The 57,671-nt window shown below is 44.5% G+C and carries 49 protein-coding genes (1 of these 49 running past the window's edge); 14 read left to right on the top strand and 35 right to left on the bottom strand.

Annotated features, from left to right (window positions below; all coding sequences use genetic code 11):
* The 4 genes from ACFOEE_RS01550 to ACFOEE_RS01535 form a co-directional block, all read right to left on the bottom strand.
* A protein-coding gene (locus tag ACFOEE_RS01550; RefSeq protein WP_377120221.1) for a TonB-dependent receptor crosses the window boundary here: on the bottom strand, positions 1-474 show its 5' end (the start). It extends 1,773 nt beyond the left edge of the window; 474 of the gene's 2,247 nt are visible here — the first part of the coding sequence; it begins with the start codon at positions 472-474; its stop codon lies off the left edge, out of view.
* Positions 475-651: 177 nt separating this feature from the next.
* On the bottom strand, positions 652-2,898 hold the full coding sequence (locus ACFOEE_RS01545; protein ID WP_377120219.1) for an NAD(P)-binding protein: 2,247 nt from the start codon (positions 2,896-2,898) through the stop codon (positions 652-654).
* Between the two features lies 1 nt (position 2,899).
* Positions 2,900-3,859: an acetoacetate decarboxylase gene (locus ACFOEE_RS01540; protein ID WP_377120217.1), complete on the bottom strand. Its 960-nt coding sequence runs from the start codon at positions 3,857-3,859 to the stop codon at positions 2,900-2,902.
* Positions 3,860-4,012: 153 nt separating this feature from the next.
* Complete coding sequence (locus ACFOEE_RS01535) at positions 4,013-4,606, bottom strand: hypothetical protein (RefSeq protein WP_377120215.1); 594 nt, start codon at positions 4,604-4,606, stop codon at positions 4,013-4,015.
* A 209-nt stretch (positions 4,607-4,815) separates the two neighbouring features.
* On the opposite strand from ACFOEE_RS01535, the gene ACFOEE_RS01530 reads away from it, so the two are divergent.
* Both ACFOEE_RS01530 and ACFOEE_RS01525 read left to right on the top strand, forming a co-directional pair.
* A complete protein-coding gene (locus tag ACFOEE_RS01530; RefSeq protein WP_377120213.1) occupies positions 4,816-5,001 on the top strand; it encodes a hypothetical protein in 186 nt (61 codons plus the stop codon).
* 160 nt (positions 5,002-5,161) lie between these two features.
* On the top strand, positions 5,162-5,926 hold the full coding sequence (locus ACFOEE_RS01525) for a hypothetical protein (RefSeq protein ID WP_377120211.1): 765 nt from the start codon (positions 5,162-5,164) through the stop codon (positions 5,924-5,926).
* 5 nt (positions 5,927-5,931) lie between these two features.
* Here ACFOEE_RS01525 and ccoG read toward each other — a convergent pair whose 3' ends face one another.
* From ccoG to ACFOEE_RS01505, 4 genes are all read right to left on the bottom strand, one after another.
* Entirely contained in the window at positions 5,932-7,314 is a 1,383-nt protein-coding gene (gene ccoG / locus ACFOEE_RS01520) for a cytochrome c oxidase accessory protein CcoG (RefSeq protein WP_377120209.1), read from the bottom strand.
* 137 nt (positions 7,315-7,451) lie between these two features.
* Positions 7,452-8,873 carry a sigma-54 interaction domain-containing protein gene (locus ACFOEE_RS01515; RefSeq protein ID WP_377120207.1) on the bottom strand — a complete coding sequence of 474 codons (1,422 nt, stop codon included), beginning with the start codon at positions 8,871-8,873 and terminating at the stop codon, positions 7,452-7,454.
* Between the two features lie 73 nt (positions 8,874-8,946).
* On the bottom strand, positions 8,947-9,150 hold the full coding sequence (locus ACFOEE_RS01510) for a hypothetical protein (protein WP_377120205.1): 204 nt from the start codon (positions 9,148-9,150) through the stop codon (positions 8,947-8,949).
* An 89-nt stretch (positions 9,151-9,239) separates the two neighbouring features.
* Entirely contained in the window at positions 9,240-10,220 is a 981-nt protein-coding gene (locus ACFOEE_RS01505) for a GlxA family transcriptional regulator (RefSeq protein ID WP_377120203.1), read from the bottom strand.
* 100 nt (positions 10,221-10,320) lie between these two features.
* Here ACFOEE_RS01505 and ACFOEE_RS01500 point away from each other — a divergent pair, with 100 nt between their 5' ends.
* Positions 10,321-10,740: an MAPEG family protein gene (locus ACFOEE_RS01500; RefSeq protein ID WP_377120201.1), complete on the top strand. Its 420-nt coding sequence runs from the start codon at positions 10,321-10,323 to the stop codon at positions 10,738-10,740.
* 68 nt (positions 10,741-10,808) lie between these two features.
* The gene (gene rsmF / locus ACFOEE_RS01495; RefSeq protein ID WP_377120675.1) at positions 10,809-12,248 is read left to right on the top strand and encodes a 16S rRNA (cytosine(1407)-C(5))-methyltransferase RsmF; all 1,440 of its coding nucleotides are present in this window, start codon (positions 10,809-10,811) and stop codon (positions 12,246-12,248) included.
* A 363-nt stretch (positions 12,249-12,611) separates the two neighbouring features.
* Here rsmF and ACFOEE_RS01490 read toward each other — a convergent pair whose 3' ends face one another.
* The 15 genes from ACFOEE_RS01490 to yceD form a co-directional block, all read right to left on the bottom strand.
* Complete coding sequence (locus ACFOEE_RS01490; protein ID WP_377120199.1) at positions 12,612-16,175, bottom strand: sensor histidine kinase; 3,564 nt, start codon at positions 16,173-16,175, stop codon at positions 12,612-12,614.
* A gap of 173 nt (positions 16,176-16,348) precedes the next feature.
* Positions 16,349-18,184 (bottom strand): alkaline phosphatase D family protein, encoded by a 1,836-nt coding sequence (locus tag ACFOEE_RS01485; RefSeq protein WP_377120673.1) that lies wholly within the window; start codon positions 18,182-18,184, stop codon positions 16,349-16,351.
* A 15-nt stretch (positions 18,185-18,199) separates the two neighbouring features.
* A complete protein-coding gene (locus ACFOEE_RS01480) occupies positions 18,200-18,979 on the bottom strand; it encodes a TatD family hydrolase (RefSeq protein ID WP_377120197.1) in 780 nt (259 codons plus the stop codon).
* A gap of 8 nt (positions 18,980-18,987) precedes the next feature.
* Positions 18,988-19,314, bottom strand: a complete 327-nt coding sequence (locus ACFOEE_RS01475) for a PilZ domain-containing protein (RefSeq protein ID WP_377120195.1) — start codon at positions 19,312-19,314, stop codon at positions 18,988-18,990.
* 10 nt (positions 19,315-19,324) lie between these two features.
* A complete protein-coding gene (locus ACFOEE_RS01470) occupies positions 19,325-20,212 on the bottom strand; it encodes a DNA polymerase III subunit delta' (protein ID WP_377120193.1) in 888 nt (295 codons plus the stop codon).
* Entirely contained in the window at positions 20,206-20,832 is a 627-nt protein-coding gene (gene tmk / locus ACFOEE_RS01465) for a dTMP kinase (RefSeq protein ID WP_377120191.1), read from the bottom strand. Before tmk ends, ACFOEE_RS01470 begins: the two co-directional genes overlap by 7 nt.
* The gene (mltG, locus tag ACFOEE_RS01460) at positions 20,822-21,820 is read right to left on the bottom strand and encodes an endolytic transglycosylase MltG (protein WP_377120189.1); all 999 of its coding nucleotides are present in this window, start codon (positions 21,818-21,820) and stop codon (positions 20,822-20,824) included. Before mltG ends, tmk begins: the two co-directional genes overlap by 11 nt.
* Positions 21,813-22,589, bottom strand: coding sequence for an aminodeoxychorismate lyase (pabC, locus tag ACFOEE_RS01455; RefSeq protein WP_377120187.1), 777 nt, complete (start codon positions 22,587-22,589; stop codon positions 21,813-21,815). Before pabC ends, mltG begins: the two co-directional genes overlap by 8 nt.
* A gap of 68 nt (positions 22,590-22,657) precedes the next feature.
* Complete coding sequence (fabF, locus tag ACFOEE_RS01450) at positions 22,658-23,896, bottom strand: beta-ketoacyl-ACP synthase II (protein WP_377120185.1); 1,239 nt, start codon at positions 23,894-23,896, stop codon at positions 22,658-22,660.
* Positions 23,897-24,128: 232 nt separating this feature from the next.
* Positions 24,129-24,365: an acyl carrier protein gene (acpP, locus tag ACFOEE_RS01445; protein WP_377120183.1), complete on the bottom strand. Its 237-nt coding sequence runs from the start codon at positions 24,363-24,365 to the stop codon at positions 24,129-24,131.
* 219 nt (positions 24,366-24,584) lie between these two features.
* A complete protein-coding gene (gene fabG, locus ACFOEE_RS01440; protein WP_377120181.1) occupies positions 24,585-25,331 on the bottom strand; it encodes a 3-oxoacyl-ACP reductase FabG in 747 nt (248 codons plus the stop codon).
* A gap of 11 nt (positions 25,332-25,342) precedes the next feature.
* Positions 25,343-26,269, bottom strand: coding sequence for an ACP S-malonyltransferase (gene fabD, locus ACFOEE_RS01435; protein WP_377120179.1), 927 nt, complete (start codon positions 26,267-26,269; stop codon positions 25,343-25,345).
* A 47-nt stretch (positions 26,270-26,316) separates the two neighbouring features.
* Positions 26,317-27,369, bottom strand: a complete 1,053-nt coding sequence (plsX, locus tag ACFOEE_RS01430) for a phosphate acyltransferase PlsX (RefSeq protein ID WP_377120177.1) — start codon at positions 27,367-27,369, stop codon at positions 26,317-26,319.
* Between the two features lie 11 nt (positions 27,370-27,380).
* On the bottom strand, positions 27,381-27,551 hold the full coding sequence (gene rpmF, locus ACFOEE_RS01425; RefSeq protein WP_377120175.1) for a 50S ribosomal protein L32: 171 nt from the start codon (positions 27,549-27,551) through the stop codon (positions 27,381-27,383).
* A 10-nt stretch (positions 27,552-27,561) separates the two neighbouring features.
* Positions 27,562-28,086 (bottom strand): 23S rRNA accumulation protein YceD, encoded by a 525-nt coding sequence (gene yceD / locus ACFOEE_RS01420; protein WP_377120173.1) that lies wholly within the window; start codon positions 28,084-28,086, stop codon positions 27,562-27,564.
* 118 nt (positions 28,087-28,204) lie between these two features.
* Between yceD and ACFOEE_RS01415 the strand changes: the two genes are divergently transcribed.
* Positions 28,205-28,804: a Maf family protein gene (locus ACFOEE_RS01415; protein ID WP_377120171.1), complete on the top strand. Its 600-nt coding sequence runs from the start codon at positions 28,205-28,207 to the stop codon at positions 28,802-28,804.
* On the opposite strand, the gene ACFOEE_RS01410 is transcribed toward ACFOEE_RS01415, so the two are convergent.
* On the bottom strand, positions 28,754-29,425 hold the full coding sequence (locus tag ACFOEE_RS01410) for an HAD-IA family hydrolase (RefSeq protein ID WP_377120169.1): 672 nt from the start codon (positions 29,423-29,425) through the stop codon (positions 28,754-28,756). The two genes, ACFOEE_RS01415 and ACFOEE_RS01410, sit on opposite strands and share 51 nt — an antisense overlap.
* Positions 29,425-30,387 (bottom strand): 23S rRNA pseudouridine(955/2504/2580) synthase RluC, encoded by a 963-nt coding sequence (gene rluC, locus ACFOEE_RS01405; RefSeq protein WP_377120167.1) that lies wholly within the window; start codon positions 30,385-30,387, stop codon positions 29,425-29,427. The genes ACFOEE_RS01410 and rluC overlap by 1 nt, the downstream gene beginning before the upstream one ends.
* A 673-nt stretch (positions 30,388-31,060) precedes the next feature.
* On the opposite strand from rluC, the gene rne reads away from it, so the two are divergent.
* On the top strand, positions 31,061-34,408 hold the full coding sequence (rne, locus tag ACFOEE_RS01400) for a ribonuclease E (protein WP_377120165.1): 3,348 nt from the start codon (positions 31,061-31,063) through the stop codon (positions 34,406-34,408).
* 300 nt (positions 34,409-34,708) lie between these two features.
* On the opposite strand, the gene ACFOEE_RS01395 is transcribed toward rne, so the two are convergent.
* From ACFOEE_RS01395 to yejK, 4 genes are all read right to left on the bottom strand, one after another.
* Complete coding sequence (locus tag ACFOEE_RS01395) at positions 34,709-35,545, bottom strand: copper chaperone (RefSeq protein ID WP_377120163.1); 837 nt, start codon at positions 35,543-35,545, stop codon at positions 34,709-34,711.
* 10 nt (positions 35,546-35,555) lie between these two features.
* Entirely contained in the window at positions 35,556-36,026 is a 471-nt protein-coding gene (locus ACFOEE_RS01390) for a hypothetical protein (RefSeq protein WP_377120161.1), read from the bottom strand.
* A gap of 24 nt (positions 36,027-36,050) precedes the next feature.
* On the bottom strand, positions 36,051-37,571 hold the full coding sequence (locus ACFOEE_RS01385) for a tyrosinase family protein (protein WP_377120159.1): 1,521 nt from the start codon (positions 37,569-37,571) through the stop codon (positions 36,051-36,053).
* A 541-nt stretch (positions 37,572-38,112) separates the two neighbouring features.
* Positions 38,113-39,123 (bottom strand): nucleoid-associated protein YejK, encoded by a 1,011-nt coding sequence (gene yejK / locus ACFOEE_RS01380; protein WP_377120157.1) that lies wholly within the window; start codon positions 39,121-39,123, stop codon positions 38,113-38,115.
* Positions 39,124-39,187: 64 nt separating this feature from the next.
* On the opposite strand from yejK, the gene ACFOEE_RS01375 reads away from it, so the two are divergent.
* The 7 genes from ACFOEE_RS01375 (at position 39,188) to ACFOEE_RS01345 (ending at position 48,171) form a co-directional block, all read left to right on the top strand.
* Entirely contained in the window at positions 39,188-39,400 is a 213-nt protein-coding gene (locus tag ACFOEE_RS01375) for a YejL family protein (RefSeq protein ID WP_377120155.1), read from the top strand.
* A gap of 4 nt (positions 39,401-39,404) precedes the next feature.
* The gene (locus ACFOEE_RS01370) at positions 39,405-40,907 is read left to right on the top strand and encodes a DUF3413 domain-containing protein (protein WP_377120153.1); all 1,503 of its coding nucleotides are present in this window, start codon (positions 39,405-39,407) and stop codon (positions 40,905-40,907) included.
* 75 nt (positions 40,908-40,982) lie between these two features.
* On the top strand, positions 40,983-41,462 hold the full coding sequence (locus tag ACFOEE_RS01365; protein ID WP_377120151.1) for a DUF4124 domain-containing protein: 480 nt from the start codon (positions 40,983-40,985) through the stop codon (positions 41,460-41,462).
* Positions 41,463-41,522: 60 nt separating this feature from the next.
* Positions 41,523-43,244 (top strand): bifunctional isocitrate dehydrogenase kinase/phosphatase, encoded by a 1,722-nt coding sequence (aceK, locus tag ACFOEE_RS01360; RefSeq protein ID WP_377120149.1) that lies wholly within the window; start codon positions 41,523-41,525, stop codon positions 43,242-43,244.
* Between the two features lie 18 nt (positions 43,245-43,262).
* Complete coding sequence (locus ACFOEE_RS01355) at positions 43,263-44,201, top strand: LysR substrate-binding domain-containing protein (RefSeq protein ID WP_377120147.1); 939 nt, start codon at positions 43,263-43,265, stop codon at positions 44,199-44,201.
* 448 nt (positions 44,202-44,649) lie between these two features.
* Positions 44,650-47,037 (top strand): hypothetical protein, encoded by a 2,388-nt coding sequence (locus ACFOEE_RS01350; RefSeq protein WP_377120145.1) that lies wholly within the window; start codon positions 44,650-44,652, stop codon positions 47,035-47,037.
* A gap of 240 nt (positions 47,038-47,277) precedes the next feature.
* Entirely contained in the window at positions 47,278-48,171 is an 894-nt protein-coding gene (locus ACFOEE_RS01345; RefSeq protein WP_377120143.1) for a hypothetical protein, read from the top strand.
* Between the two features lie 349 nt (positions 48,172-48,520).
* On the opposite strand, the gene ACFOEE_RS01340 is transcribed toward ACFOEE_RS01345, so the two are convergent.
* The 6 genes from ACFOEE_RS01340 to ACFOEE_RS01315 form a co-directional block, all read right to left on the bottom strand.
* Complete coding sequence (locus ACFOEE_RS01340; RefSeq protein WP_377120141.1) at positions 48,521-51,199, bottom strand: DUF349 domain-containing protein; 2,679 nt, start codon at positions 51,197-51,199, stop codon at positions 48,521-48,523.
* Positions 51,189-51,470 (bottom strand): YeaC family protein, encoded by a 282-nt coding sequence (locus ACFOEE_RS01335; RefSeq protein ID WP_377120139.1) that lies wholly within the window; start codon positions 51,468-51,470, stop codon positions 51,189-51,191. The genes ACFOEE_RS01340 and ACFOEE_RS01335 overlap by 11 nt, the downstream gene beginning before the upstream one ends.
* 1 nt (position 51,471) lies before the next feature.
* Positions 51,472-51,798, bottom strand: a complete 327-nt coding sequence (locus ACFOEE_RS01330) for a hypothetical protein (protein WP_377120137.1) — start codon at positions 51,796-51,798, stop codon at positions 51,472-51,474.
* Positions 51,799-51,899: 101 nt separating this feature from the next.
* On the bottom strand, positions 51,900-53,567 hold the full coding sequence (locus ACFOEE_RS01325; RefSeq protein WP_377120135.1) for an alanine/glycine:cation symporter family protein: 1,668 nt from the start codon (positions 53,565-53,567) through the stop codon (positions 51,900-51,902).
* 64 nt (positions 53,568-53,631) lie between these two features.
* Positions 53,632-54,759, bottom strand: a complete 1,128-nt coding sequence (locus ACFOEE_RS01320) for a M14 family metallopeptidase (RefSeq protein ID WP_377120133.1) — start codon at positions 54,757-54,759, stop codon at positions 53,632-53,634.
* A 154-nt stretch (positions 54,760-54,913) separates the two neighbouring features.
* Positions 54,914-56,359 carry a glyceraldehyde-3-phosphate dehydrogenase gene (locus ACFOEE_RS01315; RefSeq protein WP_377120131.1) on the bottom strand — a complete coding sequence of 482 codons (1,446 nt, stop codon included), beginning with the start codon at positions 56,357-56,359 and terminating at the stop codon, positions 54,914-54,916.
* A gap of 158 nt (positions 56,360-56,517) precedes the next feature.
* On the opposite strand from ACFOEE_RS01315, the gene ACFOEE_RS01310 reads away from it, so the two are divergent.
* On the top strand, positions 56,518-57,321 hold the full coding sequence (locus tag ACFOEE_RS01310) for a DUF2989 domain-containing protein (RefSeq protein ID WP_377120129.1): 804 nt from the start codon (positions 56,518-56,520) through the stop codon (positions 57,319-57,321).
* Positions 57,322-57,671 lie beyond the last annotated feature (350 nt).

Raw genomic sequence — 57,671 nt, 5'->3', positions numbered from 1 at the left:
AATCGCTCCACCGGTACTATTACGCCCAAACAAGGTGCCTTGCGGGCCTTTAAGTACTTCAACCTGCTGTACATCATATAGATTGACTAGCTGATTGTTCGCTGACCCTACTGGCAAACCATCTACATACATAGCAATTGGCGAAGTATTTGCAGTGTTATAATCAATTAATCCCACTCCGCGTATATTAATCGCTGGCGTTGTACCCTCAGCCGCATTTTGACTGATTTTTAGATTTGCAGAGAAACGTCCAAGTTCAGTTGCATCTTTTAGATTGCTACGAGCTAATTCTTTATTGGTGATCACCGTGACACTAATTGGCACATCCGCATTTTGCTGTGCCCGTTTTTGTGCATATACTTCAATTACTTCCATGTCTGTCTCAGCAACTGAAGCATCATTTTCGGCTGCCGCATACACAGGAGAGTAGATTATTGCACTAATAGCAGTAAATAACGCAGAGATTTTGTTCATTTATTAACCCTCATACTGCAAGGGGTAAGCTGGTTTATAATTCGCTTACTCCTTGCATTGAATGCCATCTGAATTGGATTATAGACGATGGCGATTACAAAACGACAAACTAACTGCATAAAATATCAATATTTAAATGTATTTCTCGGTAAATATTCAAAAACTGGACAAATTACCTCAAACTGCGCCAAAAGGTGCAAAGCCATTTTCCCCAGAAATTGGAATATTTGCGCCAGAAATCGAGCGGGCGGTTTGCATACCCGCCATCACCGCCGCCTCAACACATCCGGCATTCACTCCTGTTTTAATCCAATCACCAGTTAAAAACAAATTGTTAAACTGACTCCCATCTGTAGCCAAACGATATTGACTTGAACCTGCCACTGACAATACATAGCGCTCACTGGGATCAACATTGACCCGCCAATACTGCGCGTCGAACCTTGCATCCCCTGTCAATTCCGGCTCTGCAAACAGGACTTGCCAATCAAACCCATTGGCGTTGTATGCCAAGGGCCAAAGCGGCTGCATCCCAGTCAACAGTTTATCCATGGCTGCCGTTTTTACTTTGTCCTTCATTGCCAATGGAAATCCATGCGCTGTCTGGGCTGGATATTCAGCGCAAGGAAAGGCACCACAGAAATAAGCCACATTGGCAGGTTCCGTCGCGCCTTGCCAATGCTCCTTGTTGAGTAAATTTGCCATACCAGCCCAAGTGTCAAAAGGCTCAGAATAGGCGCTTAAAATCGGTCTTTCTTCACTAGCAGGTATATTTGTAAAACCCAGTTGCTCGTCCGTTTTGTTTAACCACAATTGGAAAGCTTGCGTTGCCACCGCTTTGATTTCAGTGGCTTGTCGATACAAGGCATGATCCTGATTAAGGAGTTTCGGACATAAATGAACCAAACCAGCAACTGAGATACCAAATATCACTTTATCGAAGTCCACACCAACCTTAAGCAACTTGCTCGGTAAAGGTTTACCAAACTCAGCTTGATAAAGTGCTGGGTAATTACTCCAAAATGACTCTAAATTGACCTGATTTGCTTTAATGAGTGCCGCTTCAGCATCGACCACCTGCTCCAATAAAGGTTGCGACGGCCAGCAAGGCAAACCTTTCACATCCACTAATGGCTCATAAGGTGGTGACTTTAGCGTTACTTGCTGAGTCATTTTAATGTTGCTAACGTGCCATTCACCAAACTGATCTTGCGCGCAGTCCAGTTCATCAACTTGATGGAAAAACTCAAACTTCACACCACGTTCTTTTAACAATTCGTAAATCGGTGCGAAAATTACATCCCCCATCCCAGCTTGCATTTTCCACATCACGCCGCCGCGATAACACAACATAATGCGCAGCATTGCCAGAGTTGCGACTCCTGCTTCTACATTAGGGCGCGCAAAATCGCCATCCACATAGCCAAACACTAAATCGTAAAACCCCCGCACTGGTGCTGAGTCGACCGAATATTGTTGGTTTGCGCCATGGCGGGTTAACCATTGACGAAAATCATATTGATTAATCGAGCCAAAACCTCGGCTTATGACTTTATCGCGCAGCATGCCAGTTAAAATGGTGATCGCGAGGTCGGCACAAATATAAGCGCGCCGTAACTCAGCATGATCATCCAATACATCGACTAATTCACTGTTTAACCAACGACGGAGCTTACGCACCATATACCAAACCACTAAATGGTCACGCTTTTCATCACTGCGTTTATCCTGCGCGCGTTGCGCCAGAAATTGACTAAGCTGCTGACCCAATAGTTTTGGTTCTGACCAGATCTCTTTAGCTTCATCTTTTACCTGCGAAAACCACTGTGTCACATGCGCTTCAGCATTATCCCAAGTGGACTCCACACTATTGACCAAATGGCGCAACAAATGTCGGTCACGCGATTTCTTGGTTTGCACTTTAGTGGCTTTAGCCACTTTCTTCGCTTCGTCTTGCAGGTCGGCAATAAATTTCTCTAGCCACGCCACAAGCATTTGGATAAATTGCCAAAAATGGAGATCTAATGTGCCGTCGGCGGGGTTGCCTGGGATCTCTGGAAAATCTATCGGCCAAGTTTGCCACTTGTTTTCAATCAATTCCTGTAAAACCACAAAACTGTGTGGTAAAAACGCTTGTTGCCAACTTGCCAGCGGTACCGTTGCTGGGCGTCCGAGCTTGTCATAAACCAGCTCCATAGTGCGAAACGCATTAACATAGGCACCAAACCACACGTGCAAGCCATGCTCTTCAATGCGTTGCCCCATCTCGGCATTACGACCACTAGCACCTTTGCCACCGAGCCGCCAGCCTAATTGATAGACAGTAAGATCGTAACTATCTTGCCAGTTCTCTTGCTCAGTAAGATATACCGCAGCGGTCATTGCAGCCACACCACCACCTAAAATCGCAATTTTTTCCGCCATGTTATGCCCCTCGCACCGCGATTTCAAAAGCAGGATCCTGATCAAAATCCATCTTTACGTAAAAGGCTAAACCGGGTTCTTGCTGGCCGAGTGCGATACCAAACATTTGGTCCAGCGGAAAAGCATCCAGCGGATGCAACGTCAGGGTAAATTTGTCACGCAATAAACCAATTTTATGGATTTTTTTAATGCTTGAAGGGGAATGTACCACAGCTTGATAGACCGCGTGCTTTGCTTCGCCATCGGGAAATTGTTTAAATAAAATTTGGTCCATTTGCGGGTGGACGAAATCACGCAGCATTTGCTTTAAAAACGGCAGAGTTGCATCCACTTCACCATTCGCCTGATGGAAGAAATGCGCAACTTCTTCGCCAAGCTCAGCAATTTCCTTAAACCAAGAATCTTTTCCCGCTTCTCGGGTGATCTCAAGCAGACGGTGCCAAGCCATTTTAGTGTCTGGCGAGAATGGGTGAAATGTTTCTAACTCTACACTGAATTTATCTGGCGATTGCTCTAAGGTTGGCATCTCATAACGGCACAAATATTTATTGTAACCCCAAGTCGCACGGCCATTTACCAAAGCGTTGATATTATTCACAGCAATAAACGCTGGATACCAATAAAGATGCAGCATATCGTCTGTTTTACGGCACACTTTGGCGATAGGCACCCAAACAATAATGTCAGTTTCTTGCATCCAACCATAATCGGCAAACGGGGCTACTTTTGAAGCTATATTAGCTATGTCGGTAAAAGTTAATAACAACTGGTCACTTAACGCCTTAAAGCTAAAGTCTGGCGACTTTACCGCGTTCAACGTGTTATCAACATAATCCTGAATGATGGTTTTACTACCTGTAATAAAAAAGCCGTACATCAGTGCATTAAGCATACGACATGGCGGTTTGGCAATCGGATTGCCGAGGTAATGTTGATACAGTGGACGATTTGGCGTGCTCACGAGCGACTCCCTCTTTATTGTTATACCCTTTCTACTTAAAGCTGCCACAGTGTTGGCGCGTTCCCTCCCCCTAATCAACTAGCATATTTATGCTTATGAGGATGAGCTTACTTGCCGCCTAACTGCAACTCCAAATAATGTAGATAGTTTGAATTAAAATATTTCGACCTGTTTCGTCTTACTTGCCTCGACGCTTTTAAGCACTTGTTGCTGGCAATAATACCCATAGTGCGCAGCTGCAGAAGGCCTATAGCCAAGACTTAATGGATTCATAAAGCCATGTTGATAACGTGTGCGAACACAATGTACAGCAGGAACCGCATCCAGCGCAGATATCACTTGACCAACGTCAAAGTGTGGCTCGTCATAGGGAAAAAGCAACTCAACGTCACACATTGGCCTAAGTGTCAGGTAATTACGGATTTGGCTGGGATAGAAACCGATTAAACGCGACACCCGTTTGACTGGTAATGCTGCAAGCGCACGCCATGCCGCGACCGCACCGGCACTAAAGGCGATAATAGTATGGGGCTGATGACGCATAATGGCGTCTTTCACTTTTTGGGCGTACTGATCATGTCCGCAAAGACTAATAAACTGATCATAGACCCTTTCTTCTGGTAAATCGGCAAAGTTTTGGCAAGCTGAGTAAGGCGCACAGATAGACACATCATTGGCAAGATCACTGGCAAATCCCTCTACATGCTTATTATTGCCGAAAATATCGGTAACAATTAGTGTCGTCATTGGTGATTCTCATTATTATTTTACAATTAAAAAGTTAGATTAACGCAAACAAAAATCAAGGTTAATTAATTTCAAGTTAACACATTGAAAACAAGTTAAGCCATCCTTATTTCTAGCATTAGCGCTTACCAAGTTAACCTAAACCACGTGGCAGTTTCATAAAACTGTCACCTGATTACGCCAGACTAACAGCGAAATAAGGAGAAAATATGATGAAAAGTACTTATAAAACACATTTAACGAATATTGTTTTTCCCATTCAATTTATTGCTATCAACAAGCTTAAGGTGGTGATCAAAGACAGCATAGGGTTTAAAAACATTGAATTTAACCAAGCTAAAGAAGCGCGTTCTTTCGCTAAACACCTACAACATGAAATGGTGAGCTGTCGCTAAACGCTCACCCTTTTTATGCCAAATTAGCTGCTTAAATTTTCCCTCTGCTACACTCAAGTAATGTGCTATCTATTTCAATGTGCCGATGCGCTGTATCTCTTTGCTTTTTTTGTACTTTTGTAGCTTTACTACATTTGGCAAACAAGTCGAATGGATAGTATTGGATTTTCCACCCTATTATTTTGTCTCGGATCAACTTACGGGTAGCGGCCGTGACGAAGCTGTCATTACGTTGTTGAATAAACGTATTAGCTCTTTTGATACTGAAGAACTACTTTTACCTGCAAGCCGAGCAGTACCGACATTAAAAGACACCAGCAAACTGCGCTGTATTTTGTCGCTTTATCGCACCGCTGAACGCGAGCAATTTACAACCTTTTCCCGCCAATTTAGCACCATAGGTTTACCTATTACAGTTGCCATGCGGCGGCAAACGCGCGCTCAATTGGGATTACAACATACGCCTAGTGTCTCATTAATGGCGCTGATGAATGATACCGAACATACTTTAGGCGTGGCGATGAATCGCTCTTACGGCAATGCTATTGATACTGTAATTAAAAATACATCGCCAACCGTCGTTGTCACGCGTGCAGGTAGCGATGCTCTAGCAAGCCTGACCGCGATGTTACTAAAAGAGCGAGTCGATTTCGTTTTAGGTTATGCCAGTGAACATTTCTACGCCAAACAACAATTAGACAAAGACGACCAACTCATTCAATTAACACTTACTGAAGCGCCTGACTTTGTGTACGGTTACGTTGGCTGCAGTCAAACCGCTGATACCAAGGAATATATTTACCTTGTCGATGAGGTGCTTGAACATCTACATGACAGCCAAGCATTTCACGACATTATGTTACGTTGGTTGCCAGCTGAGCTGCGCGCTAAGCTGGCAACACAGTTTTCACCACAATCGCATTAAGTTTGCTAATTACGGTAGAAATAACTGGATTTTACAATGCTAATTGTAGGGTCTTCAATGGCATTGATCACAAATTCAATTTCCGTGACTTTATGCGCTAGCTCCCAAGGTTCCGCAATAATAGTGACCGGGACTAAGCTCATTTCCCCTGCTTCAATCAAGATTTGCTCGGGTGCTTTGAACTCTTTAATCGTTACGCCTTGCACTGATAGCTGATAATGCAGCGGTTGCTGAGTTTTATTAATAATACTTAGCGTATACGGATTTTCGACCAGCCCAGTATAGTCAACTCGAAATAGCGCATTGCGGTCACGAATTACTGATACCTCTATCGGCATACGTAAATTCAGCCATACCACCATCACCCCAAGGGTAAGCAGTGTCAAACTGGCGTAACCTACCCGCTTTAGATTGGCCGCTCGAGAGATTTTTCCTATCATACTGTTTTCACTGCTAAAGCGGATCAAACCTGGGGCATAAGCAAATTTACTCATGGTATCGTTACAGGCATCAATACATAAGCCACAGTTAATGCACTCGTATTGTAAACCGTTACGTATATCTATCCCTGCAGGGCAAACCTCGACGCACAGATTACAATCAACACAGTCACCTAGGCCAAGTTCTCCACTATTGGCTTTACGTTTACGCGGACCACGATTTTCTCCGCGCGCAGCATCATAGGTAACGAGTTTTGTGTCTTTATCAAACATCACAGACTGGAATCGCGCATAGGGACAAGCCACAGTACACATTTTTTCGCGCAGCCATCCCGCATTACCATAAGTACATAAAGTAAATAGTCCAACCCAAAACCAAGTTAAACCACTCCAAGTTCCGGCAAATAACTCCACGTATAAATTGCGAGCAGGAATAAAATAGGTCATGAAGGTGGTGGCAGTTAAGAAGGCAATAACCAACCATGCGCCATGTTTGATGGATTTTTTTGCCAACTTTTCAGCGCTCCAATCGGCTTTGTCCAGTTTTATCCGCTGGTTACGCGTGCCTTCAACCCGATGCTCAACCCAAGTAAACATCAGCATCCAAATTGTTTGCGGACAAATAAAACCACACCATACTCGTCCAAGCCAATTGGTCACAAAAAATAACGCGAAAGCAGCTGCCATAAACAGCCAAGCTAAGATCATTAAATCCTGAGGCAAAAAGGTCATGCCAAACACGCGGAAGTGTTGCGCGCCAATATCCAGCAAAAATGCTTGTTGACCTTGATAGTTTAGCCACGGAATTGCGATGAAGAGGATCATTAAAAACCAGCTCAAACCGCGTCTGATTTTTTGCCAGTATCCTTTCTGCTCTCTTACATAGATGTGGCCTTCACTGTGATAGGGATTGATGATCAGAGAATTTTTATCAATATCAAATTTCATGTTGGTTTCTTACTTGCTAATACTTAAGACCCCCACCGCAAGTTTTAAGCCAACATTGAAATAAAATAAATTATTGATTTTTAATACATTTAACTCACAATACTGCATCTTATTTCGTGAAATATCGCGATATCGCGTTATTTCGCGAATTTTAGCCCAAGTTTTTTCATTTTTGAACGTAAGGTACTTTCAGGCAGCTGGAGGATCTCTGCTGCGCCTTGTGCTCCTGAGATCTTGCCCTCGCATGCAGTCAATACTGTTGAAATGTGACTACGTAAAGCGTCATCAAGGCTACATAGGTTTAACGAAACCAGCTGAGCTTGTAACGGCTGTGACAATTTCAACAACGGTCCTTGGCTAAGAATAGCTTCACGCTCCAAGACATTTTGTAACTCTCTAATATTACCGGGCCAATGGTACTTTTGCAGCTCGGCTATCGCAGCTTTACTCACTCCCCGTAATTGTTTACCAAGTTTTTGATTGAGCCTCACTAAAATACCCACACACAACAGCGGGATATCTTCGATGCGTTCGCGCAAAGCTGGTACTCTGATTGGAAACACGTTCAATCGATAGTAAAGGTCCATACGGAAACTGCCAGTACTCACCATCTGCCATAAGTCACGATTCGTTGCGGCCAGCAATCGAATATTGACTTTAATGGTCTGACTGCCGCCAACGCGTTCAAATTCTTGTTCTTGCAACACCCGCAGCAATTTACTTTGTGCAGCAGGCGATAACTCACCCACCTCGTCTAAAAATAAGGTGCCGCCATCGGCAAGCTCAAAACGCCCTTTACGCCGCTCGGTGGCGCCCGTAAAGGCACCTTTTTCGTGTCCAAACAGTTCAGACTCAAGCAAATTTTCGCTAAATGCCGCACAATTGACCCGCACAAAAGGCTGTTTGGCACGCTTACTAAAGCGATGCAAGCTACGCGCAATTAGCTCTTTGCCAGTGCCATTTTCACCGAGGATCAATACTGTACTGTCAGTTTGGGAAACCAGCTCAATTTGTTCCAAAACAGCGCGAAATACTCCACTTTCGCCCACTAACCCCGTGCTTTGCCAGTCTGCATTGAGTTCGCGATGTAAATACGCATTTTCTTCCTGTAACTGCTCTGAGAGCGCTTTTACCTGAGTTAGTGCATCGCGAAGTGCTTGCTCGGTTTGCTGCTGTTGTGATACGTCGCGAAATATCGCGACAGCGCCAATTAGTTTTCCATCCCGCATAATCGGTGTGGTGGTGTATTCAACAGGAAAGCGGCTACCGTCGCGGCGCCAAAATACTTCATTTTTTACTTGTCTGACTTTTCCGTCTTTGAGTGTTTGATAAATTTGGCAGTCGCAGGCCGGGTAAGGAGAGCCATCGGCGTGGCTATGATGATGATACTCATGAATACGATTACCCAATAACTCATCTGCCCGCCAGCCTGTCATGCGCTCTGCTGCAGGATTGACGAATACGGCGTTGCCATCAAGATCAAAGCCATAAATGCCCTCACCGACTGAATTGAGTAATAAGGAAGGATCGGACAAAAACTGTTGTAACTGGGCCGGCACAGTATTATTCCTTATGAATACGCGATATTTCGCGACTTTATCATAAGCCTAGCATGCGTACCAGCTTGAGCAGTTATTGTGTGAGGTGGCTAATCGTTTGGAAATGGACAATTTTACCGTCTTGCTGTTGCCAACCCGAAATTTCAACCACGTTTACAACAGGTGCGCGTGAAGCTGCACCACCGACATCTTCATCGTCTTTCTTTTTGGGCGTCGATTTGCCTTTACAAGCACATAAACTAATACAGAGAAAAATCAGCACTATCCATTTCATCATGGTGTTACTCAGTGATTGACTTCAGATGATTTGATTATAGTGTAATTTATCGATTACATGTTAATGACAAAGATAATTTAGTGCGCAACTTACAATAGTGTAGAGCTGCCTTTGCGTGCTTGTGTGACACTCACCCCAAAATGTTTAGCAAACAGCTTAGCTAACGCTTTTTCATCTTGGTAACCCACTAAACTCGCGATTTTTGCAAGACTGTAGGCATTTTCCATTATCAGTTCTCTGGTTTTTTCCAAGCGCAGCAACCGCACATATTCAGCAGGCGTCATCGCAAAATAGCGTTTAAATTGCCGCAATAACGTCCTTGGTGTCGTTGCAGCAATATCCGCCAGCCTTTGGTTACTCAATTCCTCCGCCAGATTTGCGTGAATATAGGCAACTACCGGTGCCATAGCTCTACCTGCTTGGCGCTCTAATACCGCGATGTCGGCAAACTGTAATTGTGGGTAGCTCAGAGGTGAAATTGCAAGCCACTTGCACAACTGCTGCGCCACCGCATGACCATAATGGGTCTGGATCATACTCAACACCAAGTTTTGATAACAATTGGTCGCGCCAGAAGTTATAAACTTACCATCGCGCGCGTGTCTATTACTCAGTGAGAGCTTTAATGTCGGGTGAAATTCAGCAAAATAGCGCCCAAGCCACCAGCTCGCAGTGATGTTCTTGTGCTCGAGCTCAAGCACTTCAGCCATCACTGCAACACCAGTGCAAGAGGCTGCAATGTGCTGTGCTTTGCCGGCAAAGGACTTAAATAGCGTTTTATGTAGGGCTGCATCTAAGGCTTGTGTTCGCAACAGTTCTGTACCCGCATATCGACTACCTAAAAACCATATATATGCAAACTCACTTTCCTCCGGATGATCACCAATCCACTTGGCCGGTATAACCAAACCCTGACTCGAAACGACGGGTTCAGGGTTAATACTGATCACTTCTACTGTCAAAGGAGCACTCTTGGGCGGCGCAAGACGATTGGCAAAGTCGACAAAATCTAAGATGCCAATAACGGAACTGGCAACCACGTCTTTAGTAATGAATAGAGCAATCTTCATTTTGTCTTTTTTACCTACTTTAATGTCGCTTACGCCAGTTTAATCACTGAACTCAACCTTGTACATTAGCCTTGTCGAAATAACTAAAAAGGAAAATAGGATGTGGATCCAATACCCGTTGCTCGCACTACTCTTACTTATTGTCATATTGTGGCTAGTCACTTTTGTTTTACGCATAAGAGCGATCCAAGCTAAAAATATCTCAGTGTCAGACATGTTTTCTGTTAACCGAAGCGCATTTCCTGTACATTTGCGCCTCTTAGGTAATAATTACGACAACCAATTTCAACAGCCTGTGCTTTTTATGTTAGGGCTCTTTGCGCTTGAGCTTGATGCACTCGCTGGACCTTTCTGGTATGGCTGTGCAGCTGTATTTGTGGTTGCACGTTATTGGCACAGTTACGAGCATGTGGTGCGCCGCGATCTGTTAAAGAGAACTTTAGCGTTTACGCTCGGCACTCTATCGTTACTGGCATTGTGGTCTAATTACTTGTTCTATTTATTTGCCCTTAATGATTAGGCACAAAGCGCTGCATTGCGTGTGATAGGCATGTTAGAATGGCAAAAAAGTCTGACTTGAGTATTACCGTGCATTCAAATTTGTATATTCCCGACGCATTTTTAGCTGATGTAGCCAGCTATATTCCCGAGCACCTGAATATGGCGGATTTCGTCGCTTATTGCCAACAACCTCTGCGTCGGGCTGTACGGGTTAATACCCTCAAAATGTCTATAGAGGCTTTCAAGCAAGCTTGTGTCGAGCGCAGCTGGCAACTCACTCCTATTCCTTGGTGTGCTGAAGGCTTCTGGCTTACGCGCCCAGCGCAAGAGGAAGAAAAGCTGGCATTAGGCAACACAGATCTACATCTCAGTGGCTGCATGTATGTGCAAGAGGCCAGTTCTATGCTGCCACCTATGGCACTGCGCGAGGAGCTGCACGAAGGCGGCACTGTGTTGGATATGGCCGCCGCACCCGGTTCTAAAACCTCGCAACTCGCCGCACTGATGGCCAATCAGGGTGTGTTAGTCGCGAATGAATATTCATCATCGCGAGTCAAAGTGCTGGCTGCGACCATGAAGCGCATGGGTATTTATAACGTGGCACTCTCTCATTTTGATGGGCAAATTTTCGGCGAATATATGCCTGAGCGCTTTGACCATATTCTATTGGATGCCCCTTGCTCTGGAGAAGGTACTGTACGTAAAGATGAAGACGCCTTAAAAAACTGGTCTCTTGAATCTAATCTCAGTATCGCGCAAACTCAAAAAACCTTAATCGAAAGCGCGTTTCATGCTTTGAAACCAGGTGGCACATTAGTCTACTCCACTTGTACTTTAACCCCTGTTGAAAATCAGCAAGTGTGTCAGCATTTAATAGATACATTTGGCGACGCAGTTGAGATCTGCCCGCTTAACACCTTGTTCGATGGCGCCGAAAAGGCCACCACAGCAGAAGGTTATCTTCATGTTTGGCCACAAATCTTCGACAGTGAAGGATTCTTTATCGCTAAATTTAAAAAGCGTTCCAGCGTGCCACAACCACAGCAAAAAACTAAAAAAGGTGCCTTCCCGTTTCAGCCGCTCAATAGCAAAGACAGTAAAGTACTGTTAACTGAGTTAACCAAGCAGTTTGGTATTACAACGCTGCCCGGTGCAATATATGAAAGAGACAAAGAGGTATGGCTATTTCCAGCAGAGTTTGCGGATATTGCTGAACTTATCAAATACCAACGGATCGGCATCCTTATCGGCACTCGCCATAAAAATGGTGTACGCTGGGAACATGAACTTGCAACCGCGCTGGGCCATCTTGCCAACAAAAATTGCTTTGCGCTCAACAATCAACAAGCGCAAGATTATTTCCAAGGTAAAGATGTGGAGTTATCCACAGACAGTGACAACAGTGGTGAAGTATTCCTTACCTTATGCGGCACAGCAGTTGGGCTTGGGAAGTGGCAAAAGCATAAAATCAAGAACAGTTTACCCCGCGATTTGGTGTTGAACAATCAGTTGATAACTTGGGTATAACCTGAATATGCTTTTTTGAACCTTTTAAGACTTATTCGTCATAAAAGGTTTATCTCTATGTAATATAAAGGGTTTTAAATTGTACGATTATTGTACATAAATCACAGCGTTAACTACACTGAAAGTGCTTCTACTTCTCCCTTTAAGTTAGAAGGTGTTTTAAGTTAGCGCATGGCTCTATTGAGCCTTCCCCTAAGCCCAGAACCCGTGTTCTGGGTCTTTTTTATGTTTAATATACACTTCATACTTAAAGCTAATGCGGTGTTGGTGGCGTCCGCACCCTCAATTCCATATCTTATCTATGCTCATCGGGACTTATTTGCCTGCCTGCTACCTACCACTCCAAATAGTTGAGTTCTCATCTTAAGCGACACTACTTTCTGTGCTTTTCTGCAACGGGAAAATTATGGTAAAGCATACTCCCTGATCCGGTTTTGAATCACACACTATATCGCCGCGTAACAGCTGAGTGACTAAGTTGTACACTATATGCATACCTAAACCGCACCCACCTTGGTTACGTTTTGAAGTTACAAATGGGTCAAAAATACTTCCGAGGATTTCCGGCTTCACACCGCGACCATTATCGCAATAAATGAGTTTCAGTTGGCCATCTTGCTCAACGATTTCAGTCGTCACTCGACCGCTCGTCATTCCTTCAAAACCATGGATCACTGAGTTATTTAAAAGATTGCTGATGATTTGGTAAATCGCACCAGGATACGTCAATATATCTAAATCATTGCGCCCTATTAGCTCAACTTCAATACCTTTACCTTTAATAAGCGGTGCTAGCGCATCAAATACATCCTGTACGTAATTTTTCAAATTCACGACTCGCTCAGTCTCACTGGACTGGTCAACTGCCACCTGTTTGAAATTTGCAATTAAGCTCTGCGCACGGTCAAGATTACGCATGATCAAGGTATAACCATTATTTTGTTCTTGAATTGCCCGCTCTAAATCTGATTGCTTCAATGTTTTGTTGGTAAGTTTCGCCTCAACCGCCTGCAAACATTCCTGATTGTAGGTTATGGCGGTGATAGCAACGCCAAGCGGGGTATTGATCTCGTGCGCAATACCCGCAACTAAGTTACCAAGTGATGCCATTTTTTCACTGACGATTAATTCCTGCTGGGTCCGTTTCAACTCCATCATTGCTTGCTCAAGCTTTTGATTCTTTTTATAGAGCTCGTCGGTTCGCATCGCAACTTTGATTTCAAGCTGCTCGTTGAGTTTTTGTAGCGCGTCCTGATGGATTTTTAATTCGGTAATATCTTTTAACGCCCCCGCTATGCGTGTTGCATAGCCGTTGACATCACGCGATACCACTTTACCGCGGTCTAATACCCAAACCCAATTACCATTGATGTCTTTCACCCTAAGGGCCGCTTCGTAACTTTCCGCCTCACCACGAATACAAGATTCTAGTTTATCTTCAAGCGTAATGCTGTCTTTGGGATGCACATATTGGTTCAGCCCTTCAAGTTCTAGATGGGTTTGCGCTTTGCCATAGTGAATACGTTTTGAGACACTATGGCGAAAGATCTCATGACTAGTTAGATGCCAGTCCCATAATTCATCGCCACTCGCCCATAATGACAACTCCAACCGTTCACGTAATTCTGTCATTTGCCGGTTGTCGCTGAGCACTTGGTGGTAACGCTTTTGTTTGGATTGAAAAAACAACCACAGTACCAACACAAAGGCTAAGCCATACGCCAGTTTTGACCAACTGCTCCAATACCAAGGCGCTTGTACTTGAATACTGAACTTATGGATCGGTGAATGTTGGTTAAAGCGATTTACGGTGTAAACCTCTACTTGATACTTACCCGGCACCAACTTCAATAAATTCACCTGACGGGAACCATTAGCAAGACGCAGCCAAGTATTGCTAAGACCCGTAACGCGGTAAAAGTATTTAAGTTGGCGGTCAAAACTAAATTCGAGGCTTGCGTACTGTAGTGAGACAATATTCTGGGTATGCTCAAGCAGCAAACTTTGGCTAAACTCGGGAGCCTGCGTTATCAATGACTCAGCGCTTGGTTTTAGCACCTTGCCAAGCACTGCGATTTCACTCAGTAGTAACGGTTGTGGATGATTTTTGGTGATAATGCGTTCGGGATAAAACTGATTAAACCCTTTCGCTCCACCAAGAAAAACTCGACCATCTGGCGAAAGCCACGCCGCGTTATAGTTAAATTCGTTGTCTTGTACGCCATCAACGGGTAGAAAGTTGTAGATAGATAAGCTATCCACATTGATTTGGCTGAGCCCACCACTGGTCCCAACCCAAAGATGATCTTTCCCATCAAATACCATGGCCCAAATCGCGTCATTTGATAGTCCATCATGACGAGTAACGCTGCGTTCAAGCGTAAAATCCTGACTCACAACCGAAAGCCCAGCCTCACTTGCTACCCATATCTTGCCGTTATTGTCTTTAGCCAGCATAAAAACAATATCGGACACGAGCCCATGCTGAGTACTTAAATGCTCAAGATGACCGTCACGGTAACGATACAACCCATCACCTACAGAACCAAACCACAATTCGTTATCTATGCTGAGTAAAGAAGTAACATGATTTGGACTCAACAACTCGACTGGCAAATAAGGCTCGAAATCTTGTTTGATGCTGTCAAAACGCAGCATCCCGTGCCCTCTGGTACTGGCAATAATGGCCTGTTTGTGGATGGTAATATCGTTAAAATTGAGCTCAACTGCGCCGCCTAAATCTGGCCGCCAATTGCTGAGCATTGCAGTACTAAATTGATAACGATAGACACCAGCACCACGGGTGGTAAACCAAAGTGCGTCTTGATAGGCAAAGACTTTGGTAATAAACAAACCGTTTAATTTTGTAAGCGCAGCAAATTGTTGTTCGCCGCGATGAAAACCATTATTTTCAAAATAAAATGGCCCGTCAGAGGTCGCTATCCAGAATCGCCCTTGCTCATCTAATGCGAACGCACGTACATCTGGTGAAACCAAAGGGCGGGCAGAGTAATTGAACTCGCTCACATGTCCAAATGCATCACTCAGCGCAGAAAAATACTGGAGTCCACGCGTTTCTGTACCAATCCAAAGATCTTGGTCTAGGTCACGCATAACGCTAAGGATATTGTTATCCTGTAACCCTTGTTGATACTGTTCTTGTTTTTTCCAATGCTTTAACACATCTCCATCAGTGCTCAACAAATAAACGCCATTACCTGTAGCTAAGGTCACTCGGTCGGCCGTTATTTCGATGTCATTAAGAGGAGTAGTGTCAATAGGGTGAAAGGTTTTTTGCCACACGATTTGAGGTTTAGCAAGTGACAACACTGTCAATGTTGATTGCTGATCAAAAATGTACGCTCGACCTGCTGCGAGTTCAAAGCGTTTGAAGTTACCTGGCAGAATGACTTCTATCAGGCCACTTTGAATACTGTACTGCGCTAACCCAGTTTCGAGTAACACATAATAATGTTGACCAGAGCGCACTACATTGCGCACCAATTCAGCATTGTAAGGAAAGGCTTGAATTTGTAGTGTTTCACTGTTGACGATATAGCTGCGGCCTACCTCAGTACTGACAACAACTTGCTCAGTATGGCAGTCAATACCACTGACCCTATCCGAAGCGATTGCAGCATATTCTGAGGCAAGTAAAGAGCGAAATATGCCTTCTGAAGAATAATAGATGCTAAGACCTGTGCTGGTACCAATCCACAGCTTATCGCCTTCGTGGCAAAGCGCGGTGATAAAACCGCCAGCTAAATCGGTGCGACTTTGTTGCTTAGGAGAAAATTGCTTAAATTCGTGACCATCAAAACGGTTCAGGCCAGCTTGAGTTCCTATCCAGATATAACCAAATTGATCTTGAGCGAGGGCAGTTACACTGACTTGGCTCAAGCCGGAGTCGTAGTCAAAGCGTTGCATGACCTGGGCCGTATCAGCAAATTTGGGAGTGGCAGATACCGCACAACAAAAACACAATAGCAACCAACACAGCGATTTAACCATGCCTTCGCCTTTTATTCAGGATGACACCTAAACTATAGCAATGCCTTGTTAATCACGCTAAAAATAAGTCAAATTCAGCTACTATGTAGTTAGTCTTCAAGATCAAACTGGGTAATATTGCCATTCCCATGCAGTAATTGATATTGTTCCAGCAGGCCGTCGCGCAGCTTTATCAGGCTTATCGCTGAATCACTTACCAAATAGGTATTCTTGCTCCCCATTAATTTGTGTTTATCTACGCTCATTTTCCAGCGCTTGGTAAAAAAGTTGAGTGGACTTAATGGCGCGTAGAGCCAGCTATCAAGCTTATCGAGAAACCCAATTAAAGGTTTTGGAAACTCGTTTTTAATTCCTGAAGCGGTTAACTGCCAGATACGATTATCATGCTTGCCAAAACGCGCTTTGACCGAGAAACAAAACGAATAGTGCACATCACCCGAGAGAATAATGGTTTCAACTGGCGTATCAGGACGGCGAAAAATATCTAACAGTTTCTTCGCGGCACCTTCGTGCGCCATCCAGTTTTCCACATCCACCAACAAAGGCTCACCGCAGGCGTTAAATACTGCCTGAATGGCTTCAATGGCCTTCACGCCAAATACCGGTGCGGGTGAAACGATGATCACCTGTTGATGACTGATCAAATTCTCTTCTAGGTCTAGCAAACGATCCCAGTCCATTAACCCGGATGGTTCATTGAAGTTTTGTTCGTTGCGCCAACGGTGAGTCCGCGTATCCAACACCACGATTTTTGGTTGGGTATTTAAACAGTAATGCCAATGATTAAAGCGGTTTAATGCCTTATCAAAATGGCTCCAACGAAAGGCTTTGGTCTCAATCGCCTCCACAAAGTCCGCCTGTAAACTACCAGTGTACTCAAGCGCATCGTTGCCCAGACCTTGAAACAGCCAATACGCTACTAAACCATTGTTCACGATACGGCGGCTTTCATTATCTTGTCTGACCGCAGCTTCCCATTTTGCAGTGAGGTTCCAATCATCGGTGACGTCATGGTCATCAAACATCATCAAGGTGGAAACGTTGGCACATAACCGTTCAGCGTGACTAAGCGTTGCCACATACCCTTGCAAATGTTGCCACTCATAGGCAAATTGTTGCTGGCGCTTTTTATCTGTAGATTGATATTGGATCGCATCGTAATCAATCAATTGCCAAGCACAAGCGGACCAGCTCAATAAATACAAAGCAACAAATTCGTTAAGCGAAATAAGATGGTTGCCTGACTTCATACTGGTAAAGTGAGGTTCATCTTTTTTTAACCAATAACCCATAGCGAGTTTTGAGCGCTGCTGCCAAGGCGTTTTTGGTAGCAATAAATGCCGCTGATAGAGTTGCGCTTCAAGTTTATCGGGTAACGTCAAACCACTGTCGAGATCTGGATATAAACCTAGCTTATCAATAAGCTGGTGGACAGCCAATAACATTGGCCCCGCTACATCATCAGCATAAATTTGATCGCCGGACATCAATAACAACTGACTACCCGCTTCACCCTGAGCTCTGCTTTGCGCCAAATGTAGATCTGCTGTTTTTAAACTATCGAGACTGGCATGATGGGGATTACGACAGGAGCCGTGAAGAATATGCTGCAGTTTATGAGGCACAACAAACTGGGGAGGGGCACCTTCATAGCCGAGCTTACTTAAATCGTGCAGTTTGTTATCGAGATACAGTTGATACGCAATCAGCGTATCAACTGGAAACTCCCCTTGTTGAGGTTCCAATACCAACAAATGTAAATAACAGCGCTCGCCAAGACAAAATGTCGACGCGGTGGTATGGGCTGGTACAGCTTCTAGGTTAATACTGACTTTGGCATGATAACTGGTTACTAGCTGCACGCAGATCTTATCACGCGCAGCGCGGCGGATCTGCGGCAGTAACAATAAAGCGGGTAAAGACATCGTAGCCAAAATACTTTACTTGCGCTTTGCCAACGGGAACAAACGGTAAAAATTATCCGTTGTTGCACTAGCAAGTTCACGATAACTCAATCCTTTCAACTCAGCGATAAAGTAAGCAACGTCTTGTACATACGCAGGTTGATTGGTCTTACCCCGATGCGGCACTGGCGCTAGGTAAGGTGAATCAGTCTCTATCAATAATCTATCCAATGGCAAAAAGCGCACTACGTCCTGAAGCTGAGTGGCATTTTTAAATGTCACGATACCTGAAATTGAAATATAAAAACCCAGATCCAATGCCCGCTTTGCCATCTCCAAATCTTCGGTAAAACAATGCAATACACCACCACAATTGTGCGCTTGATGCGCTTTCATTAAAGCTATGGTATCGTCTTTAGCATCACGAGTATGGACAATTAACGGTTTTTGTAGCTCATTTGCCACTTCAATATGGCCAACAAAACTGGTTTGCTGCACTGTTTTGGTATCTTGTGAATAGTAATAATCTAATCCTGTTTCACCAATTGCGACGACTTTCTCATGACTGGCGAGACGCGTAAGTAAAGCCTTGTCCAACTCAAACTTTTGGTCTAACGGGTGAACACCACAAGATGCCGAAACATCATCAAACGGCAGAATTTTTTCCAGCATTGCATCGAATTGGTCTAATTTCACATTTACGCAAAGAAAATGTTCAACGTCACGGGCACGCGCAGCTGCCAATACCTCAGGTAATTCCATACCTAGTTTTGGCCAATCCAGTCGATCTAAATGGCAATGAGAATCTACAATCATAACTACTCTTACATGGTGTAGGTGGGTTTATCCGAATTGAGCTGAGTGCCCAATAATTTCACGATTTTGTCGTTTAAGACTTCCTGACCATCGCCAAATGCGATACCAACGCCTGGCGGGTTCGCATTTTGCGCGCCTTGTGGTGTTATCCACACCACTTTTCCGCTTGCCACGTCTTCTTCTAACGCATCAGGCAATGTTACTCGTACCGCAACCGCAGTACCCATTTCAAAGCGCAGGTTGGTTTTTACGAACACTCCGCCTTGGCGTAAAAATGCCATATAACAGCGATATAATTCGTCTAAATCTTCAAAATCTACTAATAATTCTTGCATCAGGCCCCCGTTATAATACTTGTTTGAGTGCACTAAAGAGTTTGGTCAGTTGCAATACCAAATTACCACCTTGCTGTTGTTTGGTCGCCCGAGTAAACAGTAGCAGAGCCTGTTCAGCGGCGTTTAATTGCTGGAATGATACACCAGCCAAGGCGCGCTGGCGTAATTTTGCCTGCACGAATACACATAAAGTATCTACCAACTCAGGGTTTTTAGTCAAAATTGTCTGCAGCTCGCTCAATGGCATTGCTGTCAACGCCATCGTGTGCTGAAAAATGGTATCGATTTGTGGTAACACCTGAGCATCTTGCCAGTCTAAAACCAAGTATGGCTGACTGTCAAAATGACTAAGCCAAGGATGACTCGGTAAAGTTTGCGATTGCGAGGCTAACCACAACGCACCTTGATTTGCAGCGACATCCACTTTTAAGCAACGACTTAAAATAGTTGCTGGCAAACGCGAAATTTCATCACAAGTCAGTAGCAAATAACGTTTGCTATTGGGCTCTTCAAGGGTTTTCAATAAGGCGTTTGCGGCTGCGTCAGTCATATTTTGCGCCCGCTCAATCACAGCGACTTTATTGCCGCCTTGTTGGGCGGATTGTGTCACAAAGTGGCTTATCTCGCGCACGGCATCAACACCGATACTGGCATTGTCTTCGGCTAACAATAATTTATCTGGATGAGTGGCCGCACTCAATAAGCCACAGCTTTTACAATTACCGCAGGCGCTAAGCTGCTGTGGATTTTGACATAGCAGCGCATTGGCCAGCTGAGTGGCCAGTGCGCGTTTTCCAACTCCGCGCAAACCTGTCAACATAATGGCATGATGTAAGCGTCCTTGGCCATGCGCGTTTGCTAATTGTGTTCTGATTGCCTCTAACCAAGGAGCTAGCATGAGCGTGTTAAAAACTCGGTTAATGCTTGACGAATACTGCCCGTCACCACAGCCAGTTCAGCACCGGCATCAATGGTGACGGCATTGTCGGCCGCTGCGGCCAGTTTTTGATATTGAGCGCGCGTACGCTCAAAAAACGACAGCGCCTCTTGTTCAATTCTGTCTAGCTCCCCACGACCCCGCGCTCGCGCCAGACCCTGGGCGGGATCAATATCAAGATAGAGGATCAGATCGGGTTTTAGATCTTTTAATACTATCTCAGCTAACGCACCTAACGTCTTTTCACTTAAACCACGACCGCCGCCTTGATAAGCTTGCGAGGACCAATCATGGCGGTCAGAAAGCACCCATTTGCCTTCAGCTAATGCAGGGCGAACGACATTGTGCAGCAACTGCGCTCGGGCTGCATACATGAGTAATAATTCGGTTTCTGGCGCAATGCTCTCACTGTGCTCAGCTTTAACCAATAAACGTAATTGCTCAGCCAAGGGCGTCCCACCGGGCTCCCGCACTTTAATAAAAGGGATATTACGTGCAGCGAGCTGAGTTTCACACTCTGCCATTGCTGTTGATTTACCGGCCCCTTCAAGCCCTTCAATGACTAAAAATTTACCCTGCATTTTTGCTCTTTTTTAAATATTCCTGCACAGCTTGATTGTGTGCATTTAAATTGGTTGAAAAAGTGTGTCCGCCATTACCATCTGCAACAAAATACAGGAATTCGCTGCTTGCTGGTTGCACTGCTGCATACACCGCTGCCTTTGACGGCATAGCAATGGGCGTTGGCGGTAAGCCACTAATTTTATAAGTGTTATATGGCGTGTGTTGATTTAAATGGGCACGGGTAATATCACCTTGATACGCTTCACCTAGACCGTAAATCACAGTTGGATCGGTTTGCAGTCGCATCTTCTTATTCAAGCGGTTAATAAACACTGATGCGACTAAAGTTCGCTCCGCCGCAATTGCCGTTTCTTTTTCAATAATAGACGCCAAAATTAACGCCTCATAGGGCGAATTTAACGGTAACTCTGGGTGACGCGCTTGCCAAGCGGTATTGAGCGTGTTTTGCATATTTTGGTACGCACGTTTGACCATCGCAGAGGCTTTACTAGCCGCAGTATAATGATAGGTTTCGGGTAGCAGCCACCCTTCACCACTACCTGAGGCGCTAAATAACTGTGTGAGTTGCACATCATCGAGGTCAAAGTCCAGATATGGCGTGGTTTGCAATTTGCTGATGACTTGCTTAAGGGTTTCCCCTTCAATAATGGTAAAGCTGAATTGCTTCTGTTCACCACGAGCCAAACGCCGAAATGTGGTCGTGACTGTTTCGCCTTGGAGCTCGTATAAGCCTTTTTGCAGTTGGCCTAGCTCTGGCTGTAATTTAAACAACATCTGAAATGGCCAACAGGAATTTACCCAACCGCGTTGTTGCCAATCGCGACAGGTCGCCACTGCGCCTTGCCCCGCTTTTACTTCATATAAAGTTGCCGTGCCTAAGCTAAGCGTGGCGTTGGTTACGGTATTTTGCCAATTTTTAACTGCGACGCCAGCCAAAATCAGTGCGCCAATCAGCAACAATACAAAAAAACGTATTTTATTCATACAATCCAAATTGTCTGGCAAGGATCTTAACTTGCTTCATGTCCCAATACTGAGTACCTAACCGCTTTACCGCAACCAGCTGCATTAGGCTATTACATACAAACAAAGCATCACATTGCTGCCACTGCGAGAGCGGCCAAGTCACTGCTGTAATTGCCAAACGTTGCATTAAATGCTGCAAATAAACACCAAGAATACCACAATCAGTTAGCGCGGGGGTAACGATTTGGCCGTTGACAACCCCAAGCAAATTCGCCGCGCTGGTTTCCACAACATGGTCATCGTAGTCTAGCACCACCACATCGTCGACATTCTCTGCTTGCATGGCTTGTTTGATTAAGACTTGTTCGAGTCGATTTAAGGTTTTAAGTCCCGCTAATAGCGGTTGTTTTGCCAGTTTTATTGGGCTAATCCCAAGCTCTATTCCTGTATTAGCCAAGTTATCGTAATGTTGGGGATATGGTAGCAGTGAGACTACCACCGTCGCTGAACTCTCTCTTGGTGGCTGATACCCTCGCCCACCTACGCCGCGAGTAATGACAATTTTCACTACCGCAAGCGCACTGTCTGCCACAACTTCAGCAACTTTTTGTTCTATTAGCACTAAATCGAGTGGTTGGAAATAAAGCCGCGCCGCACACTCAACTAAACGCGCTTGATGCAAAGGCCAGTGCACCACTTTGCCATCCACCACCTTGGCGGTTGTGAAAAAACCATCACCGTAGTTAAAACCGCGGTCTTGTGTGTCGATAACGTTGGCAAAGTGCATAATATTCCCGAATAAAAACAAAAAAGCCCGGCGATGCCAGGCTCTTTAGTCAACTTTTACGGTGACGATTATACGCGTTTAAATAACAATGAACCATTGGTTCCACCGAAACCAAATGAGTTACATAGTGCGTATTCCAGCTTTGCATCACGTGCTATGTGCGGCACATAGTCAAGATCGCAGCCTTCATCTGGATTGTCAAGGTTGATTGTTGGTGTAACCTTTTGATCTTGCAATGACAAAATCGTGATAATCGATTCTACTGAACCCGCTGCACCAAGCAAATGGCCCATCATAGACTTAGAAGAACTGACCATCACAGATTTAGCCGCATCGCCAAATACTGATTTCACCGCTTGCGTTTCTGCTTTATCACCCGCTGAGGTCGATGTTCCGTGAGCGTTGATGTAACCTACGTCCGCTGCATTAACACCTGCATCATTCAATGCATTCACCATAGCCAAGGCCGCGCCTGCACCATCTTCTGGTGGCGAGGTCATGTGATAGGCGTCGCCGCTCATCCCAAAGCCAACTAACTCAGCATAAATTTTCGCACCACGGGCTTTCGCCTGCTCGTATTCTTCTAGCATGATAACGCCAGCGCCATCTGCAAGCACAAAACCGTCACGGTCTTTATCCCAAGGGCGTGATGCTGCCTGTGGGTTGTCATTACGAGTAGAAAGTGCACGTGCTGCGCTAAAGCCACCCATACCGATTGGCGTTGAGGCTTTTTCCGCACCACCGGCTAACATGGCATCCGCATCACCGTACGCAATCATGCGCGCGGCGTGACCGATATTATGTAAACCTGTGGTACAAGCCGTCACGATAGAAATGTTCGGGCCACGTAAACCATACATAATCGACAAATGGCCTGAGATCATGTTGATAATGGTTGAAGGTACATAAAACGGCGACAATTTACGTGGACCGCTTTCTAGCAACTTCACATGGTTTTCTTCAATCAGCGTTAAACCACCGATCCCGGAGCCAACCGCCACACCAACACGATGTGCATTTGATTCATTCACTTCTAAACCAGAATCTTTCAACGCCTGGGCACCTGCGTAGATACCGTATTGAATGAACAAGTCCATTTTTTTGGTGTCTTTTGCAGAAATATACTCGCTTGCGTCAAAGTCTCGAATGAGACCCGCAAACTTGGTGCCGAAATTAGTGGTATCAAAATGGGTGATATTTGAGATGCCGCTTTGGCCCGCAAGCAAACCTTGCCAGGTTGAACTCACGTCATTACCTAACGGTGTCAACATGCCTAAACCTGTTACAACGACTCGACGTTTAGCCACGGTGTCCTCCAAAAAAGGGAAACTGAATTTTGACGGGCAACATACCCTGTGGATTTCGAAATGCACGCACACCGCAAGCGATTAACTTCATCAGCAGCGCTGTTTCGGTATTCTGACCGCGCGGTTGCACTTTGAGTGCGACTTGTTGGGGCGACCAACATCCGAGCATTTTGAAACGCGACGGGTATAAATAGACTAAGGGCAGCGGATGCTGCCCAAAGAGATACGTTACTTACTCAGCGTGAGCAGTTACGTAATCGATCGCTGCTTGAACAGTAGTGATTTTCTCTGCTTCTTCATCAGGGATCTCAGTGTCAAACTCTTCCTCTAGCGCCATTACTAGCTCAACTGTGTCTAGAGAGTCAGCACCTAAATCATCAACAAAAGATGACTCTAATTTAACTTCTTCTTCTTTAACACCTAGTTGTTCAACGATGATTTTCTTTACGCGTTCTTGGATGTCGCTCATTCTTCTTTCCTTTATTTAAACGCAATGCGTTATTTTCAGATTGCGGCGTAGTTTACGGCGCCTATTTCTGTGATTCAAGGATTTAACCGTACTTTTTTGTCTGGTCAAACCTGTGTGTCCCAAAATTAACCTTTTATCGCTCATTTTAGCCGCGATTTCAAGTATGATTACGGCAAGATCACAAAAATTTCAATTTTAAAATAGGTTCAGGTTTACACCTTAAACCATGTACATCGCACCATTTACATGCAAAGTTTCGCCAGAAACGTATGCAGCTGCATCTGATGCCAAATAAACCACTGCTGCAGCAATTTCTTCTGGTTGGCCTAAGCGACCAGCTGGCACATTCGCCAACGTTGCCGCTTTTTGCTCGTCAGTGAGCTCATCTGTCATGTCAGTTTGAATAAATCCCGGTGCAATCACATTCACTGTAATACCACGAGAGGCTACTTCACGTGCTAATGACTTAGAAAAACCAATTACACCCGCCTTGGCAGCAGCATAGTTAGTTTGACCCGCATTACCCATTGAACCAACCACAGAGCCGATATTGATAATACGACCTGTTTTCTTCTTCATCATCGGACGAAGTACCGCTTTTGACAAGCGATAAATTGAGCTCAAGTTGGTATTGATGATGTCATCCCACTCTTGGTCTTTCATGCGCATTAGCAAATTATCGCGTGTGATACCGGCATTATTAACCAAAATGTCAATATCACCCAATTGCGCTTTAACAGCTTCAAGCAAAGCTTCGATTGAGTCTGCTTCAGAGACGTTCAATACAAATCCTTTGCCTTTATCACCTAAATACTCAGAGATTTTAGCCGCACCGGATTCACTGGTCGCTGTACCTGCAACAACCGCACCTTGTGCGACCAAGGCTTGTGCAATCGCTTTACCAATACCACGGCTTGCGCCTGTTACTAAGGCAACTTTGCCTTCTAAAGAAAATAACTTACTCATGGATTTCTCGATTATTTTGCTTGTGCAATAGTTTCTGTGCAATTTACCGCATCACATGCAAGTGATTTTTCGATGCGTTTTACCAATCCAGTAATGACTTTACCTGGACCAAACTCATAGCTTTGTGTAATGCCATCTGCGGCGATACGTTGGATAGTTTCAGTCCAGCGAACTGGGCTGTACAACTGACGTACTAACGCATCTTTAATCGCAGCGATGTCACTGGTCACGGTCACATCAACGTTGTTGACCACATCACATTCTGGCGCATTGAAAGTAATGGTTTCAAACGCAGCAGCAAGCTGCTTGGCCGCTGGCTCCATTAATGCGCAGTGCGATGGTACGCTTACAGATAGCGGTAGTGCACGTTTTGCACCCGCCGCTTTACAAGCTTCAGAAGCACGTTCAACGGCTTCTTTGTGTCCTGCGATAACAACTTGGCCTGGAGAGTTGTAGTTTACTGGCGCAACAACTTGACCTTGGGCACTGTCAGCACAGGCTTTAGCGATAGCTTCGTCGTCAAGACCGATAATTGCCGCCATTGAACCTACGCCTGCAGGTACTGCTTGTTGCATAAATTCGCCACGCTTTTCAACCAGTTTCACAGCGTCAGACAATGACAATACGCCTGCACAAACTAAAGCTGAGTATTCGCCAAGACTATGTCCAGCCATGACCACCTCAGTCGTTGGGTTGCTCGCGCGCCAAGCGCGATAGATAGCAACGCTAGCGGTTAATAACGCAGGTTGCGTACGATGGGTTTGATTAAGTTCGGCTTCTGGGCCATTTAGAACCAGATTTTGCAGATCATAACCGAGTGCGGCATTCGCCTCTGCAAAGGTTTGTTGCACAACAGGGTTATTTTCAATTAACTCGGCTAACATGCCGACTGCTTGAGAACCTTGTCCTGGGAACAATAATGCGATTTTTTGTGACATATTCTGCTCTTGCTTGTTTTACTTTTCGCAGCCCAGTCACAATAAGATCAATCGACTTTACTACTGGGCGACGTTGTGGTTGCAGTGCCGATGCGCTCAAACGCTGCTTGAATTTTTTCGGGAATTTGCCGTTCAACTTCGCGCGCGGCTTCCTCAATCGCTGCAAGAAACGCCTTTTTAGAAGCATTTCCATGGCTTTTAACTACAATACCGCACAATCCTACCAGACTTGCACCGTTATACTGGTCGGGGTTCACCCTTTTATAGAGCTTTTTTATAACGGGTCGCAGCAAAAATGCCAACACTTTATAAAAAAGATGCTTTTTCAGCGCTTTAGTGAACTTGTGCATGATGAGTTTGGCAATACCTTCACAGGTTTTTAGCGCCACATTACCGACAAAACCATCACAAACGATAACATGAGCCTTGCCAGAGAAAATGTCACTCCCTTCGCTATAGCCAATGTAATTCAGTTGTGGGCATTTCTTCATTAGTTCAGCGGCTTGTTTAATACCCTCGTGACCTTTGATATCTTCCGAACCAATATTCAAAAGACTGACCCGCGGCCTCTCTATACCAAGTCGGCGACTTGCAACCACTGAGCCCATCACACCAAACTGGAATAGTGTCTGTGGTTCGCAAAACACGTTGGCACCTAAGTCCAACAAATAAACTGGATCTTTGGTTTCGGTTGGTACCGCTGAAATAAGCGCTGGACGTTTTACACCCGGTAGGAGTTTAAGCACGTGCGTCGCCATAAAAAATAGCGCACCTGTGTTACCAGAACTGACGCAAGCTTGTGCTTCGCCGGATTTAACTAAGTCTAATGCCACACGCATAGAAGAATCTTTTTTACGTCGCAACGCTTGCGCAGGTTCGCAGCAATTCGTGACAACTTCATGGCAATGATGAATTTTTAGTCGAGGATGATTGAGGGAGTCGAGTTTATCAAGACCATCACGGATAACTTGTTCGTTACCGCACAAGATTAAGATCAACTGATCATTTTGATTTACTGCAGCCACGGCAGCAGGAATAGATGACCGGGGGCCATAATCGCCCCCCATCATATCTAACGCAATGGTTAGATGCGTAAGCATTAAGCAATCTCTTAGTTAGAAATTACTTTAACACCTTTGTAGTAACCGTCTGCAGTTACGTGGTGACGACGATGAGTTTCGCCAGAAACTTGATCAACAGTCAAAGCTGGACCAGTTAGAGCATCGTGTGAACGACGCATGCCACGTCTTGAACGAGACTTTTTATTTTGTTGTACCGCCATTAGCCTTCTCCTAAGAACTTTTCTTAAGTTGTTTCAATATCTCAAATGGATTTGGTTTGCTCTCTTCCGCTTCAATTTCGCCAAAGCTATGGGGCTCTGCCGAATACGAACAAGTAGCTTCTTCATGCATAGGCACTATTGGAATTGATAAAATTAATTCATCTTCAATAATTTGACGAAGATTAATTTCACCATGTTCGTCCAGTTCCACAACATCGTAGCTATCAGGAAGATCATCCGACTCTGCACCCAAACCGACTGGCGTATAAGCAAAGTCTTGTTCCAAATCCAACCCTAACTCCCCGTTACAGCGCTGACAAGTAACGTTTAAATGTGTTTGCATGTGACCGCGCACTACAACTAAACCTTGCTCGTCAAACTCACAACGGATTGTTACCGCTATTTCACCTGCTTCATCCAGCACAACTTGCTCTAAACGAGAAAGTTCTTCGAGTGGCACAATACCTTGGTAATCACTTCGGCGCTGCGCTGCCCTGCTGGGATCAAGCGTGATGGGAATTTTCACCTTTTGCATAGGGGCTGCATCATATAGATAGTTAGCAAGTTAGTCAAAATAAAAATCAACTTTCCTTTGTTTTATCCGTGTTGGCGCCCTATCCTATGGCGAAATTTTATCTGACTAGGTTACAGGTATGAAAACCAACCTTATTCTAGCGTCAAGTTCCCCATTTAGGCAGTCTATTTTGAAAAAATTTAATCTCAAGTTTACTGCTTTTGCGCCGGACATAGACGAAACACCTTTGGCACATGAAACTGCGCAGCAATTAGTCGCCCGATTAAGCGAACAAAAAGCGCGCACTGCCAAGCAGTTATTCACTGATGGTTTGGTTATCGGCTCAGATCAAGTCGCTGTTTTTGGCGATAGCATACTCGGCAAACCCCACACCAAGGCAAACGCCATAACTCAGCTCACTCAATTTAGTGGCCATAAGGTCACATTCCTGACTGGATTATCGGTATATGATATTGCCACTGACATGGCCAAAACCGTTGTCGAACCGTTTCATGTGCATTTTAGAGCGCTGAGTTCAGAAGAAATTGAACGCTATATAGATGTAGAACAACCGCTGCAATGCGCAGGGAGTTTTAAAAGTGAAGGATTAGGTATTTGTTTGTTTGAGAAGTTGGAAGGCGACGACCCAAATGCACTCATCGGCCTTCCGCTTATTCAATTGCAGCGTCTACTGGCAGACTTCGGCGTTAACGTGCTTATGTTGCAACACCGCAGCTAATTGCTGATAGCTATCAACAATTGCGACTGGCTGATAAGCAGCAAGCGTATCAGCCGTATCGACGCCAAATGTCACGCCGATGGCGTCAATACCGGCGTTACGCGCTAACTGCATATCGATTTTGGTGTCACCTACCATTACGGCATCAGCCGCCGCGATGCCAGTTTCAGCAAGAATATCTAGTAGCATTTGCGGGTGAGGCTTCGACTCTGCTTCGTCTGCGGTACGAGTGGTGCAAAAAAATGCGCGTGTGGCGCTTTTTTCGAGCATGCGGTCAAGCCCCGCGCGGTTCTTGCCCGTCGCGACAGCCAGTTTTATTCCTGCCGCTTTTAATGCGGTCAGAGTATTCCGCACATCAGCAAAAAGCGGCGTAGGTGTGGTATCCACTTCTTTATGCTGATGCTTGTATGCTTCTGCAAGTGCTGACCATTTCTCTTGTTCGTTTGGAAAAAGCGTTGCAACCGCGATGTCGAGCGACAATCCTATGATGCTTTTGGCGACCTCTGCTGAAGGAATGGCCACGCCGCAACTGACCGCAGCCATTTGTAAACAGTTGACAATTTTGTCCACCGAATCCATCACAGTGCCATCCCAATCAAAAATGACCAGCTGATACCGCATTAGCCCTTCCTTAATTGTGTGAGGCAGTTTTGCAACGCGTTATCCAGGGGTGCTTCAACATGGACTGTGGTCTCAAGCTTAGGATGCATAAAACGGAGCTCTTTGGCATGCAAGAATAAGCGCCCTAAACCTGCCGCGCGCATTTTGCTGTCAAACTCAGCATCACCGTATTTGTCATCACACGCTATGGGATGACCTTTACATTGGGTATGAACGCGAATTTGGTGGGTACGGCCTGTTACCGGTGATGCTTGTACCAAAGTAGCACCGTCAAACCGCTCAATCACTCTAAAACGCGTATGCGATGGTTTGCCCTCAACGGCATCCACGCGCACTACCCGCTCACCCGATTGTAGTGTGTTCTTTTTTAGCGGCTCATTCACATTTTTGTGCTTTGCGTCCCACTCGCCTTTTACCAAGGCAAGATAGTTCTTTTCCATGGTTTTTTCGCGCAGTTGCTCATGCAGCCCTTTAAGAATGACGCGTTTTTTCGAGATCAAAATACAACCTGAGGTATCGCGGTCTAAACGGTGCACCAGCTCAAGGTTACGCTCTTCAGGGCGTAACGCACGAATCGCTTCAATCAGACCGAAACTCAAACCACTGCCACCATGTACCGCAAGGCCAGCAGGCTTATTTAGTACCATCAGATACTTATCTTCAAATAAGATACAAGATTCAAGCTGCGTGACTTTATCCAGCTTGTTTAAGTTTTCTGGTACTTGCGACTCTCGTTCGGCAATCCGAATCGGCGGAATACGGACTTCATCATTAAGTTGTAACTTGTAAAGTGGCTTAGCGCGGCCTTTATTAACCCGAACTTCCCCTTTGCGTAAAATTTTGTAGACGGCGCTCTTTGGTACGCCCTTTAAAAAGGTGATCAAAAAGTTATCGATGCGTTGACCGGCCTGATCTTCATCGATGGTGACAAAGGTAACTTTTAAACCGCTGTTTTCTGACATTGCCTAATCACTGATTTGAGTAATAATTTATGTTGCTTACACGAGGATATTAGTGGGATAATCACCGCGCAATTGTTTGCAACAGGTGCTTTTACGCCTTGATATAATCGTGATGCACATTGGATGGATGATCATACAGCGCTAAGGGTAGAATTCCAAAGCTTTTATCGTCCTCCATGGTATAAACACGTGCGAATGACCAACTGCGATGCGCGTACTATGTCGCAGCCAACGTCAAACACGATTACACCACAGAAAAAGCAAAAACACATGGTACCTGTGTACGGCATCAAGCGCCGTTTTTTAGCATGATTAAATGCCATTGAAGCAAGCGCGGCAAAGTCCCGTGCCCGAATGCGTTGAACATGCATTGCAACTGAAGAATGTCACTTCAAAGGTTGTATACAGCTCGCGTTGAGCAAACCGCCAACGACAATCTGTACTGCTAAGTGTTGCCTTACGCAACTTGGTATGTGCTTTGTCATGTTTTTGGCGTGGCTCCGCAGCGGATACATAACAGTGAAGAACACCCTTCGCTTTGCTCTGCGCGCAAGTCTTAATGGAAAGGTTCCCTCTCCCCAGTCGTGAGACTGCATTTAAAAAATGGAACACTAAAAAACGCCCCTAGTTGCCGTGATGGGTGCTGAGAAGAAGTGAAAAGTAGAGTAATAATATGAAAAGAATGCTGATCAATGCTACGCAGCAAGAAGAAATGCGCGTTGCACTGGTTGACGGCCAACGCTTATACGATCTAGATATCGAAAGCCCAGGTCACGAACAGAAAAAAGCCAATATTTACAAAGGCAAAATCACCCGTATCGAACCCTCTTTAGAAGCTGCTTTCGTCGACTATGGCGCTGAGCGTCACGGCTTCCTTCCGCTAAAAGAAATCGCAAAACAATATTTTCCTGATGGTTATGCATTCAGTGGCCGCCCAAACATCAAAGATGTGATCAAAGAAGGCCAAGAAGTTATTGTTCAAATCGATAAAGAAGAGCGCGGCCAAAAAGGCGCTGCCCTTACTACCTTTATCAGCGTGGCGGGTAGTTACTTGGTGCTAATGCCAAATAACCCACGTGCAGGCGGTATTTCTCGTCGTATCGAAGGCGATGAGCGAATTGAACTTAAAGACACCTTGAGCCGCTTAAACCTGCCAAAAGGCATGGGCTTAATCGTGCGTACTGCTGGTGTTGGCAAGTCGTTTGAAGAGCTGGAATACGATTTAAAAGCCTTGTTAGTGCACTGGGATGCAATCCAGAAAGCCGCTGACAGTCGTAAGGCGCCTTTCCTTATCCACCAAGAAAGTAACGTAATTTTCCGCGCTATTCGCGATTATTTACGTCGTGACATCGGTGAAATCCTTATTGATAAAGCGAAAGTTTTCGAAGAAGCCAAAGCCCATATCGAGCGTTTCCGCCCAGATTTCCTTAACCGCGTAAAACTCTATCAAGGTGACGTACCACTATTTACTCACTACCAGATTGAAAGCCAAATTGAATCGGCGTTTAAACGTGAAGTACGTTTACCATCTGGTGGCTCTATCGTTATCGACCCAACAGAAGCGTTAACCTCTATCGATATTAACTCTTCAAAAGCCACTAAAGGCGGCGATATCGAAGAAACCGCACTGAACACCAACCTTGAAGCGGCTGACGAAATTGCCCGTCAACTACGTTTACGCGACTTAGGTGGTTTGATTGTCATCGACTTTATCGACATGACTCCACCACGCCACCAACGCGAAGTAGAAAATCGCCTTAAAGATGCCGTACGTGCTGACCGCGCGCGCGTGCAAATTGGCAAAATCTCACGTTTTGGTTTATTGGAAATGTCACGTCAACGTCTTCGTCCATCACTGGGTGAAGCGAGCCAGCACAGCTGTCCACGTTGTGATGGTCAAGGCACAATTCGTTCAAATGAATCATTGGCGTTATCAATTCTGCGTTTAATCGAAGAAGAAGCAATTAAAGACAACACCGCACAAGTGAATGCACAGGTGCCGGTTGCTGTTGCCTCTTACCTGTTGAACGAAAAGCGTCGCTCAGTACAAACTATTGAGAAACGTCATGAATGTTCAGTGGTTATCATTCCAAATCCACATTTGGACACGCCACATTATGAAGTAGTACGCGTACGTCAAGACGAGATCTCAGAACTTGCCAGCTATGAGCAAATTGTTGAGCCAGAACTAGAGTTAATCGAAGTTTCGCGACCACAAGCTATTCATAAAGAAGAGCCTGTGCTTAAAGGCGTAGTTATGCCTCAAGCGCCAATAGTGACTCAACCAGCTACAGTGGCGCCAGTAAGTGCACCAGTTGCAACCGCAAAAAGCGATGAAATGGGCTTACTGACTCGCCTAGGTAACTGGATAAAGTCTCTATTTACCCCAGCAGCAACCCCTGCGACCAGCACGGAAACTGACAAGCGTGAGCGCCCACAACGTGAGCCACGTCATGACAACCGTCGTCGTCAGCAACAAAAACGTCGTGGCCGTTCAAATCGCGACCAACGTGATGACGAAATGCAGGATAAGCCGCAGCAAGAGCGAGCTCAGGAACGTGGTCAAGACCGCAATCAAGAGCGTGCGCCAGAACGTCATGCAGATAAAGCACAAGATCAGAAGTCTGACAACAATAAACGTCGTCGTCAGCCGCAGCGTAAACGCCCTGATCAAGACAAACCACAAGTAGCTCAAACTAGCGAGTCGTTTGACGTTATTGAAGACGCATTAGAAAACAATGTTGAGGCTAAGGTAAAACCACGCCGTCAACGTCGTAACCTACGTAAGAAAGTGCGTATTGATAACGACAATGCGGTCAGCAACCTTGAGTTAGCAGATGAAGTGGTTGAGCCAGCTGAACACGATGAAGCGCCAGCAAGCCAAGCAACTGTTAACAGTGCAGCAATGTCTGAAAGCGTAACTGAACTCAACAGTGTTGAAACTGAGCAAACACAAGCCGTCGAGGTTGAAAAGCCAGCGCGTCGCCAACAAAAGCCACGTGCGCCAAAAGCACCTCGCCATGACGAAGAAACGCCTCTTGTAGCTGCAGCTGCGCTAGAAACGGCCGAAGAGCAAATCACCGAAGTGGTAGATGGTGAAGACAATGCTGATGGTTTGGAAGACAAAGACGGTCGTACCCGTTCACGTCGTTCACCACGTCATTTACGCGCAGCAGGTCAACGTCGTCGTCGCCCTGAAGGTGAAAAGAAAGATGCACCTATGGCATTTGTACCCGTTGCAGATCAAGCAGCAGCGGAATACGAGGCCGAGCTCAAAGCCAAAGCGCAAACGCTTGGTGAGCAAGACGCTGTTGATAATGATGAAAGTGAAGTAACTGCCGCTGCAACCGTGGTAAATCCGCAAATCACGGATGCAGTAGAGCGTACTCCTGTAGCAACACCTGAAGCTGAAGTTGCAGTTACAGCACCAAGTACTGAAGTATTAGCTACTGATGAGGCTGAGCAAAGCAATGCATTAACAGGCAACGAAGCTGCTGTTGAAACTCCTGCGCTAGAAGTCACAACGACTGAAACGCCTGAGCTTGAAAATGCTGTGGTTGAAAACCTTGATGAGCATGTAGTCACTGAGTCGTTAGATACTGCTAAGGCACCTGCACAGCCAGTAGCGCAAGTTCCTGCCGAGGTTGAAGCACAAGACGTATCAACAGTAGAAGTTGCCACTGACACCGTAGAAACTACCCCAACTGTTGAAACTGCTCACGAAGTTGAGCCAGTCGTCGAAGCAACAGCCACTGTAGCCGAGGTAGTAACCCCAGCTCCTGCTGTGACTACGACTGAAACGGCAAGCAAGAGCCGTGTGCGTTTCGCACAAAACAGCTCTGCCCCTATGACTAAAGCCAGCTCATCGACTGAGCAGCTTGAATCAGTAACGCCAGCTGTGATGCCAGATAGTGTACGTGAACCGCTAGTTCATAGCCGCACTGGCGTTGGTTCTAAGTCAATTGGTGGCCGTGCAAGTGCTGCGATGGCCTCGACTATGGCAGCAACGGGCCAAGAGTAATAATTACCAAGGCAACCGACTGGTTGCCCTCGAACAAGAATGCCGCTTTAACTGAGCGGCATTTTTTTTAACTGGAAATTGCTTCAAGAAAGTAACATGACAGCATCTATGTTATTTTGCTTTGTATAGCGCATCTAGTCGCCAATATCTGCCCAAATTATACCTATCTAATTAACTAAGCGTTCTTGACGGGTTAGCCAGGTGCTAATTTGGATTGGCATTTTTGGACTGATATCAATCGTTCACCAGCCAACATGCCTTTTGCCACATGAAAAGAGGTTTAGCTGGCCAAATCTAGGTTCAACCTGAGCTTGCCAATTGCGGAGCAACTTCACGACGCTTTATTAACTCGGTCAAAAGCTCTGGGCGAAATGGCCAAGACCAATGCGTTGCCCTTGGTGACAAATGTTGCTCTATAAACATCCAGACACACACCAACATCATGGCACCAAACATCAGCGAGAAAGAGTCGAATAACATTGGATACACCATTAAATGCCAACAGGAAACGATGCACCAAAAGCTTTTCTTTACCGCATAGCGAATACAATCATTACAATAAGCCAACCCTGATAGCGCCAAACGCTGCGTATAGTGGCAATAATTCAAGCCCCACTGTTTTAGCGGAGAGGATTGCCAAATCAATAAGATCAGTAATCCTACGCTCAATACCAGCCAGTTTGCTACAGGCTGTACAAAAACTAATAACAGATTACAGAGTACGCCTATCGTCATCCATAACATTAAATAAACCGTACAAAATAATGCTACGCCAATAAAGCGTAAACGTGGCAGACTGCGCTGCCAAATATGCCGTATTGCATTGTGGAGTAAGGGAAACATCATCGCCACAATCATCAATGTCCAACCCATCAGCTGCGACAATACTTGCCACCCGAATAACTGTTGTTCTACAGGCGCTTTTTCCACATGAGCACTGTGATGATGATTATGTTGCTCAGCTACCGCAGATGCCTCTTGATGATGCTGATGTATTACCTCTTCCGATTGCTGATTAAGATGCGCTTCATGATTATGACCACCTGCCCATAGCAGACCCCAAGCTACAGCGGAGATCAATAACAAAATTGGTAACGGCGGCTGCGAAAGAAAGCGTATGTAACTACTTAAAGCCATAACTACGTCCTTATCCCTGTGAAGTGAGTGTGAGGTGTTTAATATGTAAAGGTATGTGATGCTGTTTATTCAAACGAGGTTTTAGCACTAATTTACACAGGCTGGCCAAATTGGCTTGATTAGTGCTGAGCGCTATTAGCGCAGGACTCAGATCTGCAATAATGGTGAGACCCGCTGACAACTTGCTGGCGTTTTTCAGTCCATAAAGTCCCTCGGTTACCACTTGTATCGAGGTTTGAGGTGTGCATATGCTTATTTCCAGAGTGATCCCTTCCACGCCACCGGACAGGCCAGAGATTTGTAGATATACCCCAGCGTGCTTTTGGAGCAGCTCTAGCAATTGCGCCACCGTTCCTAAAGGCAAAAAGACCTGCTGAACAATGTCTAACTCTTCAAATATCGGCCCGATTGAATCGTTATGCTCACTTGATGTGCTCACTTTGCTTTCATCCATTTCATTTAGCATAAGTGGCGCAGCCACCAAGGCTGCACCACTCAGTTTGGGTTATTGCCGATAGAGGCTGATCCGCTCAACGCTTAACTCTGCGTTTTGCCCATTACGAGGTGTCAGTACCACTTCAACCTCAGACAAATTATCAATGCCTTGATTAAGGTGTAATTTATCTAGCTCTTCGGTTACGTCCAGTACCAATGTCAGGCCATTACCACCATGCGCTCTATCGCGGCGAGAGGCATCTTTGATACCAAACAAACCGAGTGACTCTAGCAACACTTCCTGCCCATCGAGTTTCAGATGAACATCTATGGTGATCCCTTCACGTTTAGCACGAATTGATTCTAAATTTAGGAAGTAGCGATCGGGTTCACTACGGTTAGACGCTGTGAGTAAATTAGCAGTAAAGCTTTTTGCACTGCGTGCCATCATGCGCTTGTCGAGTTTTACCACGCTATGCGCTTTTTGATTGAGGCTAACCACATTATCGTTAGCGCCTAACAACTCGGCATGCTTAGCAGGAGTCGCTGTTGGCATCGCTGCCGCTTTCGCCACGCTCGCTAAGCCCAAGTTAGATACACGTTGGATAGAATGCGAAGCAGGAACTACATCACCGTTGCTTAGTGGATCGTAGCTATAACCCAGTTGCTCAGTGCTTAACACATCTTTTGGCGCGTAACGCCAGCTTTCGCCATCAGGCATTGGCATCATAAATGGACGACCAATTGGCCCTTGCAACCAGCTTTGGTCTGCTGGATTGGCTCTGCCATCACCTAAGCTTAACCAATAAGACCAAAGCCTATCTATATTCGCATGATGTAAATAGAAAATCGGGTCAAGACCCGCCAAGTCTGGATCTGCCATCAAACCAGGGTCGCCATTTGGAGCTGATTGACCTACATCCACATGCACAATGTTGTGTGGTAAAGACTCAACCCCACCAGAAGCACCGCCGCCATGATTAAAGGCCGTTTCAGGGCCTCCGAAGCCAGGGTTACCGCCAGCAGATGCGCCAACAAAGCTAATAATATTGAGCTTTTTCAATGAAACATCATCAGCTGGTAATGGGAGAGTTGGGGGACTTACCTGCGCACCATAACGTTGTTTGATAAACAACGGGTTAGGCGTACCATCTGGCAGTGTAGTCGCTTTAAATGCAGGCGGTAAATCGCGCGCTTGCGCGTCTGACGCACTATAGTCCCAATAAGGTAGTGCCCAATCACTAGGACCACCGAGCTTGACAATCGCTTGTCTCACGTTGGCTTCAAGCGAGATTAAATAACCACGATGCCATGGCAGGAAAAACCAGGATTGGTGCTGACATTGATTCCAAAAAATCGCCTGCTCGTCCTTACTTGGTAAAGGTTCACCTGGTTCATAATAACCATATTGTTGCCAGTAAGAGGTACCGCCTTGCGAGAAATCTTCACCGTGGATAGCAGCCAAATAACGCCAACCCGTTTTATCGTTGAGGGGACGCATCATCAATTCGGCAACGCCTTTTGCGTACCAAAATAAGATTGGATCGTTAAAATCCCCGCCGTTTGCCCAAACACTTTTCCGAAAGTACATAATCAAATTCCTTAATTAATCTTGATTAAATTTAAAGCAACTACACCGCTCCTTGGTTTTCAATGTCCTGTAAGTCTCTCAAAAACACGCAAAGTTAATTAAGCTTTGCAAAGCCCAACTCAACTAGATACAACTGCTAATGTGTCTACTTTTAGCGCTCTTGCAGCCCCAACCTCTTGTACCACTTTATTTAAAGGACGAGGTTCAGCACTGATGCAGAGGCTAACCACTACAGCAACAAAGCGAACAAGCGTCATCACCCAAGGGCGCCCAAAGTCAGCTAAGCTTAGTTACTTTATCCCATTTTACATAACGAATATTTTACAAATTAAATAAAAACGATTACGCGACATTACACGATGTAAAATGAGCGAGTGCGCAGTTAGGGATTTGGCTTAGGTGGAACAATGCTAAGTATTTGCTTTAATTAAATAATGTGGATGAAAAATGAGAAATTGCCTTGTGTGTGGCCATGGCATGAATGTAGCGATAGCCGATAGAGCTACCGCTAATTTGCGTCATGTTGCAAGCAAAATGTGGGTTACTGCTCTTCGTAAAAACGCAGTAACTGATCTTTTAGGTTTGCAGGTACACCCTTGATGGTCAAGGTGTCGGTTTGGCTATTATAAATCACTCGTTCGCCAAGATGCTTACGCTCAAAACTTACGCTCACCCCGCCACCAACGCCAGAAAATTTCACCATGCTAGAGACAGTCTTTTTATCAATGGGGAAACTCTCTTCTAACGCGTAGCCTTGATCTTTATAAAAATCACTAAAGGCAATATCGCCAGACTTAGACAAGGTATCTGACAAGCTGCTGACTTCTGCGTCTTCGCCGGTAGCTAAACAATCATTACAGTAATCAAACACCTCCTTACGCAGCGTGTCTTTTTCCTGCTTATCAAACTGCTGTTCACTTAAATAGTCTTCAACGGCTTGCAACATCACCGTGCTTTGCTGCTTAGCGTCAACCCCTTCTTCACAACCTAAAAAGTCTAGGAAGAAGTCTGCCACTTTGCGCCCTGCGCGGCCTTTAATAAACGAAATATAACGGTTTTGCTCAGCTTCAACGTCCCATGCAGTTAAATCTACCCGAGCTGCCAATTGCATACGGGTAATGTCCAAATGCTTAGCGGCAGATAAATTTAAGTCCGACGTTATCGCGTAGTGTTCTTTGATATTAATAAGCGCAACCAACACATACTCAGTGGCGATATAGCGATAGTGGCAAAAAACTAAATAGCCCGTTTCATGGAAGGCGTATTTATTCAGCTCTTCTTTTAATACCTCAGTCGCTTGCTCAGTAACATGCCAAAAACCCAACTCTTGGTTGCGATAACTTTGTAGTGCACTGGCGACCACACTATTTTTATCGCTCGAAAAAGCACAGAAGCCTTTGCCCGGCTTACCGTTGTAAGCATGGTGTAACTGTTCGATAAACACATTGACCTTGTCGTTAACTGACATTTCATCATTACGTAAATGAATTTGTGTTTCTTCGTCTTGCTTGTCGACATAATGAACGACTAATTTATTAACCTCGATGCTCATGTTTGTTTTTCACGCCTCTGGTGTTAAAATCTGAGATTATTATCATTTAGTTATAGAACAATCGATGCCTATTTTATCCAAATACCGTAATGAACAAGTAGAACAAATTGTTGACCAATTGCTAAAGGTCTTAGCCGATCAACAAGCACCGGTTGATTTAAGCCTGATGTGTTTAGGGAATTCTATCACGCACATCTTAAATGAGCATGTACCAGCGAACAAACGTGCTGCAGTTGCCGAAAATTTTGCCAAAGCTTTGGTTCAATCGGTAAAGTAAACAGATGAATCTCAACCCACAACATCAATTTGCCTCTAAGGCCAGTCAGTTACTTAGCTGGGGCCATTGGTTTACGTTTGGTAATATCGCCTTGGTATTGCTGATCAGTTTAAGCTATTTGTGGGCTGATAGCGCTCCAACCACTTGGTTAGGACGCCTTTATATGGTGGTAACTTGGTTAAGTCACACCAGTTTTATCACCTTTTTAGCCTTTGTACTGACAATTTTCCCACTAAGCCTTGTGTTTCCCTACCCTCGTCATATTCGAGGTATGGCAGCTTTAGTCGCCACTTTAGGACTCAGTGCACTCAGTTTAGATGCGTTCGTCTATTTTCAACTCGGCTATCACCTAAATATGGGCTCGTTGGGAGAAATTGTCTCGTTACTTTGGCAAACACTCAACGGCCAACCCGCTTTAACCACTATTTTAGCAGTCGGTTTAGTATCGAGCTTTTTTGCTTTTGAACTCCTTATCAGTAATTTTGCGTGGCGCCATCTTGCGGAGTTAAAACAGCTGAGATTTCCTCGCTATGCAGCTGCAAGTTTAGTGTCGTGTTTTGCATTAAGCCACAGTATTCATATTTGGGCTGACGCCAATTCGTATTTTGATATCACTAAGCAAGATAACGTGTTACCTATGTCTTATCCAACAACCGCGAAAAGCTTACTTGCACGCCACGATTTGCTTGATATCGACAGTTATAAACAAGCCACTACGCTTGGTCTTGAGCATCAGAAAAGTGCGTACGTTGCGCCCGAATCGCTACCTGAGTGCAAAGCCAACGCGCAGCAACAAGTAAGCGTGCTAGTATTTGCTAACCAAACTCGACTCAATGAGTTTCTTGCAACACAAGCAGACTTAACTCAGTACAAAGGCTTACTACAGCCAAGTCTGCACGATGACAGTATTTTTAATTTAATCTACGGTTTGCCTGCGTTATATAAAGCTGCGCTAATGGATAATCAACAAGCTCCCGTGTGGAGTAAATCCCTCATTACGCAACGAGGCTTTACGCAACTGGAGTTTTTAACACCAAACCCAGATGCGGCAATTGAATTTATCTATCTTGATAATGACGCGCCACTGCCTAGCTTTGCACCTGAACACCAGTTAGTCGCTTTTAGCCTTGCGGCACCAACTCAGCAAATCCTCGTGAATGGAAGTTTCTACACTAATAGTAGTGCTTTTAAACGTTTAAATAGCCTGCTACAACCTGCTGATATTACTGCGACCTTATTGGCAGCAACCTTAGGTTGTAATGACCTTGCTAGTGTTGCAACCCTTGGTCATGACGTGGTTAGTCAATCCACAGAACAAGGCGTAAACTACACCCAAGGCGTTTTTGTCGCCTACAAAAAAGACCGTATCACTTTAGTGGCTGCTGATGGCAGTTACAAACATATTTCAGCCGCAGAAGGCTTTTTAATTGACCAAAAACTAGATGTACCTTTTTTAGTGCAAAGCATAAAACAGCTAAAACGTTTTTCGCCCAAAACCCAGCAATAACTCGCAAATTTATGGCTGCTGCACTAAAGTAAGCGTAAGGCTAGCCCACATCTTATCTTACAAGGAAGGCAGAGGATGAAATGGATTTTAATGCTGCTGTTACTCAGCTCAACTAGCTTAGTAAACGCCCAAACCAAACAATATAGCTACTATAAATGTACTACCGAGCGCGGCGTGGTTTATAGCCAATTCCCCTGCGCTGGCAATGCGATGATGCAAACACTTGAGCATACTGAGCCGCAAACTGTAGTCCCCACAGAGCAACATAACAAAACCCTCAATCAACTAGAAAAACAACAAATAATACGTAATTTAGAGCGTGAGATCCGCGCTAAAGAGCAGCAAATCGCGGTGTTAAAGCGCAAATATGATACCGCGGTGCACGACGCTGAAGACAGCTTGACCCGGCTAATGGACGATAAAGAAAAACGTCGTAAAGAACGGGAAGTTAAACGAAAAGTCCAAGCTCTCAGCAAAACCCATAACGCCAAATTAAAAGCGCTTGAGAAAGACATAAGCGAATTAGAGAAAAAACTCAAAAAATTTACAAAATAGCCGGCATTACGGGTGACTTTTCAAGCGAGACGCAATACAGTCAAAGAAAAAGGCAACGTTATGCGTCCAGAAGACATCGCCGAACTTATCCTAAGCGGTTTTGCTAAACACTATCGTTTGTTTCAAAAAATCACTGCACAAGCGCCAATTGCCTTTGCGAATAGAAATTGGGACGAAATACAGCGCATCAGCCGCTTACGTATCAGTCAATATGATACCCGCGTGGATGAGACGATTAGCGCGCTGGCCAAGGCTGCTCAGCTCAACCAGCTTGATACTGAGCTTTGGCATCAAGTCCGTGAGGCATATCAGCAGAGATTGGTGTTTCACCCCCAAGCCGAACTGGCTGAAACCTTTTACAACTCAGTATTTTGCCGCTTGTTTCATCGCAGGTATTTTAATAATCATTTTATTTTCGTCGAGCCAACGCTAAAAGACGCCCCAGCGTTACCTGTAGAAGCTGAGTATCGCAGTTATTTTCCAGTCGTTGACGGTCTAAAACCCACCATTCGTAAAATCATCAGCCATTTTGGTTTTGGCAGCGCTTTTGTCGACTTAGAGCAAGATATTCGTCAGCTGATGAAAGCGTTTTTAAAACAAGCGCCAGATACCCATCATCAACGTTTTCAAATGCGCTTTGATATCCTACAAGCCCCTTTTTATCGTAATAAAGCCGCCTATATTGTGGGTCGAGTAGTATCGTTAAGTGGCGTGCAGCCCTTTATCATCGCGATTTTGCACGACGGTGAGGCGGGTCTTAGAATTGATGCTCTGATCACCCAATCTAGCCAAATGCGGGTTATTTTTGGCTTTGCACGCGCCTATTTTCTCGTACAAACTCATGCGCCATCCGCCTTAGTGCGGTTTTTAAATGAGCTAATGCCAAATAAAACCCCAGCTGAGTTGTATAATGCGATTGGCTTTCACAAACAAGGCAAAACCGAGTTTTACCGCGAATTACTTGGCCAGTTTGCTCATACCGATGAACAATTTATGCCCGCTCCGGGTACGCGCGGCATGGTCATGATGGTGTTTACATTGCCGTCTTTTCCATATGTTTTTAAGGTCATTCGCGACAAATTCGCCGAAAGTAAACCGTTTGGTAAAGACACCGTTATTGCACGCTATCAATTAGTCAAAAATCACGATCGCGTTGGCCGTATGGCAGATACGATAGAGTACTCGAACGTGGTCTTCCCATTGGAACGCTTTAGCCCAGAACTGCTCGAGGAATTGCACAGCAGTATCAGCGAGAATCTTGTCATTGAAGATAACCTGCTGATCATCAAACATTTGTATATTGAACGACGCATGACGCCTCTCAATTTATACTTGTTGAATTGTAATGACAGCGACGCCCAAACGGTGATCAGCGACTATGGTCAAGCCCTTAAAGAAATGCTCGCAGTGAATATCTTTCCCGGTGATATGCTGTTAAAAAACTTCGGCGTCACAAAACACCAACGGGTTATCTTTTATGACTATGACGAAGTGCAATATTTAACCGACATGCGTTTTCGTGCGTTACCCAAAGTCAGCGCTGACGACTATTTCACTGATAGTGGTGAAGTTTCCTGCGCACCGCAAGATGTCTTTCCCGAGCAGCTATGTACATTTGTGTTACCAGACCCTAAACTAAAGGCCATGTTCCTCGCTGCTCACCCAGAGCTTGCAACGGTCGAATATTGGCAGCAGGCACAAAGAGATATCCAGCAAAAAGTGCTGAAACACATCTATCCCTATCCACAACAACAAAGGTTTTACCTGACACGTGAGCCTTAAACAAATGAAAGGAATGTTGTGAACATCAGTAAAATTGATTTAAATCTGCTTGTTTATTTAGACACGTTATTACGCGAATGTAATGTTACCCGTGCAGCGAATCAGCTCAGTATTACGCAACCGGCTATGAGTAATGGCCTAAAACGGCTGCGTAATCTCTTCAACGATCCGATTTTAGTACGCACCAGCGAAGGCATGGTGCCCACCGAGCGCGCATTAGAACTACAGCCGGTGATCCGCGGTATTTTAATGACCTTGGAAGAAACCCTAGCGCCAAATCGCGAATTTGAACCAACCCAAAGTAAACGGGTGTTTCGCATCATGGCCAGCGATTATGCAGCCAGTACTCTTGCGCCAAAACTTTTATATAAACTTCATGAAGAAGCGCCAGATACCACCTTAGATATTCTCACTCCAAGCGACGTCACTTTTCATGATGTGGAAAACGGCAAAGTGGATATGGCCATTAACCGCTTTGAAAACTTACCGCAATCGTTTCACCATAAACGTATTTGGAAAGACAGTTTCTGCTGTTTGGTGAAATCGGATAACCCTATTATCAAACACTTTAGCCTTGATGCTTATTTGAAAGCTCGCCATATTTGGGTCAGTAAAACTGGCTTTGGGGTGGGTGTTGGTATGGACCCTGCGGACGTGCAAAAACTCGGTTGGGTTGATGAAGCGCTCGCGCATTTTGGTAAGCATCGCAACATTGCCACCTTTACCCGTAACTATCACGTTGCCATTCACTTAGCCAAAGAGCAGAATTTAGTGGCAACTTTGCCATCAAAAGCTGCCAATATCTATCGTGATGACCCTGCCCTTACCGCACTTGAGCCACCGTTTCCAATTCCACCGTTTGAACTGGATATGATCTGGAGCCCATTATTACATCGCGATGCCAGCCATATTTGGCTAAGACAAAAAATTGCCGAAGTCGCCGAAGAGTTAAAGTAAACAATTGTCAAAGCGAAGCTATTGCCATGCGATATAACAGTGAATGTGATATCTGAAAATAACAACGCAATGGGTTAACACAATTACCTATTGTGCTTATCTAAAAGCTTGCAGCTTGGCCTGTCAGGTTGATATTTAACCTGACAGGTAGTTTTGAGCGAAAAGCAGATCTTCGCCTTATCTATTTTCGGCTGTTTGTTTACAAGTTTCTCGTATAGTCAGGAAAACGAGTGATTCGGTTGTTTTCATCCTCAAGCAATTTTAGCTTTAAAGACAGAAAGCTATTTGTAGCAATAAGTTATCTGATATGCTAAAAATCTTGTTAGTAGAAACTCGAGGTGGTTTGGGGCAGAAAAACGACCGAATCGCTCGATATTAAATTGTTATGCTTCAGAGAGCGATCAGATTTTATAATCTGTATGATTAAACTAATTATTAGAGTAGGTAAATGACACAAGCAACCGGAGGCGGGGCAGCCACAAATAGCGGGATTGACTTCCAGCAAAGAGTCGCGGCCTTCTTTGTCTTATCAATGGGGTTGAATTTAGACTGCTCCAATATCCTTGAGCGGGAGCAAGAAGCGAAAATATGTAAAGTTTCATTTGAGACGGAGGATGCTGTCGATGATATTGTTATCACTCATGAGAATTCTAAAACATACCTACAAGTTAAAAGGAAACTTTCTCTATCCGATAAGGTGAATTCTGAATTTTACAAAACGATTGATCAGTTCGTTAGGCAATATAAAACCTCTCAGAATAAGTGTGAGTGTTATGTAATAATAACTTCGAATGAGTCATCGAGAAAAATCCTTTCTGATCTCAGAAAAATAACTATATCGACAAGGCTTAATGAGGCCTCCCTTCAAGATAACCCCATGTCCAAGTCGGAAGAGCAGACATATAAGAGCTTATTAAGCTGTATAAACAGATCATTAAAGAAAAATGGATATGTGGATAATGACGTCGATGTTGCCCACAACCTTATACGTCAAATATATATCATTGCTTTAGATATAGAAAATAACGGAAGTTATGAAAAAGCATTTTTAGCATCAATTTCAAGTCAGCTGTCTACTAATCCTGAGTTGTTGTGGGGGTACTTAATATCAAAGACACTGGATTGGTCCAAAGGGCGTCAATCTGTTGATGTTAATGGAGTAAACGCTGTTATAAAAAAGTTCATCAACAGAAAAGATTCTGAGAGCGGAATCGGTCAAGATAATAGCACGCTTTTCAAAATGCAGTTTGACCCAGATAAGTACGACATTTGCTCTGGAAGAGAAGTCGTAATAATAGACTCTTTTCTACCTGAATTTGAGATTGCTTTATTAGAGCTCTATAGGTTTGATGATAATGGGGAGTTTAGGCTCAAGTTTCATGACCGTGAAATCGAAATGGGCAATGGCTCCAGGTATAAACTATACGGGCGGTTTTCAACGTATTCAGGGGCGGAAAGATTTATAAAAGAGCAGAAATGGATTCAAGATAAGAAGATCATGATAGGGCCGATAAATGGTGAGCATGACTTTGATTCTAGTCCGATAGCTGTTGCATATTCAGAAAAAGTACGAAATAAGGTTCTTGGTAATAAAGAGATATCGAAGTGTATTCATTGTCAAGAAGGTCTTTCTAATTCCTCAATCCTAATTGAAGTTAACGAAGAAGGCTTGCCTTTTGATGCCGGAATGATTCATCAACGATGCCTGCGGGAGTCAGATAGAGTTCTGGGTATTGCAAACAATCCGGGCATGGATGAACATCCTGAGTTACAAGATTTCGATTATCAAAAATGGTTCTTTAGTCTTGACCAAGGACAAGCCTTATGGGCCGGTTTTTCAGCAATTAACCAAAAAATAAAGCATGTTTTGTGGAACTCTAAATCTTCTATTAATAGGGGCGGCCATCTTTGTATTAAAGCTGTCTTGGATGATGGAGGTATTAGATATGTGCAGGAACGCGGACGTGTTCAACGCTATGATACAGAAAGAGCCGAGTTAGTATGCAGTCAACTCAACAATTGGATTGCAGATTCAAAGGAAAGAGGTAACCCTCTTTGTTATTCGTCAAATGGCGATATACAAGGGATGCATGATGATATACAAAGCAATTCAAACCAACCAATTGATTTGATTGAATGCTTAAGGTTTGAAATTACTCAATACACTCGGGGAATATCGCAACTCCATGATAAGGTAAAGAACTACTATGCTCCATTGGTTTCATTTGTTGATGTTAAAAGCAACGACCCATTACTAGTGAATAATTCCGCTTTTCTAGTTACAACACCAATGGATCTAAAAGTTTACCTTCAAAACTGGTCTAGTATTGGTTTCACTTATAAGTCGTACAAGCTAAATATTATCGAAACAGATGAAGATTTTGATAGATTTATGATCTGGACAGCTGAGCGAGGATTTAGCGTTCTCGTTGATCCGTTTTTCAATAAATCTGGAGAACTCTTAAAAGGCGCTGTAGTTGAAGACATGGAATTTCTTAATAATGAGGTTGAGTCGACAGGCGTTAATTCTATTTTGTTCATTATTGATAATAAAAATGGCACATTTACACATCTATTCAGAGATTTCGATAACGACTTAACGTTGCTGCTCAACAGAGAATGCACTAGCGATACCTGTAATTGTATGGGTTGCCAAATGTATGCTGTTAGGGTGCAAATTTATGGTGAAGAGAATCTTGATATTAGGAGAACTAGTGATACTACTATCGCTTTAAATTTAGGAGATAGCGATACAGACTGGGAAGAAAGCTTTATTGAGGACAATAAGGTGAGTTGGAGCGATTGGGAGAGCGTGGTATTTCAACAGCAAGCATAACAAGTTGCTGCACGCGGAAAAATTAGTCGCTACGCTCCCAATATTCCGGTGAGCAAGGCGTTGCCCCCAATTAATTGATAGTCACTGTCAGTACAAAATCAGCTAAAAGTCATATGGACGTCAGGTATCCGAAGACTACTTTCTTTAGAATCTCTGGGTTAATTAATATTTAAGTGTTTTTCAATTGAGTTACCTTAAATATGGCATTTAAAACTTTCTGATTAAATGAGGGGTTAACCTATGAATAGATTTTGCATATCAATTTTTCTATTACTTTCTACTATAAGTTGGAGTGGGAATAGTTATGGCAAAGGAGTAACTCTCGCGCCCGAGAGTCCTTATTTTGGCGAAGAGCCACCCGGCTTAATACCTAAACTTTTTGCTCCCAAAATAGTCTCTCCAGAAGGGAGGTTTGATCATGGTTCGTTTACGCCTGATATGAAGGAGTTCTACTTCACTAGGAGACCGGGTAAATCTAAAAAGCGCGAATTTTTTGTTATCCGATACGAAAACAACAGATGGAGTCAGGAATCTGAGACGGATATTCAGTGGCCCCAATTCTCTGCTGACGGCACTGTTATGTATGTTGGAAAGGAGTATAGGGAGCGAACGGAAACAGGTTGGTCGGAACCCAAAAGTCCTGGGGCGTTCATAAATAATATGGCGCATGGAAGATCGGTCTCGTCCAATGGAACTTATTATTTTACTGCTTATAAAAAAGAGGACGAACCAGGCAATGGTGCTATCCACTATTCTCGTTTAATAGGTGGAGAGTATGAAAGTCCAATAAAAATGAGCGCTGGGATTAATTCAGGAAAATATATCGGTGGCTCTGTTATTTCCCCTGATGAATCCTATTTAATCTGGTATATGGAAAGAGAGGATGGGCATGGAGAGTCAGATATGTATGTCAGCTTTAAACAGAAAGACGGCTCTTGGTCGGCCGCGATAAATATGGGCTCAATAATAAACACTGAAATGCAGGAAAGTGCTCCACAACTGACACATGATGGAAAATACCTATTTTTTACCAGGGGTGAGTGGAAAGTTGAAGAAGATGGAACCCACACCTATATAGGAAAAAGGTATTGGGTGGATACTCAGGTTATTGAGAATCTCAGACCCAAACTTTAAGTCATATAACAATCTCAGTAAGTGCGACGCCAAAATACGGCGCGCCTTCTTCGGGCGTTGGAACATATAAGACCGTCAGAATTGCTTATATTTTATTAATCGTACCTGACAGGTAAAGGTAAAACCTAACAATATGCACTATTTAAAATAGCTTTTTGAACATTGGATCATATAGCCTTAAAACTGAAAAGGTTTATTGTGATGAATTACTAGAAATACATTAATAAACTAGGTGATTTAGGGCCGAAAACAAAAAGGCGACATTGCAGTCGCCTTTTATTTTTAACGGCTTAATAGTACGCTTCCGCTTAACAATTCCCTCTCAGCAGCGTCCTATTATTGGCCCATATTACATTTCTAAACAGGCTTTAAAGCGTAGGTATTGTTCTTCACTTATTGGTAGTTCAGCAGTGTTTACGTAGCCGCGAATACAGGCTTCCACTTGCAGCTCTGCACCACTTAGCTTCTCTTCAAGCATGGCCACTTGCATGTTCATTCGCTCACTTTGTAGCGTTTGTGGTGATGGGCTTGTAGTAAGGATCTCTAAGCGTAATAACCAATCATTTGCCGACAACTCACGCTCTGGACGAGCTTTCCAGCGCTCGGCTAACTGTTCAGTGCGCAATGACTCCAGTAACTCGTCGTAAGCCTGCTGCTGCTTTGCTTGCTGAAGCTCGGCAACTTTGTCGTTAAGAGCATTCATCATGGCTTGCTGTTTTGCACGCAGTGGCTTGATTGGATTAAAATCTCGTAACTGCTTAAGCAACTGTTGGCACTGTGCTAAAGTTGCGACTTGTTCACATTCTTGCGCTATGGCATCAAGCTGCTGGGTTTGCTGTTCGGCTTCCGCACTTTGCGCTTGCTTACGTTCGTTGAAAGCCGCTTGGCGTTTGCCAAACACCTCATCGTTCACCGCACGGAAACTTTGCCATAACTTATGCTCTTGCTTAGCACCCGCGAATCCAATGCCTTGCCAAGTTTGTTGCAAGGCTTTTAGCTGCTCACAGGCTTCATCAAGATTCTCGTTACTCAATTGCGCTTGCGCTAAAGCCAAGATTTCCGCTTTTTTCGCTGCGTTATTGTCGTAACTGCCTTTTAATTGCAGCCATGCCGCATCTTGCGCAGTTTTAAACTCTGCCGATAACTTCTGATAGCTGTCGTTATCGAGCTTAGGCGCATCACGCCATTGTAATTTCAGCTGTTGGAATTGGCCTTCGTACGCTTTCCAATCGCTTACAGTGGCAGCGGTATCACTCAGCGCCTGCATTTGCTGGATAATTTCCTGACGCGCAACTATTGCTTGTGCTTTTTGTTGCTCTAGCTCAGCAAAATACGCGCGGCATGGTTCAAATGCTTGCTCAAGAGCCGTTTCAAACGCTTCGCTTTGTGCTACTTCTTCTGCGGTAGTTGCTTTACCACATTCATTCCAACGCTGACGCAACGCTTTTACTTGCGCGGCACGTTGTTTGGCTTGTGGTGCAACTTCAGCTACTAACTCTGCCACTTCGGCAAGAATTTCCGCACGTTTTGGTGCAGTGGCGTATTTCTGCCAATCTTGGATCTCAGCTAATTTGGCTTGTAGTTCATCATGCAGCGCGCTAAGCGGCGCCTGATATGCAGCAGTTAACTGCTGATATTCGGCGATAAAGCCTTTAAATACGCCAAATGCGACGTTAAAACGACCTTGCTCAATTAAACGTTTGGTGTCGAGCGCCTTTTTACGTGCCTGTTGCTGCGTCGCTTTTTGCACTGTTACTAAAGGAGCGATTTTCTCAGCAAAAGCAGTCACTTCAGCACGTAACTTTGCTTGTAACGGCTTTCTAAATGCCACGTCAATGTGGTGTAACTGCGCTTTAGCAGCAGCATGGGCTTGCTGATGAGTTTGCTCAGCGCTGTCAAGCTCGGTAATGTCATTTGGCACCGCGCAGTTTTGTAATGTAACAAAGGCGGTTTCAAATTGATTAATGGCAGAAGCAAGTTTAGGTAAAGATTCAAGCTTTTGTTGTAACTGTGCCAATACTTGCAATGCTTGCTGTAGCTCGGGTAACGAGGCGTATTGGTGCGCGCTTAATTGCGTTACTGCTTGGCTTATCTGGGCTTGTACTTCAACTAAGAAATTGCCACTAAGTAGCTGCTCTATATCTGCGCACAATGCTTCACATTCAGCCACGGTTTGCTCAGCTAGCTGCACTGCTGCCGCTTGTTGCTCTCTTTGCTGCTCTTGCTGTTGTACTTGTTCATATTGAACTTCTAAACGTGCTAGGTGGGTACTTAACTTAGCGTTTAGAGTATCAAACTTAGCAAGGTTTTCCTGTTGAAGGGCTTCAGTTAACCAATGCAGTTCAAGATCTGTCCACTGAGAACGCAACGCTTCTGCTTCACTCTTAACTTGCAAATAATCCTGCTTTTCACGTAAGTAGTTCAGCTTAGCCAGTATCAATTTTGCGGCTTGCGTAACTTGTTCTGGCATGACTGCAGCTAAGTGCTGCTGCTCAAGGAAAGCTTCCAACTCGGCTTTAACTTCGCCTTGGGCATGTTTTAACAACGCTTTTTGTAATTGATATTGGCCAACTAACTCAAGTAGTGCACGTTGCAGACGTTCATCACCTTCACGAAATGCTTTTTCAATCAATGAAGCATCCGCTAAGCGTTTTAGCAGTTTCACCCTAAGCCCCGTATCACGGTCGTTAAATGCGAGTTTCTCGAGCACTTTTGCTGGGGCGAGTTTGTCTATGTATTCATCGCGAATATCATGGCTTAAGGCGTCGTTAGCGTTTAACACGGCGTTGCTTATCTGCGCTAACGCATGCTCTTTAAGCTCCTGATCTTTCTTAGAAGCCTGCCACCATAAGCCTAAATCGTTGAGCTTACTTAAAGCCTGACGACGGATCTGTGCTGAACTGTCCTCTAACGCCATTGTTGTTAAAATATGCTGGTCTTTTTGCACATCTAATTTGTCTAGCGCCGATTCTCTAATATGTAGCTTCGGGTGTTTCCATTTTGGTGTAAATAAATGCTTAAAGATCATGTTCACTAAACCTAGCAATTTCGTTTTCTTGGGTAAATTCTTGTTGTAATTCACGCTTGGACTTTTGCACCATTTCGCCATTGGCACCTATGGTGAATTGCTCATTGGTTTGCGCTACTTTGGCTTGGTAAAGCATAACCAACTGCATTGTTTGTTCTTTTTGCGCTTCGCTCAGTGGTGTGCCATCTGGCCATTTGCCAGTCGCAGCACCATATTGCAAACGCTCATAAATTTCTGGGGTAATCGTACGAACTAGGTTATCGATATTCATGTTACTTTTTCTTTTTTAAGTAAACTAAAATCACGCGGTTGACTAGGTACCAAGCACAGCCGATAAATACGGCAGCACGACCTAACAGGTGCTCCAGTGAGCCTTGTGCTGGCATACGCCAGTACAAATAGAAAAAACCACCTAGAAATAAAATTAGTGCAACAAATGACCAATTCAGCAAGCGTTGCTGTTGCTTAACTCTATTCTTGGCTGCAATCGCGGCTAACTCTTCTGCGCTTAGCTCTCCCATTACTGTTTTACAGTGTGGGCAAGCCTTGTGGCGACTTGAAATAGACTCATTACAGTTTGGGCATTGCACAATTGCCATATACACACTCCAACAGTCATACCAACAGTCAATTCCCGTCGGCAGGCGCAAAAACCGGATAAACAAAGGGCGCCTTTTTGGCGCCCCACATTGTACTTGTTTTAAGACGGATTGTCTTTTTTGAATTTCACCCAATATTCATCTATTGTCTGCTTCATTTCTTTACGCAGCAACATAATGCCTATCAAGTTAGGTAAGGTCATTACCACGATTGCAACCGCCGCTAACTTCCACACTAACGTAGTATCGGCAAACGATGCCCAGAAGAAGCCAGCAACATAGAACACGCGGTAAGGCATCACTGAACGACTCCCCAACAGATAAATCATCGCGCGGTCACCATAGTAAGACCATGCAATTGCCGTCGAGAAAGCAAACAGCAGTAAGCCAATCGATACAATGTATTGTCCACTATCACCAAAGAAACCTCGTTGGAAAGCTTTAGTGGTCAGCTCTGCTGAGTGGACTAATGATTTCCCTTTGAGGCTGATGCTTGGGTCAACTGGCAAACCGTCTTTAACCGCCACAACACCGGTGTAAACATGGCGCTCTGTAATACCAAAACGAATTTCTTCGCCAATTGAGCGAGAGTGAATGACCGTAAAGTCTTTATTCACCGCTTTACCTTGAATGACGTTGATATCGCCCGTGTATGGCGTCACATCGCTTGGCTTGCCATTTAAATAGTTGTAAAGCGATTCACGGTCTTGGGCATTTTGCTCTGAATAAGTGCCCTTCACTATCATCATTGAAGAGCGCTCAAAACGGGTTTCGAATTTCTCAGTCCAAACGCCTGAAGATAAGATCACTAAGCCTGTCAAAGTACAGATAATAATAGTGTCGATAAACGGCTCAAGAATGGACACCATACCTTCTGAGACTGGCTCATCGGCTTTTGCTGAAGCATGTGCGATTGGCGCAGAGCCTTGACCAGCTTCGTTTGAGAAAAGTCCACGGTTAACACCACGGTTAAACGCATAAGCAAAAGAGGCACCTAGGAAGCCGCCCGCAGCTGCTGAACCAGTAAAGGCGTTGGTGAATACCGATAAGAACGACGGGATAACATTTTCGTAGTTATACAAAATCACCCCAAGTGAGCCGATGATGTAAACCGCGGCCATAAAAGGCACCACGCGTGACGTGATAGCCGCGATACGCTTGATACCACCTAAAATCACCAGCGCCAACAAAATTGATAATACCGCACCAGTTAACATCGGGGCGATACCAAAAGTGGCTTCCATACCCTGCGCTATGTTGTTGATTTGCGGCAAGCTACCTGTACCAAATGAACTGATCACAGTTGCTATGGCAAACAAAATCGCCAACCATTTCATTTTTAGGCGGCGATCCATATAGTACATCGGGCCACCCGCCATTGAACCATCGTCTGTTTTTACGCGGTATTTGTGTGACAGGGTTACTTCCACGAATTTAGTGGTCATACCCATAAATGCTGTCATCCACATCCAGAATAGTGCGGCTGGGCCACCAATTGAAATCGCCAGCGCTACGCCACCGATATTACCTGTACCCACTGTGCCAGAGAGCGCCGTTGCCAGAGCTTGGAAATGGGTGGTATCGCCTTCTTGGTCTTTCTTATCATATTTACCAGAGACAATACGAATGGCATGTTTGAAATAACGGATCTGAGGAAATTTCAGATAGATAGTAAAAAATAAACCGACACCTAGTAACACGTACGGAAACCAGGCTGCTCCCCCAAGCAGACTATCCAAATAGTCTAAGAATTGTCCAAATGCGTCCACGATTATTCCTCTTATTTTTAACGCAAAAGGCAGTCATATTATGACTGCCTCAATTTCATTATTGTTATCGTAAGTGGTCTACCACATTAACCACTGCTGCTAACATATCCTGTCCGAATTGATAAGAACGTCTGTCTGACCAACCAAAATGCGGATCTGGCAAGTTGGCATTGTCTTTAAACGGCATTTCCACAGTGTAAGACAACGCTTTAAATGCCTCAGCAACGGCACATGAAGCAACCGTCATATTTGCCTGACCTGGTTCATCTTTGGTGTAGCCATAAACATCCTGAAACTCAGGTGTAATGGTCAATAGCGCCGCTTTAAAGCGGTTTTCTAAATCGGATAAACGCGCATCGTAGCTCGGCACACCTTCACTACCCGCTACAAAGTTGTACGGTAGCGCTTCATCACCGTGAATATCTAAAAACATATCAAGGCCAGTAGCGTGCATTTTGTTTAACACGTAATACACTTCTGGGCTTTTCTCTAAACTCGGCGTTTGCCACTCACGGTTGAGGTTTACGCCAACGGCATTGGTACGTAAATGACCACGAACACTACCATCTGGGTTCATGTTTGGCACCACATAGAATACTGCTTTGCTTAATAACGCAGCGGCGTGTGGATCTTCATCATCTAATAGTTTGTGTAACAAACCTTCGATAAACCACTCAGCCATGGTTTCGCCCGGATGTTGACGCGCAATGATCCAGATTTTCTTTTTGCCTTCAGCTGGCTCACCAATTTTCAGCAAGCTCATATCACGGCCATCTAGCGTTTGCCCTAAGGTCTCGATGTCAACCAAATCATGAGTTTGTGCAAATGCTAACAGATCAAGATGGCGCTCATAGCTATAAGGCGCAAAGTAAGCAAAATAAGTATGTTTGTGCTCAGGCTCTACATCTATGATAAGTGTGCCTTTTTCATAACGGCTTGGCACGCGGAACCAAGTCTGGCGGTCGTAAGAGGCAACTGCCTGATAACCTTCCCAACCACCTGGGTATGCTGAAGCTTCTAAACCATTAATATGTAGGCGATGCTCAATAAATGGCGTTGACTCTAAGCGGAAATGAAACCATTGGAAAAACGCTGAGCCATTGTCCGGGTTTATCTCAAGTTGAATATCAAGTGGCTCGTTAGCTGCAAGCACCTTGATATTACCACTATCGAAATTACTATTAATCTTCATTGTTTAGCCCTAATTATCCAGTTTTACGGATGATTTTTGTTAAGTCTTGTGAGCGATATGTAGCACAACGCCGCAAGCGTATCACAGAGGTCTAAAATCAAAAACCTCAAAAATGTAAAAAGCCAGCAGTCGCTGGCTTTTTAAGATAAACGGATTAACGTGGTAGGCTTGGGAAAGTGATTTCCGCCATGTCACGCATCACGCGAACTACCTGACAGCTATAACCAAACTCGTTATCGTACCACACGTACAGTACAACGCGTTTTTCATCAGCGATAGTGGCTTGAGAGTCAACCACGCCCGCATAACGGCTACCCACTAAATCGCTAGATACGATTTCAGTTGAAGCTGTGTAATCAATTTGGTCACGTAGCTCAGAGTAAAGCGCTGTTTCACGTAAGAATTCATTTAATTCTTCACGGGTAGTCGCGGCTTTCAAATTGAGGTTAATGATAGCTAAAGAAACGTTTGGCGTAGGAACACGGATAGCATTACCTGTTAGCTTACCAGCCAATTCTGGAAGCGCTTTAGCAACGGCTTTCGCAGCACCCGTTTCAGTAATAACCATGTTAAGTGCCGCTGCACGACCACGGCGCTCAGCTTTGTGGAAGTTATCAATCAAGTTTTGGTCATTGGTGTAAGAGTGAACAGTCTCAACGTGACCGTTTTCAATGCCAAACTTGTCGTTGATTGCTTTTAATACTGGCGTGATAGCGTTAGTGGTACAGCTTGCTGCAGAAACAATCTTGTCTTCGCTTAGGATAGAACCATTGTTAACGCCGTAAACCACGTTTTTGATGTCGCCTTTAGCAGGTGCAGTTAATAGCACTTTTGCCGCGCCTTTTGATTTAAGGTGTAAACCAAGGCCCGCTTCATCTTTCCAAATACCTGTATTGTCAACGATTAATGCATCTTCAATACCGTATTGAGTGTAATCGATTTCGTCCGGTGAATTTGCATAGATCACCTGAATGTAGCTACCGTTGGCTTTAATCGCGTTCTTTTCAGTATCAACTGTGATTGAACCGTCAAATGGGCCGTGGATTGAATCGCGACGTAGTAAGCTAGCACGCTTTTCTAAGTCACCATCTTTACCACCACGTACTACGATAGCACGTAGACGCATATCAGCATGAGCACCACCACGTTCAATCAATAAACGCGCGAGTAAACGACCGATACGACCAAAACCGTACAGTACGACGTCGCGGGCTTTTGATTTTTGATCGTTGTTCAGTAACTCAGCCAATTCTGCAGACAAATACTCTTCGATTGAACGGCCTTCGCCTGCATTTTTGTAAATATAAGCATAAGCAAGTTTGCCAAGGTCGATACGCGCTGGCGACAACTTCATCTTGCTGATTGCTTCTAGGAAAGGAAAACTCTCGCGTAAACGTAGCTTGCTAGCTTCGAAGCGGGCTACTGTTTTGTGCGCTTTGATCACATCAATCGTACTGGCGCTGACCAGCGGACGACCATAGATGGCAACTTCGATACCAGAATTGCGGTACAAACGACCAATGATTGGTAGCATGTTTTCTGCGTAATCCTGGCGCTCTTGCCAGCTGTTTTGATATTCTTGCTCGTGAGATAAGGTCATGTTTCTTTGCCTAATAAACAATTTTCTTTGAACGGATAGCCTTCAGGCAGCTTGCCTAAGGCGCCTGCATTTTAAAGGAAATTGCAATCATTCTCCACTGTTACTCGTCAAAAGCTTGGGCTAGAATAAAGTCTTAGTATGAGAAGAGAGGAAACAAGATGGCGGTTAAACAGGCATTAGCGCTTGCTGCTGTAGTATTGCTAGGCGGGTGCGATGACACGCTCACCTTGAACAAAATCTGTGAATCAACGCCGCATATGTGCTCCGATTTAAACACTGATAGCCACTGTAAAGATGAACGTGCCACGTTGATTTTCTCACGCTATGAAGAACATTTACGCGCCACAGAGGACAATAAGTTTGATTTGCTGAAGAAATTCGAAAAATATGACAAGTGCGTTTATCGCGCCTCGCAAATTGAACATATTAAGCTAAAAGAAAAAACCACTTCACGCGTCAATGGTCATTTAACAGCGCAAAAGGAAATGTATCGTCTTTATCAAGACACTAAAGAGACAAATCATCCGGGTTTGCTTTATTTCCACTGGTCGCGCAACAATGACCAAACTGCCATGAATAAACTGTTGGCAATTGAAGAAACACCCGCGGTGAAAAACGACGCAGAGCTACAACTGTACTTAGCGACCTACTATGCCAAATTTGATGACACAAAAACCATAGATATTCTCTATAACGTATTGGAATTAAATAAGACGGGAGAAACACCCAACCCGGAAGTCTACACGACGTTGGTGAGTCTTTATGGCAAACAAGAAAAATATAAGCATGCTTACGTATTTGCCAAAATTGCTGAGCTAAGTGGCTTTAAAGACATTGATATTTTACCGATTAAACATCAGCTTACTAGCCATGGTCGCTCGCTTGATACGTTAGACGAGCTTGCGTTAAAGACCTTTAACAGTATTCAGGCGGGTGAATTTATCTCCCCTCGTGGTTTATAGTACGTGGCGGGAACCCTTCCCGCTTTTAGCTAACAACTCACTAAAAACTGTATAAGTCTTGATTACCGCCAAGTTCATATCAATTAAACTGGCTAGTGGCAAAAACTGCCACCAGCCAAGTTGCACTCAACATTCGCTTATCTTTAAGCCTAATCAGCAGCGCAAGCGTAAGTCAAAACTTCCACCACACCTTAACACATAGCAGGTGTTTTTTGCGGTACTTCTCACGGCAAAAACGTCACAGCAAAAAAAGAAAAGGCAGCCTAAGCTGCCTCAGACTGTTGAAAAAGGGCTAGACACAGATCTAGCCCTTTGATCTAATAAGCACAGTGAGTATCGAGAGTTCACCA

Source organism: Pseudoalteromonas fenneropenaei, assembly GCF_042643375.1.
GTDB classification, from domain to species: domain Bacteria; phylum Pseudomonadota; class Gammaproteobacteria; order Enterobacterales; family Alteromonadaceae; genus Pseudoalteromonas; species Pseudoalteromonas fenneropenaei.
The sequence above is the reverse complement of the archived record's forward strand: the minus strand, read 5'-3'. Positions and strand labels throughout refer to the sequence as shown.

Coding starts and splice junctions, on each gene's coding strand:
- ACFOEE_RS01545 (WP_377120219.1), bottom strand. CDS start 2,898: ATGGCGGAAAAAATTGCGATTTTAGGTGGTGGTGTGGCTGCAATGACC.
- ACFOEE_RS01535 (WP_377120215.1), bottom strand. CDS start 4,606: ATGACGACACTAATTGTTACCGATATTTTCGGCAATAATAAGCATGTA.
- ACFOEE_RS01530 (WP_377120213.1), top strand. CDS start 4,816: ATGATGAAAAGTACTTATAAAACACATTTAACGAATATTGTTTTTCCC.
- ccoG (WP_377120209.1), bottom strand. CDS start 7,314: ATGAAATTTGATATTGATAAAAATTCTCTGATCATCAATCCCTATCAC.
- ACFOEE_RS01510 (WP_377120205.1), bottom strand. CDS start 9,150: ATGATGAAATGGATAGTGCTGATTTTTCTCTGTATTAGTTTATGTGCT.
- ACFOEE_RS01505 (WP_377120203.1), bottom strand. CDS start 10,220: ATGAAGATTGCTCTATTCATTACTAAAGACGTGGTTGCCAGTTCCGTT.
- ACFOEE_RS01500 (WP_377120201.1), top strand. CDS start 10,321: ATGTGGATCCAATACCCGTTGCTCGCACTACTCTTACTTATTGTCATA.
- ACFOEE_RS01490 (WP_377120199.1), bottom strand. CDS start 16,175: ATGCAACGCTTTGACTACGACTCCGGCTTGAGCCAAGTCAGTGTAACT.
- ACFOEE_RS01485 (WP_377120673.1), bottom strand. CDS start 18,184: ATGTCTTTACCCGCTTTATTGTTACTGCCGCAGATCCGCCGCGCTGCG.
- ACFOEE_RS01480 (WP_377120197.1), bottom strand. CDS start 18,979: ATGATTGTAGATTCTCATTGCCATTTAGATCGACTGGATTGGCCAAAA.
- ACFOEE_RS01475 (WP_377120195.1), bottom strand. CDS start 19,314: ATGCAAGAATTATTAGTAGATTTTGAAGATTTAGACGAATTATATCGC.
- ACFOEE_RS01470 (WP_377120193.1), bottom strand. CDS start 20,212: ATGCTAGCTCCTTGGTTAGAGGCAATCAGAACACAATTAGCAAACGCG.
- tmk (WP_377120191.1), bottom strand. CDS start 20,832: ATGCAGGGTAAATTTTTAGTCATTGAAGGGCTTGAAGGGGCCGGTAAA.
- mltG (WP_377120189.1), bottom strand. CDS start 21,820: ATGAATAAAATACGTTTTTTTGTATTGTTGCTGATTGGCGCACTGATT.
- pabC (WP_377120187.1), bottom strand. CDS start 22,589: ATGCACTTTGCCAACGTTATCGACACACAAGACCGCGGTTTTAACTAC.
- acpP (WP_377120183.1), bottom strand. CDS start 24,365: ATGAGCGACATCCAAGAACGCGTAAAGAAAATCATCGTTGAACAACTA.
- fabG (WP_377120181.1), bottom strand. CDS start 25,331: ATGAGTAAGTTATTTTCTTTAGAAGGCAAAGTTGCCTTAGTAACAGGC.
- fabD (WP_377120179.1), bottom strand. CDS start 26,269: ATGTCACAAAAAATCGCATTATTGTTCCCAGGACAAGGTTCTCAAGCA.
- plsX (WP_377120177.1), bottom strand. CDS start 27,369: ATGCTTACGCATCTAACCATTGCGTTAGATATGATGGGGGGCGATTAT.
- rpmF (WP_377120175.1), bottom strand. CDS start 27,551: ATGGCGGTACAACAAAATAAAAAGTCTCGTTCAAGACGTGGCATGCGT.
- yceD (WP_377120173.1), bottom strand. CDS start 28,086: ATGCAAAAGGTGAAAATTCCCATCACGCTTGATCCCAGCAGGGCAGCG.
- ACFOEE_RS01415 (WP_377120171.1), top strand. CDS start 28,205: ATGAAAACCAACCTTATTCTAGCGTCAAGTTCCCCATTTAGGCAGTCT.
- ACFOEE_RS01410 (WP_377120169.1), bottom strand. CDS start 29,425: ATGCGGTATCAGCTGGTCATTTTTGATTGGGATGGCACTGTGATGGAT.
- rluC (WP_377120167.1), bottom strand. CDS start 30,387: ATGTCAGAAAACAGCGGTTTAAAAGTTACCTTTGTCACCATCGATGAA.
- rne (WP_377120165.1), top strand. CDS start 31,061: ATGAAAAGAATGCTGATCAATGCTACGCAGCAAGAAGAAATGCGCGTT.
- ACFOEE_RS01395 (WP_377120163.1), bottom strand. CDS start 35,545: ATGGCTTTAAGTAGTTACATACGCTTTCTTTCGCAGCCGCCGTTACCA.
- ACFOEE_RS01385 (WP_377120159.1), bottom strand. CDS start 37,571: ATGTACTTTCGGAAAAGTGTTTGGGCAAACGGCGGGGATTTTAACGAT.
- yejK (WP_377120157.1), bottom strand. CDS start 39,123: ATGAGCATCGAGGTTAATAAATTAGTCGTTCATTATGTCGACAAGCAA.
- ACFOEE_RS01375 (WP_377120155.1), top strand. CDS start 39,188: ATGCCTATTTTATCCAAATACCGTAATGAACAAGTAGAACAAATTGTT.
- ACFOEE_RS01370 (WP_377120153.1), top strand. CDS start 39,405: ATGAATCTCAACCCACAACATCAATTTGCCTCTAAGGCCAGTCAGTTA.
- ACFOEE_RS01365 (WP_377120151.1), top strand. CDS start 40,983: ATGAAATGGATTTTAATGCTGCTGTTACTCAGCTCAACTAGCTTAGTA.
- aceK (WP_377120149.1), top strand. CDS start 41,523: ATGCGTCCAGAAGACATCGCCGAACTTATCCTAAGCGGTTTTGCTAAA.
- ACFOEE_RS01350 (WP_377120145.1), top strand. CDS start 44,650: ATGACACAAGCAACCGGAGGCGGGGCAGCCACAAATAGCGGGATTGAC.
- ACFOEE_RS01345 (WP_377120143.1), top strand. CDS start 47,278: ATGAATAGATTTTGCATATCAATTTTTCTATTACTTTCTACTATAAGT.
- ACFOEE_RS01340 (WP_377120141.1), bottom strand. CDS start 51,199: ATGATCTTTAAGCATTTATTTACACCAAAATGGAAACACCCGAAGCTA.
- ACFOEE_RS01335 (WP_377120139.1), bottom strand. CDS start 51,470: ATGAATATCGATAACCTAGTTCGTACGATTACCCCAGAAATTTATGAG.
- ACFOEE_RS01330 (WP_377120137.1), bottom strand. CDS start 51,798: ATGGCAATTGTGCAATGCCCAAACTGTAATGAGTCTATTTCAAGTCGC.
- ACFOEE_RS01320 (WP_377120133.1), bottom strand. CDS start 54,759: ATGAAGATTAATAGTAATTTCGATAGTGGTAATATCAAGGTGCTTGCA.
- ACFOEE_RS01315 (WP_377120131.1), bottom strand. CDS start 56,359: ATGACCTTATCTCACGAGCAAGAATATCAAAACAGCTGGCAAGAGCGC.
- ACFOEE_RS01310 (WP_377120129.1), top strand. CDS start 56,518: ATGGCGGTTAAACAGGCATTAGCGCTTGCTGCTGTAGTATTGCTAGGC.